The organism is Serratia sp. 121840015-1 (assembly GCF_053627655.1).
In genome coordinates, this window is record NZ_JBSEYF010000001.1 from 2,695,554 (window position 1) to 2,750,694 (window position 55,141).

At 62.8% G+C, this 55,141-nt stretch carries 55 protein-coding genes and 1 riboswitch (2 of these 56 only partly in view); of the genes, 25 read left to right on the forward strand and 30 right to left on the reverse strand.

The genetic code is table 11. The annotated features are described in order from the left end of the window. From ACUXAC_RS13110 to ACUXAC_RS13120, 3 genes are all read left to right on the forward strand, one after another. On the forward strand, positions 1-17 hold the 3' portion of the coding sequence (locus tag ACUXAC_RS13110; protein ID WP_049270365.1) for an ABC transporter permease. The gene continues 2,062 nt to the left of window position 1, outside the view; 17 of the gene's 2,079 nt are visible here — the last part of the coding sequence; its start codon lies beyond the left edge, outside the window; the stop codon is at positions 15-17. A gap of 11 nt (positions 18-28) precedes the next feature. Next, entirely contained in the window at positions 29-1,075 is a 1,047-nt protein-coding gene (gene fbpC, locus ACUXAC_RS13115; RefSeq protein ID WP_159317763.1) for a ferric ABC transporter ATP-binding protein, read from the forward strand. 247 nt (positions 1,076-1,322) lie between these two features. After that, positions 1,323-1,589: a hypothetical protein gene (locus ACUXAC_RS13120; RefSeq protein WP_049201133.1), complete on the forward strand. Its 267-nt coding sequence runs from the start codon at positions 1,323-1,325 to the stop codon at positions 1,587-1,589. A 41-nt stretch (positions 1,590-1,630) separates the two neighbouring features. On the opposite strand, the gene dusC is transcribed toward ACUXAC_RS13120, so the two are convergent. The 3 genes from dusC to rhlE all read right to left on the reverse strand — a co-directional run bounded on the left by dusC (position 1,631) and on the right by rhlE (position 5,095). Next, complete coding sequence (dusC, locus tag ACUXAC_RS13125; RefSeq protein WP_454266695.1) at positions 1,631-2,563, reverse strand: tRNA dihydrouridine(16) synthase DusC; 933 nt, start codon at positions 2,561-2,563, stop codon at positions 1,631-1,633. Between the two features lie 84 nt (positions 2,564-2,647). Next, entirely contained in the window at positions 2,648-3,607 is a 960-nt protein-coding gene (locus ACUXAC_RS13130) for a D-2-hydroxyacid dehydrogenase family protein (RefSeq protein ID WP_060420938.1), read from the reverse strand. A 114-nt stretch (positions 3,608-3,721) separates the two neighbouring features. Further along, positions 3,722-5,095 carry an ATP-dependent RNA helicase RhlE gene (rhlE, locus tag ACUXAC_RS13135; protein ID WP_216701386.1) on the reverse strand — a complete coding sequence of 458 codons (1,374 nt, stop codon included), beginning with the start codon at positions 5,093-5,095 and terminating at the stop codon, positions 3,722-3,724. A 297-nt stretch (positions 5,096-5,392) separates the two neighbouring features. Between rhlE and cecR the strand changes: the two genes are divergently transcribed. The 5 genes from cecR to ACUXAC_RS13160 are packed head-to-tail and all read left to right on the forward strand — an operon-like array spanning position 5,393 to position 11,111. Then, complete coding sequence (cecR, locus tag ACUXAC_RS13140) at positions 5,393-6,091, forward strand: transcriptional regulator CecR (protein WP_193158810.1); 699 nt, start codon at positions 5,393-5,395, stop codon at positions 6,089-6,091. 18 nt (positions 6,092-6,109) lie between these two features. Continuing rightward, positions 6,110-7,096 carry a secretion protein HlyD gene (hlyD, locus tag ACUXAC_RS13145; protein WP_049201139.1) on the forward strand — a complete coding sequence of 329 codons (987 nt, stop codon included), beginning with the start codon at positions 6,110-6,112 and terminating at the stop codon, positions 7,094-7,096. Between the two features lie 8 nt (positions 7,097-7,104). Further along, positions 7,105-8,841 (forward strand): ATP-binding cassette domain-containing protein, encoded by a 1,737-nt coding sequence (locus ACUXAC_RS13150; RefSeq protein WP_147839612.1) that lies wholly within the window; start codon positions 7,105-7,107, stop codon positions 8,839-8,841. Further along, positions 8,838-9,992 (forward strand): ABC transporter permease, encoded by a 1,155-nt coding sequence (locus ACUXAC_RS13155; RefSeq protein ID WP_038870906.1) that lies wholly within the window; start codon positions 8,838-8,840, stop codon positions 9,990-9,992. Before ACUXAC_RS13150 ends, ACUXAC_RS13155 begins: the two co-directional genes overlap by 4 nt. 12 nt (positions 9,993-10,004) lie before the next feature. Then, on the forward strand, positions 10,005-11,111 hold the full coding sequence (locus ACUXAC_RS13160; RefSeq protein WP_454266696.1) for an ABC transporter permease: 1,107 nt from the start codon (positions 10,005-10,007) through the stop codon (positions 11,109-11,111). 75 nt (positions 11,112-11,186) lie between these two features. On the opposite strand, the gene ACUXAC_RS13165 is transcribed toward ACUXAC_RS13160, so the two are convergent. The 6 genes from ACUXAC_RS13165 to moaA all read right to left on the reverse strand — a co-directional run bounded on the left by ACUXAC_RS13165 (position 11,187) and on the right by moaA (position 14,749). Then, a complete protein-coding gene (locus ACUXAC_RS13165) occupies positions 11,187-11,897 on the reverse strand; it encodes a Bax inhibitor-1/YccA family protein (RefSeq protein WP_033637508.1) in 711 nt (236 codons plus the stop codon). A gap of 130 nt (positions 11,898-12,027) precedes the next feature. Next, complete coding sequence (gene moaE, locus ACUXAC_RS13170; protein WP_173889679.1) at positions 12,028-12,495, reverse strand: molybdopterin synthase catalytic subunit MoaE; 468 nt, start codon at positions 12,493-12,495, stop codon at positions 12,028-12,030. A gap of 2 nt (positions 12,496-12,497) precedes the next feature. After that, positions 12,498-12,743, reverse strand: a complete 246-nt coding sequence (moaD, locus tag ACUXAC_RS13175) for a molybdopterin synthase sulfur carrier subunit (RefSeq protein WP_019453985.1) — start codon at positions 12,741-12,743, stop codon at positions 12,498-12,500. Continuing rightward, a complete protein-coding gene (moaC, locus tag ACUXAC_RS13180) occupies positions 12,740-13,219 on the reverse strand; it encodes a cyclic pyranopterin monophosphate synthase MoaC (RefSeq protein ID WP_048794855.1) in 480 nt (159 codons plus the stop codon). The genes moaD and moaC overlap by 4 nt, the downstream gene beginning before the upstream one ends. A 3-nt stretch (positions 13,220-13,222) precedes the next feature. Continuing rightward, a complete protein-coding gene (gene moaB, locus ACUXAC_RS13185) occupies positions 13,223-13,738 on the reverse strand; it encodes a molybdenum cofactor biosynthesis protein B (protein ID WP_025301928.1) in 516 nt (171 codons plus the stop codon). Between the two features lie 24 nt (positions 13,739-13,762). Beyond that, the gene (gene moaA, locus ACUXAC_RS13190) at positions 13,763-14,749 is read right to left on the reverse strand and encodes a GTP 3',8-cyclase MoaA (RefSeq protein WP_047728407.1); all 987 of its coding nucleotides are present in this window, start codon (positions 14,747-14,749) and stop codon (positions 13,763-13,765) included. Continuing rightward, positions 14,736-14,880: riboswitch (molybdenum cofactor riboswitch) on the reverse strand. Its footprint overlaps the gene before it by 14 nt. Before the next feature lie 259 nt (positions 14,881-15,139). Here moaA and ACUXAC_RS13195 point away from each other — a divergent pair. Beyond that, entirely contained in the window at positions 15,140-16,063 is a 924-nt protein-coding gene (locus ACUXAC_RS13195) for a gluconeogenesis factor YvcK family protein (RefSeq protein WP_454266697.1), read from the forward strand. Positions 16,064-16,069: 6 nt separating this feature from the next. Here ACUXAC_RS13195 and ACUXAC_RS13200 read toward each other — a convergent pair whose 3' ends face one another. Both ACUXAC_RS13200 and uvrB read right to left on the reverse strand, forming a co-directional pair. Further along, positions 16,070-16,336 carry a VF530 family protein gene (locus ACUXAC_RS13200; protein WP_063991145.1) on the reverse strand — a complete coding sequence of 89 codons (267 nt, stop codon included), beginning with the start codon at positions 16,334-16,336 and terminating at the stop codon, positions 16,070-16,072. A gap of 100 nt (positions 16,337-16,436) precedes the next feature. After that, positions 16,437-18,449: an excinuclease ABC subunit UvrB gene (gene uvrB / locus ACUXAC_RS13205; protein WP_049201153.1), complete on the reverse strand. Its 2,013-nt coding sequence runs from the start codon at positions 18,447-18,449 to the stop codon at positions 16,437-16,439. Positions 18,450-19,555: 1,106 nt separating this feature from the next. Between uvrB and ACUXAC_RS13210 the strand changes: the two genes are divergently transcribed. Next, positions 19,556-20,278 (forward strand): ATP-binding cassette domain-containing protein, encoded by a 723-nt coding sequence (locus ACUXAC_RS13210; protein WP_049195911.1) that lies wholly within the window; start codon positions 19,556-19,558, stop codon positions 20,276-20,278. A 26-nt stretch (positions 20,279-20,304) separates the two neighbouring features. Here ACUXAC_RS13210 and bioD read toward each other — a convergent pair whose 3' ends face one another. The 4 genes from bioD to bioB are packed head-to-tail and all read right to left on the reverse strand — an operon-like array spanning position 20,305 to position 23,911. Beyond that, positions 20,305-20,979, reverse strand: a complete 675-nt coding sequence (gene bioD / locus ACUXAC_RS13215) for a dethiobiotin synthase (protein ID WP_049201157.1) — start codon at positions 20,977-20,979, stop codon at positions 20,305-20,307. Next, positions 20,972-21,739: a malonyl-ACP O-methyltransferase BioC gene (gene bioC / locus ACUXAC_RS13220; RefSeq protein WP_060420921.1), complete on the reverse strand. Its 768-nt coding sequence runs from the start codon at positions 21,737-21,739 to the stop codon at positions 20,972-20,974. Before bioC ends, bioD begins: the two co-directional genes overlap by 8 nt. Then, positions 21,723-22,874, reverse strand: coding sequence for an 8-amino-7-oxononanoate synthase (bioF, locus tag ACUXAC_RS13225; protein ID WP_197813503.1), 1,152 nt, complete (start codon positions 22,872-22,874; stop codon positions 21,723-21,725). Before bioF ends, bioC begins: the two co-directional genes overlap by 17 nt. Then, entirely contained in the window at positions 22,874-23,911 is a 1,038-nt protein-coding gene (gene bioB, locus ACUXAC_RS13230) for a biotin synthase BioB (RefSeq protein ID WP_031299723.1), read from the reverse strand. Before bioB ends, bioF begins: the two co-directional genes overlap by 1 nt. An 88-nt stretch (positions 23,912-23,999) precedes the next feature. Here bioB and bioA point away from each other — a divergent pair, with 88 nt between their 5' ends. Next, a complete protein-coding gene (gene bioA / locus ACUXAC_RS13235) occupies positions 24,000-25,274 on the forward strand; it encodes an adenosylmethionine--8-amino-7-oxononanoate transaminase (RefSeq protein WP_060440490.1) in 1,275 nt (424 codons plus the stop codon). Between the two features lie 4 nt (positions 25,275-25,278). Here bioA and ACUXAC_RS13240 read toward each other — a convergent pair whose 3' ends face one another. Next, entirely contained in the window at positions 25,279-25,680 is a 402-nt protein-coding gene (locus ACUXAC_RS13240) for a YkvA family protein (protein ID WP_038870940.1), read from the reverse strand. A 156-nt stretch (positions 25,681-25,836) separates the two neighbouring features. On the opposite strand from ACUXAC_RS13240, the gene ACUXAC_RS13245 reads away from it, so the two are divergent. Next, positions 25,837-26,319, forward strand: a complete 483-nt coding sequence (locus ACUXAC_RS13245; RefSeq protein ID WP_060420913.1) for a kinase inhibitor — start codon at positions 25,837-25,839, stop codon at positions 26,317-26,319. 67 nt (positions 26,320-26,386) lie between these two features. Here the strand turns inward: ACUXAC_RS13245 and pgl are convergent, their stop codons facing one another. After that, positions 26,387-27,382, reverse strand: a complete 996-nt coding sequence (gene pgl / locus ACUXAC_RS13250) for a 6-phosphogluconolactonase (RefSeq protein ID WP_060423698.1) — start codon at positions 27,380-27,382, stop codon at positions 26,387-26,389. A 178-nt stretch (positions 27,383-27,560) separates the two neighbouring features. Here pgl and ACUXAC_RS13255 point away from each other — a divergent pair, with 178 nt between their 5' ends. Next, positions 27,561-28,379, forward strand: a complete 819-nt coding sequence (locus tag ACUXAC_RS13255) for a pyridoxal phosphatase (RefSeq protein ID WP_213873155.1) — start codon at positions 27,561-27,563, stop codon at positions 28,377-28,379. A gap of 31 nt (positions 28,380-28,410) precedes the next feature. Here the strand turns inward: ACUXAC_RS13255 and modC are convergent, their stop codons facing one another. The 9 genes from modC to ACUXAC_RS13300 all read right to left on the reverse strand — a co-directional run bounded on the left by modC (position 28,411) and on the right by ACUXAC_RS13300 (position 37,120). Continuing rightward, the gene (gene modC / locus ACUXAC_RS13260) at positions 28,411-29,478 is read right to left on the reverse strand and encodes a molybdenum ABC transporter ATP-binding protein ModC (RefSeq protein WP_016928697.1); all 1,068 of its coding nucleotides are present in this window, start codon (positions 29,476-29,478) and stop codon (positions 28,411-28,413) included. After that, on the reverse strand, positions 29,479-30,168 hold the full coding sequence (gene modB / locus ACUXAC_RS13265) for a molybdate ABC transporter permease subunit (protein WP_019454005.1): 690 nt from the start codon (positions 30,166-30,168) through the stop codon (positions 29,479-29,481). After that, positions 30,165-30,938, reverse strand: coding sequence for a molybdate ABC transporter substrate-binding protein (gene modA, locus ACUXAC_RS13270; RefSeq protein ID WP_038870956.1), 774 nt, complete (start codon positions 30,936-30,938; stop codon positions 30,165-30,167). The genes modB and modA overlap by 4 nt, the downstream gene beginning before the upstream one ends. 158 nt (positions 30,939-31,096) lie before the next feature. Continuing rightward, on the reverse strand, positions 31,097-31,246 hold the full coding sequence (locus ACUXAC_RS13275; RefSeq protein ID WP_004939813.1) for an AcrZ family multidrug efflux pump-associated protein: 150 nt from the start codon (positions 31,244-31,246) through the stop codon (positions 31,097-31,099). A gap of 145 nt (positions 31,247-31,391) precedes the next feature. Further along, a complete protein-coding gene (locus ACUXAC_RS13280; protein WP_060423686.1) occupies positions 31,392-32,180 on the reverse strand; it encodes an ABC transporter ATP-binding protein in 789 nt (262 codons plus the stop codon). Continuing rightward, a complete protein-coding gene (locus tag ACUXAC_RS13285) occupies positions 32,177-33,202 on the reverse strand; it encodes a FecCD family ABC transporter permease (protein WP_225529566.1) in 1,026 nt (341 codons plus the stop codon). Before ACUXAC_RS13285 ends, ACUXAC_RS13280 begins: the two co-directional genes overlap by 4 nt. A gap of 1 nt (position 33,203) precedes the next feature. Further along, positions 33,204-33,959 carry a class I SAM-dependent methyltransferase gene (locus ACUXAC_RS13290; protein WP_084826661.1) on the reverse strand — a complete coding sequence of 252 codons (756 nt, stop codon included), beginning with the start codon at positions 33,957-33,959 and terminating at the stop codon, positions 33,204-33,206. Position 33,960: 1 nt separating this feature from the next. Further along, entirely contained in the window at positions 33,961-34,956 is a 996-nt protein-coding gene (locus tag ACUXAC_RS13295) for an ABC transporter substrate-binding protein (protein ID WP_225529564.1), read from the reverse strand. Between the two features lie 4 nt (positions 34,957-34,960). After that, positions 34,961-37,120 (reverse strand): TonB-dependent siderophore receptor, encoded by a 2,160-nt coding sequence (locus tag ACUXAC_RS13300; RefSeq protein WP_454266698.1) that lies wholly within the window; start codon positions 37,118-37,120, stop codon positions 34,961-34,963. Between the two features lie 189 nt (positions 37,121-37,309). Here ACUXAC_RS13300 and modE point away from each other — a divergent pair, with 189 nt between their 5' ends. From modE to gpmA, 9 genes are all read left to right on the forward strand, one after another. After that, positions 37,310-38,101, forward strand: coding sequence for a molybdenum-dependent transcriptional regulator (modE, locus tag ACUXAC_RS13305; protein ID WP_070914092.1), 792 nt, complete (start codon positions 37,310-37,312; stop codon positions 38,099-38,101). Between the two features lie 90 nt (positions 38,102-38,191). Beyond that, a complete protein-coding gene (gene modF, locus ACUXAC_RS13310; RefSeq protein ID WP_060423726.1) occupies positions 38,192-39,679 on the forward strand; it encodes a molybdate ABC transporter ATP-binding protein ModF in 1,488 nt (495 codons plus the stop codon). A 95-nt stretch (positions 39,680-39,774) separates the two neighbouring features. Further along, entirely contained in the window at positions 39,775-40,347 is a 573-nt protein-coding gene (locus ACUXAC_RS13315; protein ID WP_048232961.1) for a cysteine hydrolase family protein, read from the forward strand. A 167-nt stretch (positions 40,348-40,514) separates the two neighbouring features. After that, complete coding sequence (locus tag ACUXAC_RS13320) at positions 40,515-41,336, forward strand: CPBP family intramembrane glutamic endopeptidase (RefSeq protein ID WP_060440498.1); 822 nt, start codon at positions 40,515-40,517, stop codon at positions 41,334-41,336. 284 nt (positions 41,337-41,620) lie between these two features. Next, on the forward strand, positions 41,621-42,673 hold the full coding sequence (gene galT, locus ACUXAC_RS13325) for a galactose-1-phosphate uridylyltransferase (protein WP_225529562.1): 1,053 nt from the start codon (positions 41,621-41,623) through the stop codon (positions 42,671-42,673). Then, complete coding sequence (gene galK, locus ACUXAC_RS13330) at positions 42,670-43,821, forward strand: galactokinase (protein WP_102984123.1); 1,152 nt, start codon at positions 42,670-42,672, stop codon at positions 43,819-43,821. Before galT ends, galK begins: the two co-directional genes overlap by 4 nt. Continuing rightward, on the forward strand, positions 43,815-44,858 hold the full coding sequence (gene galM, locus ACUXAC_RS13335; protein WP_187322110.1) for a galactose-1-epimerase: 1,044 nt from the start codon (positions 43,815-43,817) through the stop codon (positions 44,856-44,858). The genes galK and galM overlap by 7 nt, the downstream gene beginning before the upstream one ends. A 197-nt stretch (positions 44,859-45,055) precedes the next feature. After that, positions 45,056-45,403, forward strand: a complete 348-nt coding sequence (locus tag ACUXAC_RS13340; protein WP_048232954.1) for a PsiF family protein — start codon at positions 45,056-45,058, stop codon at positions 45,401-45,403. A gap of 215 nt (positions 45,404-45,618) precedes the next feature. After that, the gene (gene gpmA / locus ACUXAC_RS13345; RefSeq protein ID WP_004939834.1) at positions 45,619-46,371 is read left to right on the forward strand and encodes a 2,3-diphosphoglycerate-dependent phosphoglycerate mutase; all 753 of its coding nucleotides are present in this window, start codon (positions 45,619-45,621) and stop codon (positions 46,369-46,371) included. A 56-nt stretch (positions 46,372-46,427) separates the two neighbouring features. Here gpmA and ACUXAC_RS13350 read toward each other — a convergent pair whose 3' ends face one another. The 3 genes from ACUXAC_RS13350 to aroG all read right to left on the reverse strand — a co-directional run bounded on the left by ACUXAC_RS13350 (position 46,428) and on the right by aroG (position 49,987). Further along, on the reverse strand, positions 46,428-47,471 hold the full coding sequence (locus ACUXAC_RS13350) for a M48 family metallopeptidase (protein ID WP_387444161.1): 1,044 nt from the start codon (positions 47,469-47,471) through the stop codon (positions 46,428-46,430). Between the two features lie 7 nt (positions 47,472-47,478). Continuing rightward, positions 47,479-48,669: a YjgN family protein gene (locus tag ACUXAC_RS13355; protein ID WP_387444159.1), complete on the reverse strand. Its 1,191-nt coding sequence runs from the start codon at positions 48,667-48,669 to the stop codon at positions 47,479-47,481. A 265-nt stretch (positions 48,670-48,934) separates the two neighbouring features. Beyond that, the gene (gene aroG / locus ACUXAC_RS13360; protein WP_047568857.1) at positions 48,935-49,987 is read right to left on the reverse strand and encodes a 3-deoxy-7-phosphoheptulonate synthase AroG; all 1,053 of its coding nucleotides are present in this window, start codon (positions 49,985-49,987) and stop codon (positions 48,935-48,937) included. A gap of 212 nt (positions 49,988-50,199) precedes the next feature. Here aroG and ACUXAC_RS13365 point away from each other — a divergent pair, with 212 nt between their 5' ends. From ACUXAC_RS13365 to zitB, 3 genes are read left to right on the forward strand one after another with little or no spacing between them, the layout of a single operon-like run. After that, on the forward strand, positions 50,200-50,805 hold the full coding sequence (locus ACUXAC_RS13365) for a response regulator (protein WP_060423720.1): 606 nt from the start codon (positions 50,200-50,202) through the stop codon (positions 50,803-50,805). Beyond that, complete coding sequence (locus ACUXAC_RS13370; protein ID WP_387444155.1) at positions 50,802-54,002, forward strand: ATP-binding protein; 3,201 nt, start codon at positions 50,802-50,804, stop codon at positions 54,000-54,002. The genes ACUXAC_RS13365 and ACUXAC_RS13370 overlap by 4 nt, the downstream gene beginning before the upstream one ends. Further along, complete coding sequence (gene zitB / locus ACUXAC_RS13375) at positions 54,002-54,964, forward strand: CDF family zinc transporter ZitB (protein ID WP_033637476.1); 963 nt, start codon at positions 54,002-54,004, stop codon at positions 54,962-54,964. Before ACUXAC_RS13370 ends, zitB begins: the two co-directional genes overlap by 1 nt. A gap of 36 nt (positions 54,965-55,000) precedes the next feature. Here the strand turns inward: zitB and pnuC are convergent, their stop codons facing one another. Further along, positions 55,001-55,141, reverse strand: partial view of a nicotinamide riboside transporter PnuC gene (gene pnuC, locus ACUXAC_RS13380; protein WP_048232945.1) — the end only. The gene runs 585 nt beyond the window's last position; the window shows 141 of its 726 coding nt (coding positions 586-726); its start codon lies beyond the right edge, outside the window — the gene reads right to left on this strand; its stop codon occupies positions 55,001-55,003.

Consider the following 55,141-nt stretch of genomic DNA (forward strand, 5'->3'; position numbering starts at 1 on the left):
CCAAAAACCAGGCGTAATGGAGCCCATGATGAGCCAGAAAAATTTCGTTGAACTGCGCAACGTCTCCAAACGGTTCGGCAGCAACACGGTGATCGATAACATCACGCTCACCATCCCTCGGGGGCAGATGGTGACGCTGCTCGGCCCTTCCGGCTGCGGCAAGACCACCATTTTGCGCCTGGTCGCCGGGCTGGAGAAACCGAGCGACGGGCAAATATTCATTGATGGTGAAGACGTTACCCATCGTTCCATCCAGCAGCGTGACATCTGCATGGTGTTTCAGTCTTATGCCCTGTTCCCGCACATGTCGCTGGGAGAAAACGTCGGCTATGGGCTGAAGATGCTCGGCATCCCCCGCACCGAAGTGAAAGCGCGCGTGCAGGAAGCGCTGGCGATGGTGGATCTGGCGGGGTTCGACGATCGCTATGTCGATCAGATCTCCGGCGGCCAACAGCAGCGCGTGGCGCTGGCGCGCGCGCTGATCCTCAAGCCGAAAGTGCTGCTGTTTGACGAGCCGCTGAGCAACCTCGACGCCAACCTGCGCCGCAGCATGCGCGAAAAGATCCGCGAGCTGCAAAAGCAGTTTGATATCACGTCGCTGTACGTCACCCACGATCAGAGCGAGGCTTTCGCGGTCTCAGACACCGTGCTGGTGATGAACAAGGGGCATATCATGCAGATAGGCTCGCCGCAGGATCTCTATCGGCAGCCGGCGTCGCGCTTTATGGCGAGCTTTATGGGGGACGCCAACCTGTTCCCGGCCGGCTTCAGCGCGGACTATGTCGATATCAGCGGCTATCGCCTGCCGCGCCCCGCGCACTTTGCCACCAAAGGCGCCGGCACGGTGGGCGTGCGGCCGGAAGCGATCACGCTGAGCGAGCACGGCGAGGAAAGCCAGCGCTGCGTGATCCAGCATGTCGCCTACATGGGGCCGCAGTATGAGGTCACGGTGGCGTGGCATGGGCAGCAGATTTTGCTGCAGGTTAACGCCACTCGCCTGCAGCCCAACGTCGGCGAACAGTATTATCTGGAAATTCACCCCTACGGCATGTTTATGCTGGCGGACGCGGCATAATAAGCATCACTCTTAAGCGTTAGAATAACGGTCATTCCTCATGGAATGGCCGTAAATAACCGCCCAAAAAACCGTATTTATCTATTTTTACAATTCCTTCCAAGTCCTTGTTCAGCCGAGAAATAAATATATCCGTATTCATTAAAAAAATAACCACCTGGGCCACCAAGGATGATATTTTTATTTAGATGGGGTAAGCTTAATCCCGCAGTCGAAATTATTTAACGGCCAACTCAAGGAGAAATTCATGAGCAACAATGCAAACGCACAGGCGCAGCTGGATAATTTACGCAACGTCGCTTCCCAGCTGAAGGAAATGCGCCACTATGCGCAGTCGAACACCGAAACGCTCTCCGCACACTGGCTGGCCTTCGATCAGGGGGAATGCAAAAATAAGGCATTCGCCGAAGCCATTAACGACCTGTTGAATAAACAGGGTGCCTGCCTGGAAGGGCTGGAAAAAACCATTCAGGATATCGAGATAGAATTGAACCGTCTCGACAAAGCCGCCTGATAATACCGATTTAAATAAACCCGCCGCGTGCGGGTTTATTTTTAGCTACGGCAGATGACGCGCGCAATATCCCCTGACGTCGTCAGCGCGCGTATTTCGCTGAACAGTTCGGTGGCTTCGTCATATTCTTTGCGCAAATAACCCAGCCACTGTTTGATGCGCGCCACATGATACAGGCCGGTGTCGCCCTGCTTTTCCAGATGGACGTATTTTTGCAGCAGCTCAACCACCTGCGGCCAGGGCATGCGCGGTTCGTTGTACTTCACCACCCGGCTCAGGTTTGGCACGTTGAGCGCGCCGCGCCCCAGCATGATGGCGTCACAGCCGGTCGCCTGCAGGCAATCCTGCGCGCTCTGGTAATCCCAGATCTCGCCGTTGGCGATCACCGGGATGCTCAGCCGTTGACGGATCTCGCCGATCGCCGCCCAGTTGATGCGATCCGCCTTGTAGCCGTCCTCTTTGGTGCGGCCGTGCACCGTCAGCTCGCTGGCGCCCGCCTGCTGCACCGCATCGGCGATTTCAAAACTGCGGCTGAAGGAGTCCCAGCCCAGGCGCACCTTCACCGTGACCGGCAGATGGGCCGGCACCGCCGCGCGCATCGCTTTGGCGCCCTGGTAGATCAACTCCGGATCTTTGAGCAGCGTCGCCCCGCCGCCGCTGCCGTTCACCAGCTTGGACGGGCAGCCACAGTTGAGATCGACGCCGTAAGAGCCCAATTCCACCGCGCGTGCGGCGTTCTCCGCCAGCCACTGCGGGTACTGCCCCAGCAGCTGTACGCGCACCAGCGTGCCCGACGGCGTGCGGCTGGCGTAGCGCAGTTCCGGGCACAGCCGGTAGAACGATTTGGCCGGCAGCAGCTGATCGACCACGCGCAAAAATTCGGTGATGCACAGATCGTAGTCGTTCACGTCGGTGAGCAACTCACGCACCAAAGAATCGAGAACGCCCTCCATCGGAGCCAATAATACGCGCATGACCAATCCCAGCTAAAAAAAGACCCGCAATGATACGGGTGAATGCCCGCGCCAGACAAGCCTCTGCGGGCATTAAAAGCGCCGTCAGCCCAGCCGGCGGATCGGTTGGCCGGCGAGGAACGCCGCAATGTCCTCGACCGCCTCGGTGAAATAGGCGCGGTAGTTGTCGTCCGCCACGTAGCCCACGTGCGGCGTCGCCAGCACGTTGGGCAGCTGACGAAACGCATCGTCGGCCGGCAGCGGCTCCGTCTCGAACACGTCCAGCCCGGCGCCGGCGATCTTCCGCTGTTGCAGCACGTCCACCAACGCCGCCCGATCGACGATCGCCGCACGCGAGGTGTTGATCAGATAAGCAGTGGGCTTCATCGCCGTCAATTCGTCGCGCCCCACCAGCCCGCGGCTGCGATCGCTCAGCACCAGGTGGATAGAGACAAAATCGCTCTGCTCGAACAGCGCCCGTTTGGACGGCGCCAGTAGGGCCCCCTCCTGCGCCGCCCGTTCCGCCGTCAGGTTCTGGCTCCAGGCCAACACCCGCATGCCGAACGCCTGCGCCACCCGGGCCATCTGGCCGCCGATCTTGCCCAGCCCCAGCAGCCCCAGCGTTTTCCCCTGCAGGGTGACGCCGAGATCCCGCTGCCACGGGCCGTTGTTTTTCAGCCCGACGCTTTCCGGCACGATATGCTTCGCCAACCCGAGCAGCAGCGCCCAGGTCAGCTCCATCGGCGCCGCCGACCCACTGCTGGTGCCGCATACCACTACGCCGCGCTCGGCGGCGGCAGCCAAATCGATAGAAGCGTTGCGCATGCCGGAGGTGATCAGCAGCTTCAGCTTCGGCAGCCGCGCCAACAGCGAGGCGGTCATCGGCGTGCGCTCGCGCATGATGACCAGAATGTCGCACTCCTGCAGATGCACCGCCAGCTCCGTCTCATCGGTAAAGTGCGCGCTGATGGCGGACACCTCCACCCGATCGGCCAGCGCCGACCAGTCCGCCATCTTGAGCGCCACCTGCTGGTAATCATCGAGAATTGCGCACTTCAATTTCATCTCCGTCTCCTGGAATGTAGGGTTAGCCACCGTCCAGCCTAGTACGAAAATGCCGTTCCGCCAGGCAAAAAAAAAGCCGCCCGTATCGGCGGCTTACTCTTTGAGCAATCAGGCTTATTCAGCCGGTTTGCGGTTGCGTGGGCGACGCGAAGCCGGTGCGCCGGAACGGCGCTGGCCATCACCCTGCGGGCGGGCGTTACCGTTGCCGCGGTTTTCACGCTGGCCGCCGTTCGCGTTGCCGCTGCGCTGACCGCCGCCGTTACCGGAACGCTGGCCACCGCCGTTGCCGCGCGGGGCGCCGCGTCCGCCACCCTGGCGGCCGTTGATGATCGGCTCGGCCTTGATGGTCGGATCCGGCTCGTAGCCCGGCAGTGCGATGCGTGGAATTTCACGCTTCAGCAGACGCTCGATGTCGCGCAGCAGCTTGTGCTCATCCACGCACACCAGCGAGATAGCTTCGCCGGTGCGCTCCGCACGGCCGGTACGGCCGATGCGGTGCACGTAGTCTTCCGGCACGTTAGGCAGCTCGTAGTTCACCACGTGCGGCAGCTGGTCGATATCCAGGCCGCGCGCCGCGATGTCGGTCGCCACCAGCACGCGGATGCGGCCGTCTTTGAAGTCGGCCAGCGCACGGGTACGGGCGCCCTGGCTCTTGTTGCCGTGGATCGCCGCTGCGGTGATGCCGTCTTTGTTCAGCTGCTCCGCCAGGTGGTTGGCGCCGTGCTTGGTGCGGGTAAACACCAGCACCTGTTTCCAGTCGCCTTCGCCGATCATCTGCGACAGCAGTTCCCGCTTACGCTTCTTGTCGACGAAGTGCACGCTCTGCTCGATCTGCTCAGACGCGGTGTTGCGGCGCGCCACTTCTACCGAAGCCGGGTTGTGCAGCAGCTTGTTGGCCAGCGCCTTGATGTCGTCGGAGAAGGTCGCGGAGAACAGCAGGTTCTGACGCTTGGCCGGCAGCTTGGCCAGCACGCGGCGGATGTCGTGGATAAAGCCCATGTCCAGCATGCGGTCCGCTTCGTCCAGCACCAGAATTTCGATTTTGGACAGGTCAACCGCGTTCTGATGTTCCAAATCCAGCAGACGGCCCGGCGTTGCCACCAGGATATCGACGCCGCCGCGCAGCTTCATCATCTGCGGGTTGATGCTCACGCCGCCAAACACCACCAGCGAACGCAGGCGCAGGTGTTTGCTGTAGGCATCGACGTTTTCGCCGATCTGCGCCGCCAGCTCACGGGTTGGCGTCAGGATCAGCGCGCGTACCGGGCGACGGCCCTTGACCGGATGGTCATGCTTGCTCAGCAGCTGCAACAGCGGCAGGGTAAAACCGGCGGTTTTACCGGTGCCGGTCTGGGCGCTGGCCATCAGGTCACGACCTTCCAGCACGACAGGGATAGCCTGACGCTGAATTGGCGTCGGTTCGCGATAGCCCTGTTCTTCAACAGCGCGCACAATTTCAGCACTTAAGCCGAGGGTTTCAAATGACATAAAGAGAAAAACTCCAGATCCCCCCTAACCTAACGGTGTTCGGTGCAGTTTCCTGGGAGGATGATCAGACGGGGCATTAAGCATGACCACGAGGGATTGGCACAAACTGCAGTGCACCAGGCGGCGATTGTAACAGAAGTCGCGCAATAAAAAGCACTTTTACGCACCCAGAGCACAATCTGCCGTAAATTCAGCATTGTCTGAAGCCGATCACATAACTCATTGTGATTAGCGGTTGCGTTTTAAACAATCTGGCATAAAGTTAATCATATGATTGATTAACTTTATGCGTGCCCCATGCCAGCTTCCGTCCCTCATCAGGCCGCCGGCCGAGCGCGCGGCGAGCAAACGCGCCGGCAGCTGCTCGCCGCGGCGACCGAACTGTTCGGCGAATGCGGCCTGGAAGGCGCCACCACCCGCGACATCGCCCAACGCGCCGGCCAAAATATCGCCGCCATCACCTATTACTTCAACTCCAAAGAGGGGCTGTACCTGGCCGTGGCGCAGTCGCTCGCCGATTTCATCCAGCAGGCGTTCGCCCCGCTGGCCGAGGAGGTCGATCGCTTCTGGCAACAGTCCGCCGCGCAGCGCTCACCCGACGCGGCGCTGCGTTTGCTGCAGCGTGGCCTGCTGGCCTTCAGCGAACTGATGACCCAGCCGCACACGCTGAACCTGAGCAAAATCATGTCGCGCGAACAACTCGCCCCGACCGAGGCCTACCCGCTGATCCACAGCCAGGTGATCGCGCCGATGCACGCGCGGCTATGCCGCCTGCTGGCGGCCGCGACCGGCATCGACGACCAGGCGACCCGCCTCGTGCTGCATACCCATGCGCTGATCGGCGAGGTGCTGTCGTTTCGCGTGGCGCGCGAAACCATCCGCCGCCAGGCCGGCTGGCAAGCCATTGGCGAGGACGAAGCGGCGCAGATCGGCGCCGTGCTGAGCGAACATATTGAGATTCTGGTTACCGGGCTGCGCCAACGTCACGGCGCGTAAATTCAGGCAGGGAGTGTTATGAACAAAAAACGCAGTGCCTTGATCGTGTTGTTAATTCTGCTGATCGCGGCCGCCGCTTACGGGGTATGGCATTACCAACAACAGCAGGATAAGCCGCTGACGCTGTACGGCAACGTCGACATCCGCACGGTGAACCTCGGCTTTCGCGTCGATGGCCGCCTGGCGTCGCTGACGGTGGATGAAGGCGATGCCGTTCAGCCGGGCCAGCTGCTCGGCAAACTGGACGACGCGCCCTACCGCAACGCGCTGCAGCAGGCCGAAGCCAACGTCGGCAGCGCGCGCGCCAAGCTGTCGCTGCTGCAGGCCGGCTACCGCAGCGAAGAGATCGCCCAGGTACGGTCGGAAATGGCGCAGCGCCAGTCCGCCTTCGCCTACGCCGACAGCTTCCTGAAACGCCAGCAGGGGCTGTGGGCGAAAAACGCCACCTCCGCCGACGCGCTGGAGGATGCGCGCACCGCCCGCAATCAGGCGCAGGCCAACCTGCAGGCGGCGAAAGACAAGCTGTCGCAATACCTCAGCGGCAACCGCCCGCAAGAAATCGAACAGGCCAAGGCCGACGTGGCGCAGAGCGAGGCGGCGCTGGCACAGGCGCAGTTGAACCTGCAAGACGCCACGCTGGTCTCCCCTTCCGCCGGTACGGTGCTGACCCGCGCGGTGGAGCCGGGCACCATGCTCGGCGCCGGCGGCACGGTCTTCACCCTGTCGCTGACCCGGCCGGTGTGGGTGCGCGCCTACGTCAACGAAACCAGCCTGAACCAGGCGGTCCCCGGCACCGAACTGGAGATCTACACCGACGGCCGCCCCGACAAGCCTTACCACGGCAAGATCGGTTTCGTCTCGCCGACCGCGGAATTCACGCCGAAAAGCGTTGAAACGCCGGATCTGCGCACCGATCTGGTGTACCGCCTGCGGGTGATCGTCACCGACGCCGACGACGCGCTGCGCCAAGGCATGCCGGTCACCCTGCGCTTCGCCAAACCCTGAGGCCAGCCATGGAACAGGCGCACACCATTGAGCTGGAAGGGCTGGAGAAGCGCTTCCCGTCGCTTGAGAAACCGGCGGTCGCCAGCCTGACCACCACCCTGCGCAGCGGCGCGGTGATCGGGCTGGTCGGCCCGGACGGCGCCGGCAAAACCACCCTGCTGCGCATGCTGGCCGGGCTGCTGCAGCCCAGCAGCGGCAAACTGCGGGTCGCCGGGCTGGATCCGATCGCGCAGGATCGTCAACTGCACGCGATCCTCGGCTACATGCCGCAGAAGTTCGGGCTGTATGAGGATCTGACGGTGATGGAGAACCTGACGCTTTACGCCGATCTGCGCGGCGTCACCGGCGATCTTCGCCGCCAGACCTTCGAGCGGCTGTTGAAATTCACCGATCTGACCCGCTTCACCGAGCGCCTGGCGGGCAAGCTGTCCGGCGGTATGAAGCAGAAACTCGGCCTGGCCTGCACGCTGGTGGGCGAACCTCAGGTGCTGTTGCTGGATGAGCCGGGCGTCGGCGTCGACCCGATCTCGCGCCGCGAGCTGTGGCGCATGGTGCACGAACTGGCCAACGACGGCATGCTGATCCTGTGGAGCACCTCTTATCTCGATGAGGCCGAACAGTGCCGCGAAGTGCTGCTGCTCAACGAGGGCGAGCTGCTGTTCAGCGGCGCACCGCAGGAGCTGACCCGCCGTATGGCCGGGCGCACGGTGTTGATCGCCGCGCCCCCCGGCAGCCATCGATCGCTTCTGCAGCGGGCGATCTGCCTGCCGGCGGTCACCGATGGGGTGATCCAGGGCAAGTATCTGCGCCTGATTCTGAAGGAAGGCGAAGATCACCGGCAGCTGTTGCAGGCGCTGGATCTGCCGGAGGCCGAACTGGACGAAGCGGATCCGCGCTTCGAGGATGCGTTTATCGATCTGCTCGGCGGCGGCCCCAACCACCGCTCGGCGCTGGCGGAGATCATGCCGACCGTCAACGGCGAAAGCGGTGAAACGGTGATCGAAGCGGTGCAGCTGACCAAAAAATTCGGCGACTTCGCCGCTACCGATCACGTTGATTTCCAGGTGCGGCGCGGCGAAATTTTCGGCCTGCTCGGGCCGAACGGCGCCGGCAAGTCCACCACCTTTAAAATGATGTGCGGCCTGCTGATCCCCTCCAGCGGTAAGGCGCTGGTGCTGGGGATGGATCTCAAGACCAGCTCCGGCCAGGCGCGCCAGCGCCTCGGCTACATGGCGCAAAAATTCTCGCTGTACGGCAACCTGACGGTGGCGCAGAACCTGAAGTTCTTCTCCGGCGTCTACGGCCTGAGCGGCAAGGCGCAGCGCGACAAAATCGACGAGATGTCGCGCGCCTTCAACTTCGCGCCAATCCTCAATCAGACGCCGGACGCGCTGCCGCTCGGCTTCAAACAGCGCCTGGCGCTGGCCTGCGCGCTGATGCACGAACCGGATATCCTGTTCCTCGACGAACCGACTTCCGGCGTCGATCCGCTGACGCGGCGCGAGTTCTGGTTGCACATCAACGGCATGGTCGACAAGGGCGTCACGGTGATGGTGACCACCCACTTTATGGACGAAGCGGAGTACTGCGACCGCATCGGCCTGGTGTACCGCGGCAAAATCATCGCCGCCGGCACGCCGGACGATCTCAAACAGCAGGTGGCGCGCGACGACAATCCCAACCCCTCGATGGAGCAGGCATTTATCGAGCTGGTGCAGGGTTACGATGAGGAGGAATCACGGTGAGCGATAACCGCACCCCAATCGACGACGGCGGCTTCTCCTGGCGCCGGCTGCGCGCGCTGTGCCTGAAGGAAACGCGGCAGATACTGCGCGATCCCAGCAGCGGCCTGATCGCCTTCGTCATCCCACTGATGCTGCTGTTTATCTTCGGCTACGGCATCAACCTGGACTCCAGCAAGCTGCATCTGGGCATTCTGATGGAGCAGCAGAGCGAAGACGCGCGCGATCTGGCCCAGGCGTTCGCCGGCTCGCCCTATATCGAACCGACCATCAGCGACAACCGCCAACAGCTGATCCAGCAGATGCAGGCCGGCACGATCCGCGGCCTGGTGGTGATCCCGGTGGATTTCGACCAGCGCATGGCGCGCCCGCACGACAGCGCCCCTATCCAGATCATCACCGACGGCAGCGAGCCGAACACCGCCAACTTCGTGCAGGGCTATGCCCAGGGCGTATGGCAAATTTGGCAGCAGCAGCGCGCCACCGATCGGGGGAACAGCGACAAACCGCTGATTGACGTACAGATGCGCTACTGGTTCAACCCGGCGGCCATCAGCCGGCACTACATCATTCCCGGCGCCATCACCATCATCATGACGGTGATCGGCGCCATTCTCACCTCGCTGGTGATCGCCCGCGAATGGGAGCGCGGCACCATGGAGGCCCTGCTGTCCACCCAGGTGACGCGCAGCGAGCTGTTGCTCTCCAAGCTGATCCCTTATTACTTCCTCGGCATGGCCGCCATGGCGCTGTGCATGGCGGTGGCGGTGTGGGTGCTCGGCGTGCCCTATCGCGGCTCCCTGCCGATCCTGCTGCTGATCAGCAGCCTGTTCCTCGCCAGCACCCTCGGCATGGGCCTGCTGATCTCCACCCTCACCCGCAATCAGTTCAATGCGGCGATGGTGGCGCTGAACGCCGCCTTCCTGCCGTCGATCATGCTGTCCGGCTTCATCTTCCAGATCGACAGCATGCCGGCCATCGTGCGCGCGGTGACCTATATCATTCCGGCGCGCTACTTCGTCAGCACGCTGCAAACGCTGTTCCTGGCGGGCAACGTCGGCACCGTGCTGCTGATCAATCTGCTGTTCCTGATCGCTTCCGCCGTGGTGTTCATCGGCCTGACGGCCTGGAAAACCCAGCGCCGGCTGGATTGAGGAGAAAGAGCGATGTTTCATCGTCTGTTGACGCTCATCATCAAGGAAATGCAGGCGCTGCTGCGCGATCCGCAAACCCGCGCCATTTTAATCATGCCGGTGATCCTGCAGGTGCTGCTGTTCCCGTTCGCCGCGACGCTGGAAGTCACCAACGCCACCATCGCGGTCTACAGCGAGGACAGCGGCCAGGCCTCGGTGGAGCTGACCCAGCGCTTCGCCAAGGCCAAGGCCTTTCAACACGTGCTGCTGCTGCGCAGCCCGCAGGAGATAAAGACCACCATCGACAACCAGCGAGCGCTGCTGCTGATCCGCTTCCCGGCGCAGTTCTCGCGCGATATCGCCACCGGCAACACCGCGCCGCTGCAGCTGCTGCTCGACGGACGCAACTCCAACAGCGCGCAGATCGCCGCCAACTACGTGCAGCAGATCGTGCAGGAATATCAGAACGAGCTGCTCGGCAACCGCGCCAAACCCAACAACAGCGAGCTGGTGGTGCGCAACTGGTATAACCCGAATCTGGACTACAAATGGTTCGTGGTGCCGTCGCTGATCGCCATGATCACCACCATTGGCGTGCTGATCGTCACCTCGCTGTCGGTGGCGCGCGAGCGCGAACAGGGCACGCTGGAACAGCTGCTGGTCTCACCGCTCACCACCTGGCAGATCTTTATCGGCAAGGCGGTGCCGGCGCTGGTCGTCGCCAGCTTCCAGGCCAGCATCGTGCTGTTGATCGGCATCTTCCTGTACCAGATCCCGTTCGCCGGATCGCTGCTGCTGTTCTATGCCACCATGCTGATCTACGGGCTGTCGCTGGTCGGTTTCGGCCTGCTGATCTCGTCGCTGTGCGCCACTCAGCAGCAGGCGTTCATCGGCGTTTTCGTGTTCATGATGCCGGCGATCCTGCTCTCGGGTTACGTCTCGCCGGTGGAGAATATGCCGGTGTGGCTGCAGGATCTGACCTGGGTTAACCCGATACGCCACTTCACCGACATCACCAAGCAGATCTATCTGAAGGACGCCAGCTTCAGCATCATCTGGCACAGCCTGTGGCCGCTGCTGGTGATCACCGCCACCACCGGCAGCGCCGCCTACGCGCTGTTCCGCCGCAAAATCGCATAAAAAAAGCTCTGCATGTCACATGCAGAGCCTGGCAAGTCCTGTGGATTTCAAGCTACTGCTTGAAAAACGACGGATTTAGCGGCGGTTGCCGAAGATACGCAGCAACATCAGGAACAGGTTGATGAAGTCGAGATACAGCGTCAGCGCGCCGACGATGGCGTACTTGCGGAAGCTGTCTTTATCATCGGCGTTCAGCTGCTCGCCCATCGCCTTGAGTTTTTGCGTGTCGTACGCGGTCAGGCCGACGAACACCACCACCCCGATGTAGGTAATCGCCCACATCAGCGCGGTGCTTTTCAGCCAGATGTTCACCAACGAGGCCAGCACGATGCCGATCAATGCCATGAACAGCATGCTGCCGAAGCCGCTCAGATCGCGCTTGGTGGTGTAGCCGTACAGGCTCATGGCGCCGAACATGCCGGCAGTGACCACGAAAGTGCTGGCGATCGAGCTGTAGGTGTAGGCGATGAAGATGCTCGACAGCGTCAGCCCGGTCAGCGCCGAGTACAGCATGAACAGCGACGTGGCCACCGCGCCGCTCAGGCGGTTGACCATGCCGGAAATCACGAACACCAGCGCCAGTTGGGCGATGATCAGGCCGAAGAAGGTGATCTGGCTGGAGAAGATGAAGTTGAGGATCGCGGGCGTGTTGGCCGCATACCAGGAAACGAACGCCGTCAGCAGCAGACCGCAGGTCATCCAGCCGTAAACCTGCGCCATGTAGGCCTGAATGCCGCTGTTGGCACGTTCGACGATTGAACCATTAGAGCGTGGATATCGGTCCATGACGGTTACCTTTTGCGTTGTAAACAAGATTCCGAAGCCCCGCGAACGGGGCTTCGCCTGCTATAAGCGTACCACAGAATATGCCGCGCGAAAGCGGCAAAGGTCTTGATTTGTTTCCGCTGTTGACGCGTTATTTAGCCGCGTCGTGCCAGCGCTTCGCGGCCTCGCGATCGCTGTCGCGAGCGTCTACCCAACGATCGCCCTGGCCGGTGGCTTCGCGCTTCCAGAACGGCGCGCGGGTCTTCAGGTAGTCCATGATGAACTCGCTGGCGGCGAACGCCATGCTGCGGTGCGCGCCGGTCACGCCGACGAATACGATCTCGTCGCCGGGATACAGCGCACCGACGCGATGGATCACCGTCACCCGCTGCAGCGGCCAGCGGCTGCGCGCCTCGGCCACGATCTCCGCCAGCGCCTTCTCGGTCATGCCGGGGTAGTGTTCCAACGTCAGCGCGCTGACGTCGTCCCCGAGATTATGGTTGCGCACCTTGCCGGTGAAGGTCACCACCGCGCCATCGGCGTCGCACTGAGCCAGCCACTGGTACTCGTCGCCGACGTTGAACGGCGCTTCGCCCACGCGAATGCGGGTATTTTCCATGCTTATCCCCCGGTGACCGGCGGGAAGAAGGCCACTTCATCGCCGGCGCGCAGCGGATGGTCCGCCGCCACCAGCGACTGATTGACCGCCGCCAGCAGTTTGCCGGACTCCAGCGCCAGCGCCCAGCGATCGCCGCGCGCGCACAGCGCCTGGCGCAGCGCCTCAACGGTCGGGTAATCCGCCGGCATCGACAGGCCGCCGGTGCCCACCAGTTCGCGCACCTGCGCGAAGAAAAGAATATCTATCATGCGTTCACCTTAAAATCGCCGGATTTGCCGCCGCTTTTCGCCAGCAGGCGCACCGGGCCGATCACCATGTCTTTCTGTACCGCTTTGCACATGTCGTAGATGGTCAATGCCGCCACTGAGGCGGCGGTCAGCGCCTCCATCTCGACGCCGGTTTTGCCGGTCAGCCGGCAACAGGTTTCGATGCGCACCCGGCTGTGCTGCGTCTGCGCCTCCAACTGCACTTCGACCTTGCTCAGCATCAGCGGGTGGCACAGCGGGATCAGCTCCCAGGTGCGTTTGGCCGCCTGAATGCCGGCGATGCGCGCCGTGGCGAACACGTCGCCCTTGTGATGGCTGCCGTCGACGATCATCGCCAGCGTGGCGGGCAACATCTCGACGAAGGCTTCGGCGCGCGCCTCGCGCACCGTTTCGGCCTTGGCGGATACGTCGACCATATGAGCTTCGCCGGCGGCGTTAATGTGGGTTAGCTGTGTCATGACTCAGGGCTTCTTCAAATGGGGTTGGAAGTTGCACGGGCGATGGCGCGCGTCCAACTGCTCTTCGATAATCCGCTCCCAGGCGGTGCGGCAGGCGCGGGTGGAGCCCGGCATGGCGAAAATCACCGTGCGGTTGGCCAGGCCGGCCAACGCGCGCGACTGGATCGTCGCGGTACCGATCTCTTCGTACGACACCATACGGAACAGTTCGCCGAACCCTTCCACCTCTCTGTCGAACAACGGCAACAGCGCTTCCGGCGTGTTGTCGCGCGCGGTAAAACCGGTGCCGCCGGTGATCAGCACCGCCTGCACGTTGTCATCGGCGATCCACGCGGAAACCCGCGCGCGGATCTGGTAAATGTCATCTTTGACGATGGCGCGATCCACCACCTGATGGCCGGCTTCCTGCGCCGCGTCCTGCAGATATTGGCCGGAGGTGTCTTCCGCCGCGCCGCGGCTGTCAGACACGGTCAGGATGGCGATATGCGCCGGAATAAACTCGCTGCTCGCATGGCTCATGGTTCAATAAGCTCCTATTGGCTGTCAGCCGCCGATAAACGACAGGTTCTGGGTGATCCCGCTGTTACCCTGATGCAGGAAATGGGTCTGCTTCTTGCTCAACAGCCCGCTCTGGATGCGCGCCTTCAGCGCGTCGAGCTGGCCGTCCTCTGCCAGCAGATCGCGCAGGGGCACCCCCTGCTCGCCGAACAGGCACAGGTGCAGATTGCCGATGGAAGAAACGCGCAGCCGGTTGCAGCTGGCGCAGAAGTCTTTCTCATACGGCATGATAAGACCCACCTCACCCTGGTAGTCCGGGTGGCTGAACACCTGCGCCGGGCCGTCGCTGCGGCCGCGCGCCTGGCGCTGCCAGCCCTGCTGCTCCAACTGCCGGCGAATCACTTCGCCGGAAACGTGGTGTTTGCGAAACAGCTCGCCGCCCTCGCCGGTTTCCATCAGTTCGATAAAACGCAGCTGGATCGGTCGGTCTTTGATCCAGGCGAGAAAGGCACCGAGTTGCTGATGATTGACGTCACGCATCAATACTGCGTTGACCTTGACCTTGCTGAAACCGGCGCTGAAGGCAGCATCGATGCCGTCCATCACCTGGCGGAACTTGTCCTGGCCGGTGATGGCGTGAAACTGACGGGGATCCAGGCTGTCGACGCTGACGTTGATCGCCGTCAGACCGGCGTCACGCCAGGCGGCGACGTCGCGCGCCAGACGGTAGCCGTTGGTGGTGACCGCCAGGGTACGGATGGCCGGGTTTTCCCGCACGGCGGCGATGATCTCGGTAAAATCGCGGCGCAGCGAAGGCTCACCGCCCGTCAGGCGCACCTTTTCGGTGCCCAGTTCGGCAAACGCACGGCTGACGCGGCGGATTTCATCCAGCGACAGGAAGCTTTTCGGGCTGCCGCTCGGCTTGTAGCCGTCGGGCAAACAATAGGTGCAACGAAAGTTGCACACGTCGGTGATCGACAAGCGCAGGTAATAGAACTTGCGCTCATAAGCATCAATGAGTTGCGGTACCATAACACCTTTCCAAAGTCGGGAGATGCGAGCGTTTCCCCTCTGCACCCTGGTGGCTGACTTCGCCACGGCCCAGGCGCCATATCGTTCCGGATGAACAACGTAGGCACAGGGGCTAGGAGTTTGATTTCTCTTCCCGCTACCTTGAGTAGCCGGAATGAAACCGTGGTTTTCAGCAGAATTCTAGCGCTAATCGGCAACGATAGCCAACGCGTTAATTCGCTATATAATTGTCTATACAGCGTTTTTAGACGCCGCGTATTCTGGTAAACCATGATAAACATCGCTTGCGCGGACGAATTGACCGGAATCACGCAAATGACACTCTTATCGCGTTTTTATGCCGGATCCGCTACCTTATGCGGGCAGTTCAGCCCCTTTGTAAGGAAATTTATGCGTAATCGTACCCTGGCCGATCTCGACCGCGTGGTGGCGTTAGGCGGCGGACATGGCCTGGGCCGTGTGATGTCGGCCCTGTCGTCCTTAGGCTCCCGCCTGACCGGCATCGTCACCACCACCGACAACGGCGGTTCCACCGGCCGTATCCGCCGTTCGGAAGGCGGCATTGCCTGGGGCGATACCCGTAACTGTCTCAACCAGCTGATCACCGAACCGAGCGTCGCCTCGGCGATGTTCGAATACCGCTTCAGCGGCAACGGCGAACTGGCCGGCCACAACCTCGGCAACCTGATGCTGAAAGCGCTGGATCACCTGAGCGTGCGCCCGCTGGAAGCGATCAACCTGGTACGCAGCCTGTTGAAGGTGGACGCGGCGCTGATCCCGATGTCGGAGCAGCCGGTGGATTTGATGGCGCACGATCACGAAGGCAACCATGTTTACGGTGAAGTGAATGTCGACCAGCTGACCCATATGCCGCAGGAGCTGATGCTGTCGCCGCCGGTCAACGCCACGCGCGAAGCGCTGGACGCCATCGCACAGGCCGACGTGATCCTGATCGGGCCGGGCAGTTTCCTCACCAGCCTGATGCCGCTGCTGCTGCTGCTGCTGGACGATCTCACCCAGGCGCTGCGCCGCAGCAGCGCCAGCATGATCTATATTGGCAACCTCGGCCGCGAGCTGAGCGTGGCCGCCGCGGCGCTGTCGTTAAAGGATAAGCTGACGCTGATGGAAGAGAAGATCGGCCGCCGGATGATCGATGCGCTGATCGTCGGCCCGGCGGTGGACGCCAGTGAAGTGCAGGATCGGGTGGTGATTCAGCAACCGCTGGAAGCGAGCGACATCCCCTACCGCCACGATCGCCAGCTGCTGCGCCAGGCGCTGGATCACGCGCTGGTGGAGCTGGCCGCGCGCCGCTGACCGAATTTAACCGTCTCGCCCGCGCAGCCAGGGATTATCGCTGGCTGGGGCGGGATGGCTGACCATATCGATATACAGATCTTCCACCTCTTTACGCGCCCAGGGCGTGCGACGCAAAAACTTCAGGCTGGACTTGATGCTCGGATCGCTGAGGAAGCAGTTGATGCGAATGCGCGCGCCCAGTTCGGACCAACCGTAGTGATCCACCAGTTTATTCAGCAGTTGCTCCAGCGTTACGCCGTGCAGCGGGTCTTTAGACTGGTGTTGGCTCATGTTCGGTACTCTTCGTGGTCAAATCGGGCCGCACACCATAACAGCTTTGGCGCGGCCGACAAGGAATTTTGACGCCCGCGGCGCGGGCGCCGTCCAACGGTCAGGAAATCGCGATGAACTGCTCGCGCAGCTGGTGGATCTCGTCGCGCAGCGCAGCGGCCTGTTCGAACTCCAGGTTTTGCGCGTGGGTGTACATTTGCGCCTCCAGATCGCGGATTTTCTGATCCAGCGCTTTCGGCGTGAGGTTCTGAAGCGAAGCACCGCCGTCCAGCGCCTTGCCCTTGCCTTTGTTCTTGGCGCGGTTGACCGGCTGGCCGATCTGCAGAATATCGCCGATCTTCTTGTTCAGCCCCTGCGGCACGATGCCGTTGGCTTCGTTGTAGGCCTGCTGCTTGGCGCGGCGCCGCTCGGTTTCACCGATCGCCTTGGCCATCGAATCGGTGATGCGATCGCCATACAGGATCGCCTTGCCGTTCAGGTTACGCGCCGCGCGGCCGATGGTCTGGATCAGCGAACGCTCGGAACGCAGGAAGCCTTCCTTGTCGGCGTCCAGAATCGCCACCAGCGACACCTCAGGCATGTCGAGCCCCTCACGCAACAGGTTGATGCCCACCAGCACGTCGAACTCGCCCAGACGCAGGTCACGGATGATTTCGACCCGTTCCACGGTATCGATGTCCGAGTGCAGGTAGCGCACGCGCTCGCCATGCTCTTCCAGGTATTCGGTCAGGTCTTCCGCCATGCGTTTGGTCAGGGTGGTCACCAGCACGCGCTCGTTGATCGCCGCGCGCTTGCGGATCTCGGAGAGCAGATCGTCCACCTGGGTGGCGACCGGCCGCACCTCCACGATCGGATCCAGCAGCCCGGTCGGCCGCACCACCTGATCGATCAGATCGCCCCCGGATTTCTCCAGCTCATATTTGCCCGGCGTCGCGGAGACATAGATGGTCTGCGGCGCCAGCGCCTCGAACTCCTCGAAGCGCAAGGGGCGGTTGTCCAGCGCCGACGGCAGGCGGAAACCGTACTCCACCAGCGTTTCTTTACGCGCGCGGTCGCCCTTGAACATCGCGCCGATCTGCGGAATGGTGACGTGGGATTCGTCGACCACCAGCAGGCCGTCCGCCGGCAGGTAGTCGAACAGCGTCGGCGGCGGCTCGCCCTCGGCGCGCCCGGACAGGTAGCGCGAGTAGTTTTCGATGCCCGAGCAGTAACCCAGCTCGTTCATCATCTCCAGATCGAACTGGGTGCGCTGCGTCAGGCGCTGCTCTTCCAGCAGCTTGTTGTTGGCCAGCAGCACCTTGCGGCGGTCCGCCAGATCGACCTTGATCTCTTCCATCGCCTGCATGATCCGCTCACGCGGCGTCACGTAGTGCGATTTCGGGTAGATGGTAAAACGCGGCACCACCTGCTCGATCTGCCCGGTCAGCGGATCGAACAGCGACAGCCGTTCCACTTCATCGTCGAACAGCTCGACGCGCAGCGCCAGCTCGTCCGACTCCGCCGGGTAAATGTCAATCACCTCGCCGCGCACGCGGAAGGTAGCGCGCTGGAAGGCCTGATCGTTGCGGGAGTACTGCAGCTCCGCCAGCCGGCGCAAAATGGATCGTTGATCGATGATCATGCCCTGGGTCAGGTGCAGCATCATCTTCAGGTAAAGATCCGGATCGCCCAGGCCGTAGATCGCCGACACCGACGCCACCACCACCACGTCGCGCCGCTCCAGCAGCGCCTTGGTGGCGGAAAGACGCATCTGCTCGATGTGCTCGTTCACCGAAGCGTCTTTTTCAATGAAGGTGTCGGAGCTGGGCACATAGGCTTCCGGCTGGTAGTAGTCGTAGTAGGAGACGAAGTATTCCACCGCATTCTCCGGGAAAAACTCTTTCATCTCGCCGTACAGCTGCGCCGCCAGCGTCTTGTTCGGCGCCAGCACCATGGTCGGCCGATTCAGATCGGCTATCACGTTGGCGATGGTGAATGTCTTGCCCGAACCGGTGACCCCCAGCAGCGTCTGGTGCGCCAGGCCGTCTTCCAGCCCCTCTTCCAGCTTGCGGATGGCTTCCGGCTGATCGCCGGCCGGTTTGAACTCTGAATGCAGTTTGAAAAGTTTACTCATTGCTCGGCTACCCTGTGGAGATGCGCGCGCTCAGGCGGCCAGCCGGCTCTGCGCCGGGCATGGCCCCTAATTATGGAAAGTGTCGGCGATTTGCGCCAGTGCCCATGATACTGGATATAAAACCAGCTTCAAGCGGATTCGTCGCCGGGATCGACGCCGCTGCAACGTCGCTGCACCGTGGCGTTACAGCCCGGTGACATTTTTATTGTCAATAACAGATTTATCCCCAGAACTTGCCGCGAATTAACTTATTGATAGCACCGCGTCGAAAAATCATACATAGAGGCCTGATCAATACCCCTGCGTCTTGATTTTAATTAAATTATTGATATTTAATAACATTAATAAAAAGACGAGAATGCGGACAAAGCGAACAGAACCCGCGTCGGCTCTCGCTTTACAGCGTTTTTCTAAATCTAATACACAAGGTTATCCACAGGAATAGTGGATAACTCTCACCGCCCCGCCCGGGGCGGGAGTTACAGAAAGAAAGCTTTTCGCCCTTTACACTCGCCAAAATGCCTTTTTTAGTTATTTTTTCATAAAAATATCGCTTTGTTTATGCCGATTAATACTAAAAATCCCCATTGCCAAAATCGCATTGGCCCCTTTCACGCGGATCGCTCTTGACGGCAGGGCAACGCCTTGCACCATGCCCTGACCAAAGAGCACCATAAGAGTGCAAAAAACGTCCGGGTTAACTTCCCCGCGTATTTTCGGGCCGCCACGGCAGCGCCTGTCAGGCCTGACGCGTGGTTAACAAGGCGATAACAATCCCCGTTTTCACCCGGCGGCAAAACTGGCCTGAGAGTTGCTTTATCTTCCTGCGTATAAACGCGGTGCGACAGCATGATGCGCTGCCTGCCGCGACGCGTAGTCTCCGCGGCGCTATCGCCCGTAAAAGCGCAAGAACGACACCAAGTCGTCACAAGCGTCGTTTTTAACGACATATTGACTGTCATTCCGTCTACCGCAGACCTTGCTCTGGCTCATTAGACGGACGGCATTTTGTTCCAGACATTGCCACACTCGGGAAATTCGCCGCGCATGCGGCCTTTGCAGTCCCCGCCAACGAGTGAAACGGGCGTCTATGAGGAGAATGCCAAATGCTGAGCCTGAGATCGGTCAATCAATTTTACGGGCAGAACCACACCCTGTGGGACATCAACCTGGAGCTGCCGCGCGGCCAGTGCACCGTGCTGCTCGGCCGCAACGGCGTGGGCAAGACCACACTGGTCAACTGCATCATGGGGCATGTGCCGGTGGTGAGCGGCAGCATGACCTGGCAGCCGGCGGATCAGCCGCCGCAAAACCTGTTGCTGCAGCCGATGGAGCGCCGCGCCGCGCTGGGCATCAGCCACGTGCCCCAGGGGCGGCAGCTCTTCTCGCAGCTGAGCGTGGAGGAGAATCTGCAGGTGGCGCAAATGGCCGGGCGCGGCGCCCCTCGCCGCATTCCGCCGCTGATCTACAGCCTGTTTCCCCATTTGCGCCAGATGCGCGCGCGCCGCGCCGGCGATCTTTGCGTGGGCGCCCAACGCCAGCTGGCGATTGGCCGGGCGCTGGCCCAGGAGCCGGCGCTGCTGATCCTCGACGAACCGACGGCGGGCGTTCCCCCCTCGATCGCCGCCGACATCGGCAACGTGATCCGCAGGCTCAACCGCGAATTGGGCATGACCATTTTACTGGTGGAGCATCAGCTGCCGTTCGTGCGCCGGGTGGCGGACCGCTTCTGCCTGTTGGACAGCGGGCGCACGGTGGCGCACGGCGCGCTGGCGCAGCTGGATGAGGCGTTGATCGGCGCCGGGCTGGCGCGCCAGGAAGGAGAATGAGGGAGAAAGCCTCCCTCATGGAGGGTTTATAGCAGGCTGATATCCAGATACTGCCCCAGCGGTGCCCGCTCGGCCTGCGGCAGGTGCGGGATTTCGCCCAGCAGCGGCGCCGGCAGCATGCGGCGCAGCGTGGCCAGGTATTCCTGATGCCGCCGCCCCGGCGGCGTCACATCGTTGGCGATCCAACCGGCCAGCGTCAGCCCCGCCTGTTGCACCGCCTGCGCCGTCAGCACCGCGTGGTTGATGCAGCCCAGTTTAATGCCCACCACCAGGATCACCGGCAGTTGCTCCTGCTGCACCCAATCGGCGAAGGTGTACTGCGCCGACAGCGGGGTAAACCACCCGCCCGCGCCCTCGACCAGCACCCAGTCGGCGCGCTGCTCCAACCGGCGCAGGCCGTCGGACAGCTGCGCCGCCTCGATCGGCCGGCCTTCATCGGCGCTGACGATATGCGGCGAGGTCGGTTCGGCAAAAACGTAAGGGTTCACTTCGTCGTAGCGGAGCGCCACGCCGCTGTTGGCCTGCAGCGCCAGCGCATCGCCGTTGCGCAGCCCCTCGGCGGTCATTTCGCTGCCGGAAGCCACCGGCTTATAACCGGCGCTGCGGTAGCCCGCCCGGTTGGCGGCCTGCAGCAAGGCGCTGCTGGCGACGGTTTTACCGACTTCGGTGTCGGTGCCGGTCACGAACCAACGTTTAATCACGATAAATCACTCCATAAACCAGATGATAGCTGAGTGGGAACTGCCCCTGCCGGCACGGGTAAGCCGCCTGCAGCGCGGCGAGACGGCCACGCGACATCAGGCCGCCCTCGCGCCCCTGATGCAGGTGCGTGGCCCCGATGCCCTTGAGCGAACGCATCAGCGTCATCACGTCCGGGTAGTTCAGGGTGCGCAGCTCCGTGACCAGTTCGTGCCGATAGTCAGCACAGGCGGCGCGGATCTGCGCCAGCGGCAGAAAGGCGTTCACGTGGCGCTCGCCGTCCACCTGTTGCCAGGCGTCCCCCAGTTCCTGCAGCGATCCCGCCGCCAGCGTGGAAAACAAAATTACTCCGCCGGGGCGGGTCACGCGATACAGCTCCGCCAGCGCGGCGGGCAGATCGCTGCACCACTGCACTACCAGGCTGCTGAAACAGATGTCCATCGCCGCATCGGGCAGCGGCACCTGTTCGATATCGCCCAGCAGATAATGGTGCGCCGCCTGCCGTTGACGGGCAACGTCCAGCATGCCCGGCGCCAGATCGAGCGCGGTCACCTGCTTGCCGCGCTCGCGCCACAGGCGGCTGAAATAGCCGGTGCCGCAGCCGGCATCCAGCAGCCGTTCGCCCGGATGGGCACTCCCCATCCCCAGTAAGCGCTCGCCAACGTCTCGCTGCAGCGCGGCGGCGGCGTCGTAGCTGCCGGCGGCGCGGCTGAAGGCCGAAGCGACCGCCTGTTTGTTCACCGCGTCATTGGCTGACGTCATGCAATACCTCCAGCAGGCGATCGATGTCCTGCGGCTGATGCGCCGCCGTCAGGGTGATGCGCAGCCGCGCGCCGCCCGGCGGCACCGTCGGTGGGCGGATGGCGCTCACCCACAGCCCGCGCTCGCGCAGGCGGGTCGCCAGATCGAGCGCGCGTTGATTGTCCCCCACCAGCAGCGGCTGGATGGCGGTATCGGAATCCGTCAGGGTTAACGCCAGCGGCGCCGCGCCCTGGCGGAAACGCCGAATGTTGTCCTGCAGCCGGGCGCGCAGTTCATCGCCCTCTCGAATGCAGGCCAGCGCCGCCTGCAGCGCACAGGCCTGCGCCGGCGGCATCGCGGTGCTGTAGATCAGATGGCGGGCGAACTGCAGCAGATACTCGGCGGTCGCCTCATCGCACAGCACCGCCGCGCCGCTGACGCCGAACGCCTTGCCGAAGGTCGCCACCAGCAGTTCAGGGCGCACGCCCTGCTGCCAGCAGCTGCCGCGGCCTTGCTCGCCGCGCACGCCGATGCCGTGGGCATCGTCCACCATCAGCCAGGCGCCCGCCGCGCGGGTTAAGCGATGCAGTTCCGCCAACGGTGCGCCGTCGCCGTCCATGCTGAACACCCCTTCGGTCACCGCCAACCGCTGCCCTTCACAGGGTTTGGCCAGCAGATCCGCCAGCGCCTGCGGCTGATTGTGCTGGAAACGGCGCAGCTCGGCCGGCGACTGCGCCGCCGCCTCCAGCAGCGAGGCGTGGCTGAGGCGATCGGCTAAAATGCGATCGCCTTTCTGCATCAACGCCGCCAGCACCGCCTGGTTGGCGGCGTAACCGGAGATGAACAGCAGCGCGCGCGGATAGCCGAGCCACGCCGCCAGTTGCTCCTCCAGCGCCTGATGCGCTGCGCAAAAGCCGGTGACATGGCCCGACCCGCCGCTGCCGACACCGTAACGCTGCGCGCCCTGCTGCCAGGCAGCGATCACCCGCGCATCCTGGCTCAGCCCCAGGTAGTCGTTGCCGGAGAAGTTCAGGTAGAGACGATCGCCCAGCCGGATCTGGCGGCCGTTGCCGCCCTCGGTGGTCTGTCGCCGACGGTAGGCGGCGTTCAGGCGCCGCTCTGCCAGCGCCTGCTCGATGCGTTGTTGCCAGCTCATCACGGCGCCGCGTTGTAAAACTCGGCGGTATCGGCGTTCAGCAGCTGCTTAGCCAGCACCTGCTGTTGCTGGTTGTCGCCGTGTTCGGTGGCGGTCTGCTGCGGGTTCAGCCCCAGCTTGCGGAACAGTTGCAGATCCTTGTCTTCTTCCGGGTTCGGCGTGGTCAGCAGCTTGCAGCCATAGAAGATCGAGTTGGCGCCGGCCATAAAGCACATCGCCTGTGTCTGTTCGTTCATCTGTTCACGGCCGGCGGAGAGGCGGACATAAGAAGACGGCATCATGATGCGCGCCACCGCGATGGTGCGGATAAAGTCAAACGGATCGACGTCGTCGTTATCCGCCAGCGGCGTGCCTTTTACCTTCACCAACATGTTGATCGGCACGCTCTCCGGCGGTTTCGGCAGGTTGGCCAGCTGCACCAGCAGCCCGGCGCGGTCGCGCACCGTTTCACCCAGCCCGACGATGCCGCCGGAGCATACTTTGATGCCGGCGTCGCGCACTTTGTCGAGCGTATCCAGGCGTTCCTGGTAGCTGCGGGTGGTGATGATGCTGCCGTAGAACTCCGGCGAGGTATCGAGGTTATGGTTGTAATAATCCAGCCCGGCTTCCGCCAGCCGCTCGGCCTGAGTGCCGTCCAGCGTTCCCAGCGTCATGCAGGTTTCCATGCCCATCGCTTTCACGCCCTGCACCATCTGCTGCAGATAAGGCATATCGCGCTCGTGCGGGTTCTTCCACGCCGCGCCCATGCAAAAACGGGTCGAGCCGTTCGCCTTGGCCTTACGCGCCGATTCCAGTACCTGTTCGACCTGCATCAACCGCTCCGACTCCAGGCCGGTCTTGTAGCGCGAGCTTTGCGGGCAGTATTTGCAGTCTTCCGGGCAAGCGCCGGTCTTGATCGACAGCAGCGTGCTGACCTGCACCTGACGCGGATCAAAGTGCTGGCGGTGTACGGTTTGCGCTTCGAACAGCAGTTCAAGCAGAGGTTTATCAAACAGGGCCTGGGCTTGCCCTACTGTCCAGTGAATGCGATCGGCCATCATGGCGTCTCCAAAACGAAAAAGTGTCGCCAGTTTAAATATTGTGGATATACTGTCAACCAATCTTAATTCAATTTGGTTTACAAGTATGTCTGTCACCGCTTCCGACCTGGCGTTTGACCAACGTCATATCTGGCACCCCTACACCTCCATGAGCCGCCCGTTACCCTGTTACCCGATCGAGTCGGCCAGCGGCGTCGAGCTGCAGCTGGCGGACGGCCGGCGTCTGGTGGACGGTATGTCCTCCTGGTGGGCGGCGATCCACGGTTACAACCATCCGCACCTGAATCAGGCCGCCAGCCGGCAGCTGGAGAAGATGTCGCACGTGATGTTCGGCGGTATTACCCATCCGGCCGCCATCTCGCTGTGCCGCCGGTTAGTGGCGATGACGCCGGAAGCGCTGCAGTGCGTGTTTCTGGCGGATTCCGGTTCGGTGGCGGTGGAAGTGTCGCTGAAGATGGCGCTGCAGTACTGGCAGGCGCGCGGTGAACGGCGGCAGCGCATCCTGACGCTGCGCCACGGCTATCACGGCGATACCTTCGGCGCGATGTCGGTCTGCGATCCGGACAACTCGATGCACAGCCTCTATCAGGGCTACCTGGCGCCGCACCTGTTCGCCACCGCGCCGCAGTGCCGCTTCGACGAGGAATGGCGCGAAGAGGACATCGCGCCGTTCGCCGCGTTGCTGGAGCAGCACGCCGGTGAAGTGGCGGCGGTGATCCTGGAACCGGTGGTGCAAGGCGCCGGCGGCATGCGTATCTACCACCCGACCTACCTCAAGCGGGTGCGCGAGCTGTGCGATCGCCATCAGGTGCTGCTGATCGCCGACGAGATCGCCACCGGCTTCGGCCGCACCGGCAAGCTGTTCGCCTGCGAGCACGCACAGGTGGTGCCGGACATTCTCTGCCTGGGCAAGGCGCTGACCGGCGGCTACATGACGCTGTCCGCCACCCTGACCACCCGCCACGTGGCGGAGACCATCAGCAACGGCGCGGCCGGCTGCTTTATGCACGGCCCAACCTTTATGGGCAACCCGCTGGCCTGCGCGGTGGCGGACGCCAGCCTGGCGCTGCTGGCGGAGAATCGCTGGCAGGCGCAGGTGAGCGCCATCGAAGCCCAGCTGAAACAGGAACTGCTGCCGCTCGCGGCGCTGCCGAAGGTGGCGGACGTGCGGGTGCTGGGCGCGATTGGGGTGGTAGAGATGCGTGAACCGGTGGACGTCGCCGAGCTGCAGCGCGGATTCGTCGAACGCGGGGTGTGGATCCGGCCGTTCGGCAAGCTGATTTACCTGATGCCGCCTTACATCATCGAAGCGGAACAGCTCAGCCGCCTGACCGCCGCCGTCGCCGCCGCCGCGCGTTAATGCCTTACCAATGCTGGTCCAGATAGCGGGCCAGCAATCCCAGACACAGCAGCCAAAGTAAAATGATCATCGCTGCCGCCATGCGGCCGGTGGGGTTATCGACGCGCTTTTGCGCCTTCTCGCGCAGCTCGGCCATCAGCGGCTTGGGGATCAGGCGCACCGCCAGCATGATGCCCAACGGCACGATGATGACGTCATCCAGATAGCCCAGCACCGGAATGAAGTCCGGGATCAGATCGATCGGCGAGATCGCATAGCCGGCCACCAGCAGCGCGATCAGTTTGGCGTACCACGGGGTGCGCTTATCACGGGCAGCCAGCCACAACGCATAAATATCGCGCTTGATGCTTTTGGCCCAACGGCGCAGCCAGCCGAACCACGGCGTGCGTTTTTTCAGTGAGATCATGGTGGCGTTGTTTGGCTATCCGGCGGTCTGTAGGAAGGAAGATGCGGCCATGGTAACCGATCCGCGCCGCCGTTGGCGAATGGCAATCCCACTTGTATTGTCACGGCGAAACGATCTAGCTTAAGGGTCCGCGTTTACCGACAACTGGGAGTCACTATGGCTTTTCGTTTGTACAGCAACGATCTGCAGGACGGCGGCAAGCTGCCGCAGGCGCAGGTCTTCAACGGCATGGGCTACCACGGCGATAACCTGTCGCCCCACCTGGCCTGGGACGGCGTGCCGGCCGGCACCAAGAGCTTCGTAATCGCCGTTTACGATCCCGATGCCCCGACCGGCTCCGGCTGGTGGCACTGGATCGTGGCCAACATTCCCGCCGACGTGCGCGAGCTGCCGCAGGGCGCGGGCTCCGGCAAAGCGCCGCTGCCCGCCGGCGCACTGCAGACCCGCACCGACTTCGGCTCGGCCGGCTACGGCGGCGCGGCGCCGCCAGAGGGCGAGAGCCACCGCTACCAGTTCACCGTGCATGCGCTGGACGTGGAGCGTATCGAAGTGGATGAGGGATCCAGCGGCGCGCTGGTGGGCTTTAACGTCCATTTCCACAGCCTCGGCAGCGCCACGCTGACGGTGACGTTCAACTGATCCCCCGCCAATAAAAAAGCGCGATTCAACCGAACCGCGCTTTTTCCATACTCATCTGACCGCCGAATTACTTCGCCAGCACGCTCACCCACATCGGGCCTTTGCCCACCGGATAACGCGCCAGCGTGGTCAGCTCACCGCTGCGCTGATCAATCTCATGCACCGCGATGTGATCGGACTTCTGGCCGGACGAAATCACGAAGCGGCCGCTGTGATCGATATTGAAACCGCGCGGCTGCGCTTCGGTCGGGTGATAGCCGACCACGCTCAGCGTGCCGCCGTCTTCGGAAACGCTGAAGATGGTCAGAATGCTGGCGGTGCGATCGCTGGTGTACAGGAAGCGGCCGTTCGGCGTGATATGAATGTCCGCCGCCCAGCGGGTGCCGTCGAAGTCGGCCGGCATGATGTCCAGCGTCTGCGTCACGGTGTAGTGACCGCCGTTTTCCGAGATGGCCAGCACGTCCACCGTACCGTCCAGCTCATTGACGCAGTAAGCGAACTTGTCGTTGTGGTGGAACGCCATATGACGCGGCCCGGCGCCGGCGGCGGTCGCCACCGCTTCCTGCGCGTGCGGCGTCAGCTGGCCCGCCAGGCTCAGGTTGAACAGGCGGATGCGGTCTTCTTTCAGGCAAGGCACCAGCACCAGCTGGTTGGTCGGATCGATGTTCGCCGAGTGCGGCGCGGTCAGGCCGTCGATCTGCTGAATAGGCGCCGTCACCACGCCGTCGTGGCCGATCGGGCTGATGCTGGCGCAGTTGCCGCTGTAGGAGGCGGAGAACAGGTAACGCCCCTGCAAATCGGTGGAGATATGGGTCGGGCTGCCCGGCAGCGGCGCCATGCCGGCCTGCTGCAGCGTGCCGTCCGCCTCGATGCGATAGCTGACGATGCCGAACGCCGGACGTACGCCGACGTACAGGTGGGTCTTGTCCGGATGAAGGGTCATCGGCTGCACCTGGCCCGGCACATCAACGGTTTGCAGCAGCGCCAGCGCGCCGGCATCGTCCAACTGCCAAACGTGGATCTGCTGGCTCTCCGGGCTGGCGACATAAACGATTTGCTTCATGTGTTCTCCTTGCAAAGGGTAAAAGAGGAACCGGTTTCAGGCCGTTCGATTGCCCCTAGCTTACCGCACATCCGTCGCATGGCAACCCCGCTTAGCACCGGAAGCTCACGCGGTTTTCTCCGTTGGCTATCCGGTGTACCATCGGATTAATTTTATGGCTAACGATAACGAGAACCCTATGAGCTACCGCGTCATCGCCCTCGATCTTGACGGCACCCTGCTGGACAACCAAAAACGCATCTTACCGCAGTCGCTGGAAGCGCTGGCGCAGGCGCGCGCCGCCGGCATCCAGGTGGTGGTGGTCACCGGCCGCCACCACGTCGCTATCCATCCGTTCTACCAGGCGCTGCAGATAGACACCCCGGCCATCTGCTGCAACGGCACCTACCTGTATGATTTTCAGCAGAAGAAGGTGCTGGCGGCCGATCCTCTGGCGAAAGATCAGGCCAAGCAGGTGCTGCAGATGCTCAAACAGACCGACATTCACGGGCTGATGTACGTCGACGACGCCATGCTCTACCAGGAGCCGAGCGGCCACGTGACCCGCTCGCTGGCCTGGGCCGAAACCCTGCCGGCGGCGCAGCGCCCAACGCTGCTGCAGGTCGGCAGCCTGGCGCAGGCGGCCGACGACGCGCAGGCGATCTGGAAATTCGCCACCTCGCACGCCGATACCCTGGCGCTGCGCGAGTTTGCCGACACGGTGGAGAAAGAGCTGGGGCTGGCGTGCGAATGGTCCTGGCACGATCAGGTGGATATCGCCAAAGGCGGCAACAGCAAAGGCAAGCGCCTGCGCCAATGGGTGGAGTCGCAGGAGCTGAGCATGGATCAGGTGGTGGCGTTCGGCGACAACTACAACGACATCAGCATGCTGGAAGCGGTCGGGTTGGGCGTGGCGATGGGCAACGCCGATGACGCGATCAAGGAACGCGCCGATCTGGTGATCGCCGATAACCTGCAGCCGGGCATCGCCGAGGTGATCCGCACCCGCGTGCTGTAATCTTTTCGCCCTCCCGCCGGGAGGGCCTGTCTTAGCGGCTCTCGCGGCTGATCGACACGCTCTTCACCTGCGCGTACAGCCACTGCCCGGGGCGGATCGCCAGTTCATCGCGTGCCCACGGCGTGATCCGCGCCCACAGCACGTGTTCCCCGACCGCCAGCTTCACTTCCACCTGCCCGTCCACGTCCAGACACTCGCTTACCTTGGCCGGCAACACGTTGCGAATGCTGCTGTTGACCGGCGGCTGCAGCACCAGCGAGACGTCGGCGGCGTTGATGCGAATGCGCAGCTGGGTGCCCAGTTCAGCGTCGATACCGCTGACCCACAGCCTTTGATCGCCGAGCGCCAGCGCGGTCATGGCATAGCGCTGATGATGCTCAATCACGCTGACGCGCAGCACGCTGCTCTGATCTTCACGCTGCAGCCACGGCCGCAGCGCGCTGCTGGCCCAGACGGCTTCCAGCCCGCCGAACGCACGCACCTCGCCGCGATCCAGCACCATCACCTGCTCGGCCAGGCGCAGGATCTCGTCCAGGCTATGGCTGACGTAGAGGATGGGGATGTTGACGTCCTGCGCCAACCGCTCCAGATACGGCAGCAGCTCGCGTTTGCGCGGCAGATCGAGCGAGGCCAGCGGCTCGTCCATCAGCAGCAGTTCCGGCGCGGTCAGCAGCGCGCGACCGATCGCCACCCGCTGTTTTTCACCGCCGGAGAGCGTCAGCGGCAGCCGATTGAGCAACGGCCCGATGCCCAGCAGCTCGACGATAGTGTTGAACTGTGCGCGCATGCCGGCCGCCATGCCGTACTGCAGGTTGCCGCGCACCCGATAGTGCGGGAACAGCCGTGCATCCTGAAACACGTAGCCGATACGACGCTTTTCCGGCGGCAGGCAAAGGCCCGCGGCGGTATCCACCAGCGTGCGGCCATTGAGCGCGATGCGCCCCTGCTGCAAACGGGTCAGGCCGCCAATGGCGTTGATCAGGGAAGTTTTGCCCGCGCCGGACAGGCCAAAAATCGCGGTGATGCCCTGCGCCGGCAAATCGGCGCGGACGTTGAGATTAAGGTCGCCCAGCTGCTGCGAGAAATCCAGCTCCAGCATTTACACCCCCATCCGTTTGCGGCCCCAGCGGGCCAGCCATTCGGACACCATCAGCGAAGCCAGCGACAGCACGATGGCGATCGCGCACAGCCGCGCGGCGGCGGCTTCCGCCCCCGGCGTTTCGATCAGCGTATACATCGCCAGCGGAATGGTGCGGGTTTCACCGGGAATGTTGGAGACGAAGGTGATGGTGGCGCCGAACTCCCCCAGCGAGCGGGCGAAGGCCAGCACCACGCCGACAATGACGCCGGGCAGCGACAGCGGCAGCGTGATGGTGAAAAACACCCGCCACGGGTTGGCGCCCAGCGTGCGCGCCGCCTGCTCCAGCCGGGTATCCACCGCCTCCAGCGCCAGCCGGATGGCGCGCACCATCAGCGGAAACGCCACCACCGCCGATGCCAGCGCGGCGCCGCGCCAGCTAAAGCTGAAGCTGAAGCCGAACCAGTCGTACAGCCACTCGCCGATGACGCCGCGCCGCCCCATGGCGATCAGCAGCAAATAGCCGACCACCACCGGCGGCAGCACCAGGGGCAGGTGAATGACGCCGTCCAGCAGCGCCTTGCCGGGAAAGCGGCAACGCACCAGCACCCAGGCCATCAGAATGCCGAACGGCAGGCTGCAGACCACCGCCAAACCGGAGACTTTCAGGCTCAGCTCAACCGCCTGCCACTCGTACTCACTCAGAATCATTTACGCGGGGTGAATCCATAATGTTCAAAAATAGCGGCCGCTTCCGGGCCCTTCAGATAGGTATAGAAAGCGCTGACCGTCGGATTTTGACGATCTTTCACAATCGCCATCGGATATTCAACCGGTTTGTGGCTGTCTTCCGGGAATACGCCCACCACTTTCACCTTGTCGCTGGCGACCGCGTCGGAGCCGTAGACGATGCCGAGCGGCGCTTCACCGCGCTCCACCAGCGCCATCGCGCTGCGCACGTTGTTGGCGCGCGCCAGTTTCGGCTCCAGCGCGCTCCAGGCGCCCAGGTGTTCCAGCGCCTCTTTGGCGTAGATGCCGGCCGGCACGTGATCCGGATCGCCCACCGCCAGACGGCCGCCGTTGAGCAGCTTGGTCCAGTCGGTCTGCTTGTCGATGGCGATCTTATCTTGCTTATCGCTCTTGGCGGCGATCAGCACCAGTTCGTTGCCCAGCAGCGTATAGCGGGTGTCTTTCACCATCTGCTGCTTGTCGATGGCGTAATCCATCCACTGTTGATCGGCGGAGATGAACAGATCGGCCGGGGCGCCCTGCTCAATTTGGCGCGCCAGCGTCGAAGAGGACGCAAAGGAGGAAACCACCTGCACATCCTTGCCTTTTTGATACTGGGTGGCGATGTCCTGCAGCGCGTTGGTCAGCGACGCGGCGGCGAACACGGTGATCTTTTCCGCCGCCGAAGCCTGTGCCACCAGGCCCGATGCCAACACGATCCCGCCAACCCATTTGGTCCATTGCTGTTTCATTGTTTTTCTCCGCAAGTTAACGTGCATTATCACTCTTCGTTATATAAAAAATAATATAACGTTGCGCGAAAGCTTGTCATGCGGTTTATCGGCAAAGCGTGAGATAACTTGAGGAATGCCCGCCGGGCGATGCCGGCGGGTATCGGGATGGGGAACGGTCAGTGCTGGGTGCGATTTTCTTTCGAACGGCCCACTTTGGAGAAGACGTTGAATACTTCGCCAAAACCGTAGATCAGGCCGAGGATCAGCGCCATGACCACCGGCACCATGACCACGGCAAACAACAGACTTTTCAATAATTCCAACATGATAGCCTCGCTTAACTGCCCATTGAGCGGCAAATGCCTTTCACCGCATATCGGGTTATTCTAACCCAAAAAATCGGTAAAACCGGAGTTATTTTAGCCAGCGGGGCGAAATTGTGATCGGCTAAACGTGCCCTTTCCACCGGGCTCATGCCGGTGCGGGGTAATAGATCAGCGGCGGCGCATAGCCGGCGGGCGCCGCCAGCCGGGCCTCCACCCCGTACACCGCGCGAATGTTCTCCGGCGTCAGCGCCTGCCGCGGCGCACCCGCCGCGCAGACCCTGCCCCACTGCAGCAGCGCCACCCGATCGCAATAGCAGGCGGCCAGATTCAGATCGTGCAGCGTCACCACCACGCTGAGCTTCAGCCGCCGCAGCAAGGCCATAAATTGCTGCTGATGGGCGATATCCAGATGGTTGGCGGGCTCATCCAGCAGCAGCCACGGCGTTTGCTGCGCCAACGCGCGTGCCAGGTGCACCCGCTGCCGTTCGCCGCCGGACAGCCGCTGCCAATCGCGATCGGCCAGGTGGCTGATGCCCACTTGCTCCATCGCCTGCCCGGCGAGACGGCGATCTTCGGGGCCGAAACCGCGCCAGCGGCCGATATGGGCCAAGCGCCCCAGCAGCACCGCCTCCTTCACCGGCAGCGCGAAGGCGCCGGGGGCGGATTGCTCGAGAAAGGCGATGCGCCTGGCGCGCTCCCGCCCGGAAAACGCAGTAATTTCGCGCCCTTCCAGCCAAACGCGGCCCCCGGCGGCAGGCTGCAACCCGGCCAGCAGCTTGAGCAACGTGGATTTACCGCTGCCGTTGACGCCGAGCACGCCGGTGACCTCACCGGGCAAGGCGCAGAAATCCAGATTTTCCAGCACCGTGCGTTCGCCCGCTCGCCAGCTCACCGCTTCGGCGCGCAGGCCGGATCGCGCTTTTTCAATCGTCATGCATTGACCTTCCGATACAGCAACAGCAGGAATACCGGCACCCCCAGCAGCGCCGTCAGCACGCCGACCGGCAGCTCGCGCGGGGCAAACAGCGTTCTGGCCAGCGTGTCCGCCGCCACGGCGAACAGCGCGCCGCACAGCGCGCTGGCCGGCAACAGCAGCCGATGCCGCGAGCCGACCAGCCGCCGGGCGACATGCGGCACCGTCAGCCCGATAAATCCCACCGCGCCGCTGAACGCGACGATCGCCGCCGTCAGCGCAGTGGTCACCACATACAGCAGCAGCTTCAGCGGAGCCACCGCCACCCCCAACGAAGCGGCGGTCACGCCGCCGAACGCCAGCGCGTCCAGCTCACCCGCCCGCAGCCAACAAAGCAGCAGCGCCGCCGCCAGCGCCAGCCCGCACAGCCCGACCTGCGGCCAGCGCGCGTCGCTGAACGATCCCAGTAGCCAGAACATCACGCCGCGCGTGGCGTTGGCGTCCGCCTGCCAGAGGGTGATCAGCGAAGTCAACGCAGAAAGCAGCTGCGTCACCGCCACCCCGGCCAGAATAAACAGCGTGGACTCCCCCTGCAGCGAACGCCCGGCCAGCAGCATCACCAACGCAAATGCTCCCAGCGCGCCGAGAAACGCGCCGCCGGACACTGACAGCAGGCCGCCCCCCAGCCCCAATACCAATACCGTTACCGCCCCCACGCCGGCGCCGGAGGAGATGCCCAGCACCCAGGGATCGGCCAGCGGGTTGCGGGTCAGCGACTGCAGCACGGTGCCCGCCAACGCCAGCCCGGCGCCGGCCAGCGCCGCCAACAGCGCGCGCGGCATCCGCAGCGACCAGATGATGCGCTGATACACCTCGGCGTCGGTCGCCGCGCTGCCGCTGACGCCGAATACGATGCGCCAGGCATCGTGCCACGCGATCGGCGCAGGCCCCGACAAGGTGGCGCCCAGCAGGGCCAGCGGCAACGCCGCCGCCAGCAACAGCAGCCAGCCGGCCTCACGGCCGGGCAATAACCGCCGGATCATGCTATTTCCAGCCTGCGATCACATAGTCGTCCAACAGCTGCCACACCGTCCCCGCCTCGCTGAAACCGGCCTGCCTGAGGGCCGCGAGCTGGAAATCCACCGGCGTCGGCGGCGGCACCGGGCGGCCGGCGAACAGCGCTTCACGCTCGGCCTGATAAGCGGCCAGCGTCGGCGATTGCAGCGCGCCCGCAAACCAGCGATCCCAATCCTCGACGCCGTTGTCCCAGGCGCGCTGTTGGGTCTGCTCGTCGTGCCGCTCCGCCAACGCTTTCAGCCGCGGCTGACGCGGGTCATAGCGCTGATGATCGGCGTTCAGGAACACGCCGCCGTCGGCTAGCAGCCCGGCAACGTTGCGGTACAGCGCCAGCTGCTGCTCGGGCATCAGCCAGTGCAGCGCCGTGCTGGATACCGCCGCCTGTGGCGCGGGGCCGGACAGCGCGGCAAAACAGGCCGGATCCGCCAGATCGGCCTGCAGAATGCGGATCCGATCGCCGTACTCCGCCAGCGCACCGCGCGCCACCGCCAGCAACAGCGGATCGAGATCGATGGCGGTCACCCTGGCCTGCGGAAAGCGCTGCAAAATGCGCAGGCTCAGCGATCCCGGGCCGCAGGCCAGATCCACCACGTGAAAATCCTGGCCGGCGGCCAGCGCCAGCACCTCCAGCTGGGCGTTAAAACGCGCTTCCCGTTCGGCGATGTAGGCCGCCTGCTGGCGATCCCAGGAGTCCAGCAGCGAAGAGAATGAAACAGCAGTCATATCAAGGTTCCTTGTTGGAAAAAGTCGGCGCCTGCGGCGGCAAGGCCGCCAGGCCCCGAATCAAACGGCCCAGCGCCGCCACGGTGCGGGCGGAAGGGTCCATGTCGTAACCGGGGAGGATCACGTAGCGCCGCTGACGCACGGCGCGCAGCGTCGCGGTCAGCGGGTGATGTTCCAGAAAGGCGATTTTGTCGGCCGCGCTGTCGCCGAGGCCGCCGCGCGGCAGATCGCCAAGCACGATCGCATCCGGATCGCGGGCGGCGATAACCTCCCAGGACACCGTCGGCCACAGCTCGGGCCGATCGCCGAACAGGTTTTCGCTACCGACGCTGCGGCTCAGCAAACCTGGCGCGCCGCAGCAGCCCGCCACGTAGGGCGTTTGCGCGCCGGCATACCACCACAGCAGACGTAAATGCGGCAGCGGCGCTCGCTGCGCCTCAAACGCCCTCAGCTGCCCGCGCAGCCGCGCGACCAGCGCTTCACCGGCGCTGCTGACGTTGAAAATGCGCGCCAGCTCCCGCAGCTCGGTGAAAATGTCTTCGAACGTCAGCGCGGCGGCGATCGCGCTTTGCTGGCCGCTGCAGGCGCCGGGAGAGAGATAAGTGCCGATGCCCCATTCTGCCAGCCGCGCCCGATCGGGCGTTTCCGGGCTGTGCAGCCAGTAATAGCTAGCCGAATAGACAAAATCCGGCCGCATCAGCAGCAACGCTTCCGCCGTGGGCGGCGCCGGGCTGGTGGGCGCCTGCAATGTCTCGGCCGGCGCCGTCGGCGCGGGATCGCGCGCGCGGTCATACCCGACCACGCCGATCGCACGGCCAGCCAGCCCTAGCGCCAGCAGGTTTTCCAACGCCGGGTTGGCGTAAACCAGCACCCGCTGCGGCGGCTGCGGGTAATCGCGCGTTACCCCGCAATTTTGCAGGCTGACGGCATCGGCACGCAGCGGCGCGCTGCCGCCCAATCCCAGGGCGCACAACAGCAGGGCAAGCCAGCCTTTCACGCCGTCAGAACCTGACCGACACGAAGGTTTCATAGCTGCGCGGCGGCGCGATCAGCGCCTGGTCCGGGTAAGTACGCTGATAGGCGTACAGCTGGTTGGTGGCGTTGCGAATGCGAAAACCGACATCGACGATCGGCGTCAGTTGATAGTCTGCCGCCAGATCGAGCGTGGTGTACGCGCGCATCTTGCGCCGGTTGGCGTCGTCGTTGTAACTGCTGCCGACGTAGCGCAGCGAAGAAGCCAGCCCCAGGCGCTCCGTCGCCTGATAATGCACGCTGAGGTTGGCAGTCCAGTCCGGGATATAGGCCGGGCGATTGCCGTTATAGCTGCGCAGCGGGCTACCGCCGCGATAGTCGTCGTAGCGGGCATGCGTGTAGGCGGCGTTGCCGGCCAGCTCCCAGCGTTCGTCGGGACGCAGCACCACGCCAAGCTCGATGCCGCGCGACGTCTGCCTGCCTACCGCATTCAACGCATCCGGCCGCTGCGCGTCGGGCACAAACAGGTTGTCCTTGCGCAGTTCGTACAGCGCCAGCGTCGCCTCGCCCTTGTTCCCCCAGAACTGCCCTTTGGCGCCGGCCTCCCACTGGCGCGCTCGCGTCAGCGGCAGATCGGTCTGCGTTGGGCTGAGGAAGAACAGATCGTTGCCCGGCTCCTGGCCGGTGGTGTAGTTGGCGTAGAGCGTGAGGTTATCGGTCAATGCATAGCTGGGGCCCAGGCTCCAGGTGCTGAAAACGTAGGTGTGCGCGCGGCTCTCTTCCTGCGGCCCCTGGAAGCGCCAGTCCATGTTCATATGGTTGTAGCGCAGCTGGCCCAGCAACGCTAAACGCTCGGTCAGGCTGAAGCGATCCTCGAGAAAGGTGGCGTACTGGTTCTGGGTAACGTGGCGCACCGGCGCGCGTTGGCGGTCGGTACCCTGGGCGAACGGCTCTCGGGACGGCGCGCCAAGCGGTACGTCTTCCGAGCCGGGGAAACCGTTGGAATAATACTGAAAATGCCGCTTGCTCAGATCGAGGCCGACCAGCAACCGGTTATCAAAACCGGCGATGGCGCGGTCGAATACCAGCGAACTGCGGTTGCCGATCAGATCGTCGTCGTGCGCCAGGGCGCCGAAGGAGTCGCGGTTGACGTCGCCGGGCCGGGCCGCCGCCGCGACGCGGAAGCGCTCGACGTTGCGCCATTCGCGAAAGCCACTGTAGTAATAGAATTGGTTATGCCATTCCACTTCGGGCGTCATAAACCAGTCCAGGCTGGCCTGAAATGCGGTGGCGTTGCTCTGGATGCGGCTGTCGGTCAGGTTGTTGTAATTGATGTCGCGCAGCTCGCCGGCAATGCGCCCGTCCAGCAGCGGCGTGCCGTAGTAAGGGTTGTTGGTGCGGTTGAGCATGCGGTCCAGGCTAAGCGTCAACAGCGCATCGTCCGTCAGCTTAAACAGCAGCGAGCCGGAAACCCGCTTCTGCCGATCGCGTTCATACTGCACGTTGCTGCCGCTGTCGTTGCCGCTGACGTCCAACCGGTACGCCACCGCATCGTCCACCAGCGCGCCGCCGGCCCCCAGATGCAGACGCTGGCTGCGGTAGCTGCCGAAGCCATAATCGAGCTCGAGCGGCTGGCGGCTGAAGGTCGGCCGCCGCGAGATCAGGTTGACGCTGCCGCCCGCGGCGCTCAGGCCGTTCAAGGCCGATCCCGGCCCGCGCAGTACCTCGATGCTGTCGTAATGCGCCGGATCGCCCAGCTGCAGCGTGCTGCCGGGCATCTCCACGCCGTTATACAACCAGGCGATAGGCCGGAAACCGCGCGCGGAAAAGTTATTGGACAACGTTGGCGAAGCGACGCCGGACAGACCGGTGGCATGCTCGACGGCGGCGGCCAGCGAGCGGTCGCCCCACTGTTGGATCGCTCTTGCGCTGATGATATCGACGCTGCGCGGCGTTTCCCGAGCGGTCAGCCCGAGCTGCGAAGCGCTGCGGCTCACGGCGCTCAACGCATCGTAGCGCCCGGCGGGGGCCGCCGCCTCCACCGTGAGCTGTTCTTCGCACCCCGTGGCATTGCGGGCTTTATCGCAGTCGGCAGCGAAAGCCAGCGGCGCCGTCAGTGCGCCGCCGACCCAAGCGGCAAGGCATAAAGATTTTCTGGGCGTGACAAGACGCCGGCGTGTCGTACTCATGTGGAGCATCCCTGTGGTGAAATAAAAACCGGCCGTAAGCCGGCGTAAAGCCTTATCGTTTTTCTGTTATGTTATATTATAACAACAAAGCAATGCCAGTCTTTATTGCCCCGCGCTCCACCGCACTGCGTTTGGCGCTTTGCCGCCAAATCGGCGACAATAAGATTTTTGCCGCCGACAGGATGCGCTATGCAGGCCGAAATTCTTCTGACTCTCAAACTCCAGCAAAAGCTGTTCGCCGATCCGCGCCGCATCGCGCTGCTGAAACAGGTGCAGCACACCGGCTCCATCAGCCAGGGCGCCAAACTGGCGGGCATCAGCTATAAAAGCGCCTGGGACGCCATCAATGAAATGAACCAGCTGGCGGAACAAACGGTGGTGGAACGCGCCACCGGCGGTAAAGGCGGCGGCGGCGCGCAGCTGACGCACTATGGCCAGCGGTTGATCCAGTTGTATGACCTGCTGGGCCAGGTGCAGCAAAAAGCTTTCGACGTGTTGCAGCAGGACGATCTGCCGCTCGACAGCCTGCTGGCGGCCATCTCGCGCTTCTCGCTGCAAACCAGCGCGCGCAATCAGTTCTTCGGCACCGTCATCGAACGCGATCATCAGCAGGTGCAGCAGCACCTGGCGATTTTGTTGAACGACGGCACCACTCGCCTGATGGCGGCCGTCACCCAACAAAGCGCCGACCGGCTGCAGCTGACGCCGGGTAAAGAGGTGCTGGCGCTGATCAAGGCGCCATGGGTGCGGTTAAGCGTCGATACGGCGGAGCATACCGGCGCAGATAACGCGCTGGCGGGCGTGGTGGCCGGCATTCAGCCAGGCGCTGAACACAGCGAGGTGCTGGTGACGCTGGCGGGCGGCGAAACCCTGTGCGCCACCCTGGCGACGGCGGAGTTGCAGCGTCTGCAGCTGAGCGTCGGTGCCGCCGTACACGCCCTGTTCAACGCCGATCGCGTGATTGTCGCCACGTTGTGTTAAGCGCAACGTGACGTTGCGTTTTTGTTGATTGACATCCCCCTGCAATGCGCCTATTTCTAAGGCAAATAATTGCAAAAAAAGGAACAGGTGATGTCGTCGTTGCACATTTCGCAAGGTTCATTCCGCTTAAGCGATACCCGCACCCTGACGCTGGACGCGCTGGAAATCCAGGCCGGCGACAGCTGGGCCTTCGTCGGCGCCAACGGCAGCGGCAAATCTGCCCTGGCGCGCGCGCTGGCGGACGAACTGGTTCTGCTGAGCGGTGAACGCCGCAGCGATTTTCAGCACGCGGTGCGCATCTCCTTCGAACAGCTGCAAAAAATGGTCAGCGACGAGTGGCAACGCAACAACACCGATCTGCTCAGCGCGGACGAGGACGACACCGGCCGCACCGCGGCGGAAATCATTCAGGAAGAGGTGAAAGACGCCGCGCGCTGTGAGCGGCTGGCCGCGCAGTTCGGCATCACCGCCCTGCTGACGCGCCGCTTCAAATACCTCTCCACCGGCGAAACGCGTAAAACCCTGCTGTGCCGGGCGCTGATGCCCGAGCCTGACCTGCTGATCCTCGACGAGCCCTTCGACGGGCTGGACGTTCACTCGCGCGCGCAGCTCGCCGCATTGCTGAGCGAGCTTTCCGCCCAGGGCCAAACCGTGGTGCTGGTGCTCAACCGGTTCGACGAAATACCGGATTTTGTCCGGCAGGTGGGCGTGCTGGCGGACTGCACCCTGACCAGCCGCGGGCCGCGCCGCCAGGTGATGGCGGACGCGCTGGTGGCGCAGCTGGCGCACAGCGAAAACCTCAGTGGGCTGGCGCTGCCGGAGACCGAGGATCCGACGCAAAAGGTGACGCTGCCGGCGGATCGGCCGCTGATCGTCCTGCGCGACGGCGTGGTCAGCTATAACGATCGGCCGATCCTCAATCATCTCGACTGGCAGGTTAACCCCGGCGAACATTGGCAGATCGTCGGCCCGAACGGCGCCGGCAAATCCACGCTGCTCAGTTTGATCACCGGCGATCATCCGCAGGGCTACAGCAACGATCTGACGCTGTTCGGCCGCCGCCGTGGCAGCGGGGAAACCATCTGGGAGATCAAGCGCCATATCGGCTACGTCAGCAGCAGCCTGCATCTGGACTATCGCGTCAACACCAGCGTGCGCAACGTGGTGCTGTCGGGGTTCTTCGATTCGATCGGCATTTACCAGGCGGTCTCGGATCGTCAGCGGCAGCTGACCGAACAATGGCTGGCGCTGCTCGGGCTCGACGGCGCGCGCGGCGATGCCCCGTTCCACAGCCTTTCCTGGGGCCAACAGCGGCTGGCGCTGATCGCCCGCGCGCTGGTGAAACATCCGGCGCTGCTGATCCTCGACGAGCCGCTGCAAGGGCTGGATCCGCTCAATCGCCAGCTGGTGCGTCGCTTCATCGACGTGCTGATCGGCCAGGGCGCCACCCAGCTGCTGTTCGTCTCGCACCATGCCGAAGACGCGCCGCAGTGCATCACTCACCGCCTCAGCTTCGTGCCCGACGGCGAGGGCGGCTACGGCTACCAACGGCAACGGCTGGAGGCGGCCTCCGCCTGAAGCGCGGCGTAAACATATCCGGCAACACTTCACCGCAGCACATCACATTTGGCCTTTTATCATAGAAAGAAAGAAGGCCATTTTCTGGAGACGCCATGTCCGCTGCGTTGATTATTATCGACCTGATCGAGGATCTGATCGGGCCCAAAGGGCGCGCCAACCACTGCCGCGAACAGGTGCTGGCGACCCACCTGCTCGCCAACGTCAATGCCGCCGCGGCCTACGCCCGGGTGCGAAAAATCCCGGTGATTTGGGTGCGGGTGGGATTCGCCGACGATTATCATGATATTCCCCCCCATTCGCCGCTGTTCAACCATTTGAAACAGATAGGCGCGCTGCGGCTTAACAGCCCGGGCTGCCGCTGGATGCCCGAACTGCATCAGGAAGAAACCGATCTGCTGTTTGAAAAAACGGCGGTGAGCGCCTTCTCCGGTAACAATTTGTTAGCCTGGCTGCGGCAGCATCGGTGCCATCATCTGCTGCTGGCGGGCGTCAGCACGCCGCTCGCCATCGAGAGCACCGCGCGTCAGGCGCACGACGCCGGCTTTCAGGTGACCGTGCTGCACGACCTGTGCGCGGCCCCCACGCAGGAGATCCACCAGCAGAGCCTGGACACCCTGCAAAACCTGGCCGAAATCACCCGCTCGCAGGCCTGGATGAAAGGCTGACCCGCGTTGTCGCCGGTCGTGTGGGCCGGCATCATGCACAAATCCGTCACTGCCCCGACCTTTAGCGTCATTTGGGTGTGCTACTATCCGCTTTAGCGCTCAATTTCGCCATCATCGCACGCCGCAAAGGCGCTGAGCGCCGTGTACATATTTTAAAGGGACATATTATGTGGGGCGTACTGGCTGCTTCGTTATTTTTCTTGCCGTTTAATCGGCTGATAGCCTGGGTGATCCTGGCTGCCTCGGCGGGCATGGGGCTTTATCATGGGGTACTGACGCCGCTCAGCCTGAGTTATCTGCTGGCGATCGTAGCGTTGGCGGGGCTGCGTCACCATTTTCGCGAGCAGCGTAATCTGGCGATCGCGTTCGAAGGCTTGGTGGTCGCCGGCTGCATCGCGCTGTTCTTGCATCTGGTGCCGGGCATCCACAACCAGCTGATGATCGACGGCGACAAAGCCGGCCCGCTCAGCGCGCCGTTCACCATGTATTACAACTTCGACAAGGCGATGGTGCCCTTCCTGCTGTTCGCCTGCTTGCCCACGCTGTTCAGAACCGATAAAGCGGAAAAAAGCGTCGCCTCGGGTTCCTGGATTGCATTGATCATCAGCGTACCGGCGCTGTTGCTGCTGGCCGTGGCGCTGGGCGGTTTAAAAATCGAACTGCATGCGCCCGCCTGGATCCTGCCGTTCGTGATGGCGAACCTGTTCTTCGTCTGCATGGCCGAAGAAGCGCTGTTTCGCGGCTACCTGCAACAACGCCTCAGCCAATGGCTGGGGGCCTGGCCGGCGCTGATCGTTGCCGCCCTGGTGTTCGGCGCCGCGCATTTGGCCGGCGGCATGCTGATGGTGATCTTCGCGACGCTGGCCGGCGTGATCTACGGCCTGGCATGGATGTGGAGCGGCCGCCTGTGGGTGCCGATTCTGTTCCATTTCGGGCTTAACCTGACCCATCTGCTGTTCTTCACCTACCCGCTGTATCAGCACCCCTGACGGCTGACGCCGGCAGAGAGCCTCTCTCTGCCGGTTGACCAGGTGAAAACGCTATCACCGGCAGCTCACCGCAATCCTCTCAATCACGTAGCCAGCGGCTCACCTCCGCCCATCCGGCGCTTTTCAATGAAGTGTAAACGATTCCATTTTTCGCGTTAGATCACCTTTTTATCGCCGCGGGCATGCTATCTTTTTGCACAATGTATTCTCCCTTTTCAGCAACGGGCGTATCAAGACGGCGGCTGAAAGCGATTACACCTCGTCGACGCCAAGAAAGGAACCGTATGACGGCATTTAACCCTATCGACCATCCACATCGCCGCTACAACCCGCTGAGCGGCCAGTGGGTGCTGGTCTCACCGCACCGCGCCAAGCGCCCCTGGCAGGGCCAACAAGAGGCCGTCCCCACGGAAACGCTGCCGGCGCACGATCCCGACTGTTTCCTGTGCCCGGGCAACGCGCGCGTCACCGGCGATCGCAATCCGGATTATCGCGGCACCTACGTCTTCACCAACGATTTCGCCGCGCTGATGAGCGATACGCCGCCGGCGCCCGACAGCCAGGATCCTTTGATGCGCAGCCAGAGCGCGCGTGGCGTCAGCCGGGTGATCTGCTTCTCTCCCGATCACAGCAAGACCCTGCCCGAATTGACGCTGCCGGCGCTGGAGCAGGTGGTCGCCGCCTGGCAGGCGCAAACCGATGAGCTGGGCAGGCAGTACCCCTGGGTGCAGCTGTTCGAAAACAAAGGCGCGGCGATGGGCTGCTCCAACCCGCACCCGCACGGGCAGGTCTGGGCCAACAGTTTTCTGCCGAACGAGGCCGAGCGCGAAGATCGCCTGCAGCACGAATATTTTCGGGAACATGCCTCCCCGCTGCTGCTGGACTACGCACAGCGCGAGCTGGCCACCGGCGAACGCATCGTGGTGAACACCGAACACTGGCTGGCGGTGGTGCCCTACTGGGCCGCCTGGCCGTTTGAAACGCTGCTGCTGCCGAAAGCGGCGGTGCAGCGCATTACCGATCTCGGCGCGGCACAAAGCCAAGATCTGGCGCTGGCGCTGAAGAAGCTGACCAGCCGCTACGACAACCTGTTCCAGTGCTCCTTCCCCTATTCGATGGGATGGCACGGTGCGCCGTTCAACGGTGCCGACAATCGGCACTGGCAGCTGCACGCCCATTTCTACCCACCGCTGCTGCGTTCAGCCAGCGTGCGCAAATTTATGGTCGGTTACGAGATGCTGGCGGAAACCCAGCGCGACCTGACCGCCGAACAGGCCGCAGCGCGTCTGCGCGCCGTCAGCGATATTCATTACCGTGAAGCCGGAGCCCAAGCATGAGCCTGAAACCGCTTACCCATTCCCTGTTTACCGAACACTTCGGCTACGCGCCGGCGTTGACCATCCAGGCGCCGGGGCGGGTGAACCTGATCGGCGAGCATACCGATTACAACGACGGCTTCGTACTGCCCTGCGCCATCGATTATCAAACCGTCATCGCCTGCGCCAAGCGCGACGACCGCCAGATCCGCGTCCTCGCCGCCGATTATCAGAATCAGCAGGATCAATTCTCGCTCGACGATCCGATCGTCAGCCACCCCGATCAGCGCTGGTCCGACTATGTGCGCGGCGTGGTGAAGCACCTTCAGCGCCGCAGCGCCGACTTCGGCGGCGCGGATCTGGTGATCGCCGGTAATGTGCCGCAAGGGGCGGGGCTCAGCTCCTCCGCCGCGCTGGAAGTGGCGGTAGGCCAGGCGCTGCAGGCGCTCTATCAGCTGCCGCTGGACGGCGTCGCGCTGGCGCTGAACGGCCAGGAGGCGGAGAACCAATTCGTCGGCTGCAACTGCGGTATCATGGACCAGCTGATCTCCGCGCTCGGCCGGCGCGACAGCGCTCTGCTGATCGACTGCCGCTCGCTGGAAACCCGTGCGGTACCGATGCCGGACAACGTCGCGGTGGTGATCGTCAACTCCAATGTGCAACGCGGGCTGGTGGACAGCGAATACAACACCCGCCGCAAACAGTGCGAGGAAGCGGCGCGGTTCTTCGGCGTCAAGGCGCTGCGCGACGTCAGCCCCGAACAGTTTGAGGCGCGTCAACACCAGCTCGATCCGTTAGTGGCCAAACGCGCGCGCCATGTGATCAGCGAGAACGCCCGCACGCTGGCTGCGGCCGAGGCGCTGGCGGCCGGCGATCTGCAGCACATGGGCCGGCTGATGGCGGAGTCGCACGCCTCGATGCGCGACGACTTTGAAATCACCGTGCCGCCGATCGATAAGCTGGTCGAGATCGTCAAAGCGACGATCGGCCCACGCGGCGGCGTGCGCATGACCGGCGGCGGCTTTGGCGGCTGTATCGTCGCGCTGATGCCGCAAGATCTCGTGGAGACGGTGCGTGCCGCCGTGGCGCACGAGTATCCGCGGCAAACCGGCGGATTGCAGGAAACCTTCTATGTCTGCCAGGCTTCGCAAGGCGCCGGCCTATGCTGACGGCAACGGCGGCACTCGCCCCCGATGGTCAGCCTTATCAGCTGACGCAGCTGCAAAACGCCGGCGGCATGACGGTGACGCTGATGGACTGGGGCGCCACCTGGCTGTCCGCCGTCTTGCCGCTTAAATCCGGTGAAAGGCGCGAGCTGCTGCTCGGTTGCCGCAGCCCGGCGGACTACCAACGTCAGGGCGCCTATCTGGGCGCCACCGTCGGCCGTTACGCCAACCGCATCGCCAACGCCAGTCTGTCCATCGACGGGAAACCCCATGCGCTGGCCGCCAATCAGGGCGCCCACCAGCTGCACGGCGGCCCCGACGGCTTCCATGCCCGCCGCTGGCGCCGGGTACAGCACGATGCGCAGCAGGTCTGCTATGCGCTGCACTCGGCGGAGGGCGATCAAGGTTTCCCGGGCAATCTCGACGTGCAGGTCTGCTACCGCCTGACCCCCGATAATCGCGTGGAAATCAGCTATCTGGCGCAGGTCGATCGCCCCTGCCCGGTCAACCTGACCAACCACGCCTATTTCAATCTGGACGGTGCCGGCACCGACGCCCGCGCCCAGCGGCTGCAGCTGTTCGCCGATCGCTATCTGCCCGTCGACGCCGAGGGCATTCCCTGTGCCGGGCTGACGCCGGTGGACGGCAGCGGCATGGATTTCCGCCAGCCGAAAACGCTGCTGCAGGATTTTCTGCGCGACCGCGACCAGCAGCGGGTAAAAGGCTACGATCATGCTTTTCTGCTGCACCGCACCTGCGGCGCGCTGGAGTGCCCGGCGGCCCATTTATGGTCCGCCGACGGGCAAGTGCAGATGAGCGTGTTCACCGACGCGCCCGCACTGCAACTCTACAGCGGCAATTATCTGGCCGGCACGCCGGCGCGCGACGGCGGCAGCTATGCCAACCACGCCGGCGTGGCGCTGGAAAGCGAGTTTTTGCCGGACAGCCCGCACCATCCCGAATGGCCACAGCCGGACTGTTGGCTGCAGCCGGGGAGCCGCTACCGCAGCACCACGCATTATCAGTTTTATCCTATCTGACCCGCCACGCCCCTCGCCGCGCGGCCGGGGGCGATTTGTTATAAATGCTTACCTTTTAGCGCTATTCCCCCGCCGGCGCCCACCTTTCCTTATTCCAAAGCGCGCACTACACTCAGGCTACCGTGATAAGCACAACGCCTTGTGCAACGTCACAATTTTCGGCCGATGGCGGCCAATCAATAGCTGAAGGAACACCTATGCGTCTGATTACTGCACTTCCATTGCTGGCGGGCTTAATGCTGAGCACCAATCTGATGGCGGCCGACGCGACGACGGCGACAAAAACGCCTTCGCCGGCGCAGGCGGCCCAACAGAAACGCATGACCGATTGCAACCAACAGGCATCCACCAAATCGCTGAAAGGCGCGGATCGCTCCACCTTTATGAGCACCTGCCTGAAATCTGAAGGCGCCGCCGCGACGGGCAAAACCCTGACGCCGCAGCAGCAGAAAATGAAAACCTGCAACGCCGACGCCAAGACCAAGAATCTGAAGGGCGACGCGCGTAAAACCTTCATGAGCAGCTGCCTGAAAAAATCGGCCTGATTTGCCCCACGCCACGGCGCGCCCGAAGCGATTTCGGCGCGCCGTTTCCCCCTCGCAGCGCCAGCCTGAACGATTCAGCTTTTTCCTTTCGCCAGCCCTTACTTTGCGGCAAGAAATTGGCTATGGTTAGACACTATCGATTGCCGAGCCCCGGCCCGCGGCAATATAATGATTTTCGTTATCATTGAAATGTCAGATTATTAAGGAGTTAAGCTATGGCTGTAACTAAGCTGGTTCTGGTGCGTCACGGCGAAAGCCAGTGGAACCAAGAAAACCGCTTCACCGGTTGGTATGATGTCGATCTGTCCGACAAGGGCCGTACCGAAGCGAAAGCCGCAGGCAAGCTGTTGAAAGAAGAAGGGTTCACTTTCGACTTCGCTTACACCTCCGTACTGAAGCGCGCGATCCACACCCTGTGGAACATCCTCGACGAGCTGGATCAGGCCTGGTTGCCGACCGAAAAATCCTGGAAGCTGAACGAACGTCATTACGGCGCGCTGCAGGGTCTGAACAAAGCGGAAACCGCTGAAAAATACGGCGACGAGCAGGTGAAACAATGGCGTCGCGGCTTCGCGGTGACCCCACCTGAGCTGACCAAAGAAGACGAACGCTACCCTGGCCACGATCCGCGCTACGCCTCGCTGACCGAGCAAGAGCTGCCGCTGACCGAAAGCCTGGCGCTGACCATCGATCGCGTGATTCCTTACTGGGACGAAGAGATCCTGCCACGCATCAAGAGCGGCGAGCGCGTGATCGTTGCGGCGCACGGCAACTCGCTGCGCGCGCTGGTGAAATACCTGGATAACCTGAGCGAAGACGAAATCCTCGAGCTGAACATCCCAACCGGCGTGCCGTTGGTGTATGAGTTCGACGAGAACTTCAAGCCAACCAAACGTTACTACCTGGGTAACGCCGACGAGATCGCTGCAAAAGCGGCCGCCGTGGCAAACCAGGGTAAAGCGAAGTAATTTCGCCCGTTAACGAAAAAGCCCCCGGTGAAAACCGGGGGCTTTTTTATTACTGATTACTGTGGCGGCTGCTGCGCCATCGCCTCGTTCACCGCGTCCAGCCGTTCCTGCATCGCCGGGTGGGTGCTGAGCCAGGCCGGCAGCGCCCAGTCATCGGCCTGTTCTCGTTCAGGCGCCTGCGCCAACGCGCGGTAGATCGCTGCCATTTGCGCCAGCGAACGCCCCTGTCGCTGCATTTCCGCTATCGCGAACGCATCCGCCTCGCGCTCCATCCCGCGGGAAAACTGCATCTCATTCACGAAGGACGCAGACTGCAGCAGCGTATCGCCGATGCCGCTGACGTCACCGGTCATCCACATCAGCGTCAACGCCACCAGCGACGAACGCACCAGCATGCGCATTGGGTGGCGATGAGCGTGGTGCCCCATCTCATGCAACATGACTGCCGCCAGCCCATCGTCGTTTTTCGCCAGGGCGACCAGACTATCGCTGAGCACCAGCGTGCCGTCCGGCAACATAAAGGCGTTCGGCGCACCGGGCACCGCCATCAGCTTCAACGACAGCGGCGTACGCTCCTCACGCATTTCGGCCGGCATCACCTGCCGGAACAGCTGCTGCAACGCCCGCTGCCGCTCGGCCGGGAGTGCAGAAGGCTTGAAGCCGCTCTGGCTTAAAAACGTCTGCGTGTGTTCGCCCAGCGTCTGTTCCGCCGAGGTGGGGATGCGCATGGCGATCTCGCTGCTCGCCCACGGCAGCACGACGTAAACGTAGGCCACGACCGCCAGCAGCGTCATCAGCAGCGCCAGAGCGACGCCGCGTTTGTGGCGTTCCAGGCGATGCACCCAGCCCGGCGAACGGCGCTGATAGAACCAGCGGCGAAACGCCGCGTCGTCGTCCGGCACAAAGCGCGCGCCGTCCTTAAAGGTCAGCGTCAGCGGAATATTGCCCAGCGCCGCAGAGACGGTGATGTCCGCCAAGGGGATGTAACGTTGCTCATCCTGCCGCTGCAGCGTCACGCCCTCGCCGCTTTCGTTCACCAGCAGGCGGGCCGCCTCACGTGCGGCCCGCCCCGGCAACTGGTAGGCGCCCTCGAGGATCATTGGCGCCTCAGAAACTGCCGCCCAGGTCCAGCGCCTGCACCGCTTCTTCGGCCACCGCGCTGTTGGCGGTTTCCTGGTGCGCCGCGATGTCCGGCAACGCCAGATCGCCTTCAACCGCCGTGCACTCCGCCAGATAACGGGCGTGACGTACTTCCGCCACCGGCGCAGCAAAGCCGAGCGAGAACAGCGTGATCAGGGTATTGGTGATCAACAGCCCCATATACGGCAGGGTCTGCATGGAAGAGCGCAGTTTAACGTTGCCGTTCAGCGTCGCCTGGTTATACAGATAGTTGCGTTGGGCGACAATCTGGTAGCTGCCGGCAATCAAGGCGCCAATCAGCAACACCACCATCATCAGCAGCAGGCTGCCAATATTCTCCAACACCAGCAAATCGGCGGTTTCATCCGTCAACATACCCATCAATACCATTTGGTACAGTGACAGGATAAACGACCCCATACACACCAGTGCAGCCAACATGAACGGCAGGAAAATGAGCAGGCCGATCAAGGCAAATTTGATGAAGGCCGACTTTTTCAGCTCGGCAATAAACGGCGTGCGGCCGAAGAACAGATTATTAACGTACAGATCGTGCTGCAGCGCGCTAATAATACCATTGACGGCGGCGAATGCCGGCACGGCCAACAGCAGCGTCAACACCAGCATCAGGCCGATGGCGTTAATGCTGTCAAAGCTGCTGCCAATACTGAGCAAAATGATTAAGCCGACATAAAGCCCGATAATCAGTAATAGCGGGCAGAACAGTAGCGCCCAATAAGCGCGCCCGGTGCGGCAAACATAATTAAAACGCACGCCGCGATAGCTCGACATAATCGCATTGTAGCGCCAGCTGCGAATCACCACCCATGGCAGCAGGGCAAGCAACACCAATAAGGCCAGCAGCCCCAGCAGCGGCGCTACCGCCAGCAGGATATAAAACACGATGATACCGCCGATCACCAACAGCCGCCCTTTCAGAATTTGCAGCGGCTGCGCATGGTAATCGAAACGATCGCCGTCCAATTCCGTGTTGCCGTAAAAATAGCGGCGACGACGCACCGTCGCCCAGGCGGAATAGATGCCCAGGGTCACGATGGTCAATAATGCATTGACTAACCAAATAGCGAAGTACTCGCCGCCTTTCCCATGGAATTTAATCCGGTGCAGCCCCAGCGGCTGCGAGGTATTGCTTGTCATAATTCTTTCGTCCTGAAAGGAATAGGTCATACCACTCCCCGCTTATTTGTCATGCGGGGTTTGTGGAATAAAAAAGCGTCTTATATAAGCACAATGCCATGAGCAGTGACAATTATTCTTTTATTAAATAGGAATAATGCGAAGGAGGTCGCTTAATGATTTCATTGGCCTATTAATTGTAAGCCTTAAATGAGTGGGATATATAGAGGTGCAATGACAAGGATAAAACAAGGGCCCGGCTGTCAGGCCCTTGTCATTTTAGCGATTATCCGCGGCGCGCTTTCACCGCCGCCGCCAGATCGCGCAGCACGGTTTCGGTGTCCTGCCAGCCGATGCAGCCGTCGGTCACGCTCTTGCCGTAAACCAGCGGTTCGCCGCTTTCAAGGTTCTGGTTGCCTTCCACCAGATGGCTTTCGATCATCACGCCGATGATCGCTTTTTCACCGCCGCTAATCTGCCCGCAAACGTCAGCGCTCACGTCCATCTGCTTTTTGAACTGTTTGCTGCTGTTGGCATGGCTGAAATCGATCATCACCTGCGCCGGCAGCCCGGCTTTGCTCAGGCCGGCTTTGACGTCCTTCACGTGCGCCGCGCTGTAGTTCGGCTCTTTGCCGCCGCGCAGAATAATGTGACAGTCGCCGTTGCCGCTGGTGTTAACGATAGCCGAGTGGCCCCACTTGGTTACCGACAGGAAACAGTGCGGCGCGCCGGCGGCGTTGATGGCGTCGATCGCCACCTTGATGGTGCCGTCGGTGCCGTTCTTGAAGCCGACCGGGCATGAGAGGCCGGAGGCCAGCTCGCGGTGCACCTGCGATTCCGTGGTGCGCGCGCCGATGGCGCCCCAGCTCATCAGATCCGCCAGGTACTGCGGCGTGATCATGTCGAGGAATTCGCCCGCGGCCGGCAGGCCGCTGTCGTTGATCTCCACCAGCAGCTTGCGCGCCAGGCGCAGACCGTCGTTGATGTTGAAGCTGTTGTCCATCTGCGGATCGTTGATCAGGCCTTTCCAGCCCACGGTGGTGCGCGGTTTTTCGAAGTATACACGCATGACCACTTCCAGCTCGCCCTTCAGTTCTTCACGCAGCGCCAGCAGGCGCCCCGCGTACTCTTTGGCGGCTTGGGTATCGTGGATAGAGCAAGGGCCAATCACCACCAGCAGGCGATCGTCGCTGCCGCGGAGGATATTGTGAATTGCGCTGCGGGCCTGGGACACCGTCTTTGCTGCGCGTTCAGTGGCCGGGAATTTCTCCAGCAAAGCCACCGGCGGCAGGAGTTCCTTAATATCATTAATGCGTAAATCGTCGTTTTGGTAATTCATAGCTTTTCCATTCGGTATCGAGGGGTATTTCGCAGTGCGTAACGGTGTAGATCCCAACAATCTAGCCTGTGGGAATGGCGCTGTAAATCACCTTTGCCCCCCTCCGCTGGAACCGCCAAATTAACAGCAGATTGTGCTGTTTCATCAGGGGAGCGCAGAGCCTCCTTTTTCGCTATGCTAGCGATCGGAATATAAAGCGACCCGAGTTGAACATGCCCTCTCTGTTATTAGTTGATGACCACCCGGTGGTTCATGTCGCACTGGAAGCGGCGCTAATGAAATCATCCCGCTCCTACCGCCTGCAGGCGGCGCAGGACGACGTCCAGGCGCTGGCCCTGCTGGCCGAGGCCGCTTTCGGCCTGGTGATCCTGGATATCGGCCTGCCGCAGGTCGACGGGCTGCAGCTGTTGAAAAAAATCCGCCGCCGCTACCCGCAGCAGCCGATCCTGATCTATACCGCGCAGGAGGCCGAGGTCTATGCGCGCATGGCCCATGCCGCCGGAGCCAACGGTTTCGTCAATAAAGGCAGCTCGTTGGCAGAGTTGGTACAGGCGATTGAGCAGGTGCTGGACGGTGAAACCCACTTCCCCGCCGCCGCGCTGGCCGAAGAAGCGCCGACGGCGGACGGTGGGCTGCTCACTCCCAAAGAGCTCGAAGTGCTGGGCTTGCTGAGCCAGGGGCTGTCCAACCTGCAGATCGCCGATCGGCTGCACATCAGCAACAAGACCGTCAGCACGCACAAGAAGAACATCCAGCGCAAAACCGGCGCCGGCAACCTGCTGGAGCTGGTGGCGGTGTTTAAAGAGCTGGCGCCATGATGCGCCGCGCGCTGCTGCTGCTGATCCTGTGGTGCGGTCTGGCGCAGGCGGCGGAGCCGGTGCGCTATCAGCTGGTCAGCAATCTGAATACCCCCGAGAACATGCTGATCGTCGGCGAGAAAAATCCCTGGCGCGACCGAACGCTGCGCATCGGCATCATCAGTGAGAACACCAGCCCGTACAACATCATCGTGGACGACGATCTGTACGGGCTGAACGCCGACTACCTCGGCTATATCCAGCAGGTAACCGGCATTCGCTTCGCCATTTACGGCTTTGCCGATCTGACCCAGCTGGAGCAGGCGCTGCACGATGGCAAGGTCGACCTGCTGTACGGCATCCCGCAGAGTGAGGCGCTGCACGGCCTGGCGATCTCTCAGCCCTATTACGTCAGCAACCTGCGCGTATTGCGCGATCGCAGCAACGATCGGCCGGTGATGCTCAATTCCGCCAACGCCCGCGTTGCGATCGGCGCGCTGACCGACATGCAGTCCGGCGGTGCTCTGCAGGCCGTGGCGTCGCAGATCCAGCGCTACGACAACAATCTGCAGGCGGTCTACTCGCTGCTCAACGGCAGCAGCGACTACTTTATCGCCGACGAGGCCAGCGCCAGCTTTATCATCGACCAGCTGCAGCTCGGCCAGCTCTATCAGATTGAAAGCAACGAGAACCTGGGCAACCTGTCCTTCGTGTTCGCCGCCGCCGACTCACGGCTGATAGACACGCTGGACACCGCCATCGCCGACGCGCCGATGGAGCTGATGAACGCCCTGCAGAGCCGCTGGAGCAAAAAGATCCCCAGCTACCTCGACACCGGCAATGCCGACCTGACGACGATGGAGAAGAATTGGGTGGCGAGCCACCGCGTGGTGTACTACGCCGCCATCGAGAACAACTTCCCGTTCGCCTACCGCGGCTCAGACGGCCAACCGCGCGGCTACGCCATCGACATTCTCAACATCATCGCGCAAAACACCGGGCTGCGTTTCGCACCGCTGTGGGCGCGCAACGCAGAGCAGGCCGATCAGCTGGTGCAGGCCGGCCAGGCCAGCTTCCGCGCCGCCCTGCCGCTGGCGCGCGGCGTCAAGGCGCGCTACGGCGCCAGCATGCCGATCCACCGCTCGCTGTGGGGCGTTTACGTCGGCCAGCACGCCGACGGAATTTCCACCTGGAACGATTTGGCCGGCAAGCGCATCGGCGTGCTGCAGGGCGATTTGGCGCAGGGGCTGGTGCCGGAACAGGAGCAGACCGTCAGCTTCGCCGACAGCAAGTCGATGTACGACGCGCTGGCCAACGGCCAGTTGGATGCGCTGGTGGATAACGTCATCTCCGCCAACTTTTTGGCGCTGTCGCGCTATTCCGGCGCCATCAAGCTGGCCTTTGCCGCCAACAACATCCCCTACCCGGTGGCCTTCGGCGTGCGCCGCGATCAACCTCTTCTGTTGGCGATCCTCGATAAGAATCTGATGCAGATCCCGGCGGACACCCTGCAATCGCTGCGCGACGAGTGGATCGTCGACCGCAGCAACCTGATCGACGCGGTGAATGACAACCGCATGCCGCCGCAGACCACCTGGTTGCTGGCACTGCTGGCCGCCGCCACCGTGCTGCTGCTGGCGCTAACGCTGCGCCGTTTCATGCTGCAGCGCCGTGAAAAACGCGAACGCGAAGAACTCGAGCACGCGCGCCGCCGCGCCGAGGCGGAAAACCGCATGAAGAGCAAATTCCTCGCCACCGTCAGCCACGAGCTGCGCACGCCGATGCACGCCATCCTCGGCCTGCTGGAGCTGGAGCTCAAACGCCAACCCGCGCCGGAAGGCCTGCCGGTGATATACAGCTCGGCCTCTTCGCTGCTCAACCTGCTCAACGACCTGCAGGATCACGCCCGGCTGGAAACCGGTTCGCTGACGCTGGCGCCGAAACCGGTGGCGCTGCGCCCCTGGGTAGCGCGCATCGACGCCCTTTACCGGCCGCTGATCGGCGAACGCCCGTTGACGCTGAGCGTGCTGGCGGATCCGGCGCTGCCTGAGGCGGTGATTATTGATGGTGAGCGTTTACTTCAAGTGGCTAACAACCTGATAAACAACGCGATAAAGTTTACACCGCGCGGCACTATTCAGGTCGAGATCGGCTGGCGCGCGCAAGATGAGCGGCAGGGGGAATTGCGATTAACGGTGAACGACAGCGGCTGCGGCATCGCCGCCGATGAGATAGGCAAGCTGTTCCAACCGTTTTACCGCGCGCGCGGCGCGCAACGCATCTCGGTGCAGGGCACCGGTTTGGGACTGTCTATCTGCAAAGAGATCGTCGAACAGATGGGCGGCCGCATCGAGCTGCACTCGCAGCCGGGCGTCGGCACCCGCGTCGAGGTCGCGATACCGGTCGAGCTGAGCGGTGCGGCGCCGGCTGTCGCCCAGGAGGAGCACACCTATCCTCTGCCGTCTTCCGCCTTGCGTACCGCGCTGATCGACGATCACCCCACCAATTTGTTGCTGCTGGAACGCCAGCTGCGCCACTTCGGGCTGCAACCCGCCCGCTTTGAACAAGGCTATGCGCTGTTGAAGGCCCAGCGCCGGCAACCGTTCGATCTGCTGTTTATCGACTATAACATGCCGCGCCCGGACGGGCTGACGCTGGCCAGGCTGATCCGCCGCGACGAACAGCGGCTGCAACGCCCGCCTTGCCGCATCGTGCTTTGCTCGGCAGACGTGCAGGAGTTTACCCGCATCCCGCCGGGGCTGGTGGCGATCGACCACTTCCTGACCAAACCGATTTCACTGGCGGCGATCGGCCAGGTATTGGCTCAGCAACCGCAGGCTCAGGAAGAAAAGTCAGTCCTTACTGACCTGCGACAAACGCTGGCCGAAATGGCAGGTGGCGATCGCGCCATGCTGCAGCGGCTGGCGCAGACGCTCGGCGATACGCTGCGCCAAGACCGGCAGCGGCTCGCGGACGCCGTCGCCGCGAGCGACTGGCCGCGCCTGGAGCAGGCGGCGCACCGCATCAAGGGCAGCCTGCTGATGCTGCAGCTGCCGGAAGCCGCGCAGCTGTGCCAGCAGCTGGTGGATACCGCACGTCGGGGCGAGCTTGCCGCCGCCGCTTATACTAAATTAAAGGCGTTAGTGGCGCAGATAGAACCGGAGCTGGACGCTCTGCTCGCCGCCGCCCCCTCTTTCGCTATGCATAAGGATGAATAATGTCGGACACTCCACACGTACACCTGCCGAAAGACAGTAATAGTAAACGCCTACTGACCGCTTTTTTAGTCACCGCCGTCTTTATGGTGGCCGAGGTGGTCGGTGGCCTGTTGTCCGGCTCGCTGGCGCTGTTGGCCGACGCCGGCCATATGTTGACCGATGCCGCCGCGCTACTGGTGGCGTTGATGGCGGTGCACTTCTCCCAGCGCAAGCCCAACGCGCGCCACACCTTCGGCTATCTGCGCCTCACCACCCTGGCGGCCTTCCTCAACGCTGCAGCGCTGCTGGTGATCGTGGTATTCATCCTGTGGGAGGCGATACGGCGTTTCTTCGAACCGCAGCCGGTGATGGGTACCCCGATGCTGATCATCGCCGTAGCGGGGCTGCTGGCGAACCTGTTCGCCTTCTGGTTGCTGCATCGCGGCAGCGAAGAGAAAAATATCAACGTGCGCGCCGCCGCGCTGCATGTGTTGGGCGACCTGCTCGGTTCGGTGGGCGCCATCGTCGCCGCCATCGTCATTCTTGCCACCGGCTGGACGCCAATTGACCCGATCCTGTCGGTGCTGGTCTCCTGTCTGGTGCTGCGCAGTGCCTGGCGGCTGCTGAAGGAGAGTTTCCACGAGCTGTTGGAAGGCACGCCGCAGGAGGTCGATATCGCCAAGCTGCAAAAAGACCTGTGCCTGAATATCCCGGAAGTGCGCAACATCCATCACGTGCATGTCTGGCAGATCGGCGAACAGAAGCTGATGACGCTGCATGCGCAGGTGATCCCGCCGCATGACCACGATGGGCTGTTGCAACGCATTCAGGCTTATCTGTTGGAACACTACAAGATTGGCCACGTGACCATTCAGATGGAGTACCGGCACTGCGAGACACCGGACTGCGGTATCAACCGGGCGCCGGAGCCGAGTGAACACTCACATGCCGAAGCGCACTCCCATCTGGGACATCGTCACTAAGCCAAGAGGGCGCCACCACGGCGCCCTCTGCTGTTGCTACGGTGCGGACGAGAGCGGGTTGGAACGGTTACGCCCGGCGCTCTTGATCCACAGCCAGGAGCCGTTCAGGGCGATCAGCGTCAGAATGACATACTCCAGCGCCATCGCGTACACCCCCTGGTAAGCGAAGATCGCCAC

What these genes read in the sequence shown, in the direction of transcription:
- fbpC (WP_159317763.1), top strand. Translation starts at nt 29, where the DNA reads ATGAGCCAGAAAAATTTCGTTGAACTGCGCAACGTCTCCAAACGGTTC.
- ACUXAC_RS13245 (WP_060420913.1), top strand. Translation starts at nt 25,837, where the DNA reads ATGGCTTTTCGTTTGTACAGCAACGATCTGCAGGACGGCGGCAAGCTG.
- ACUXAC_RS13130 (WP_060420938.1), bottom strand. Translation starts at nt 3,607, where the DNA reads ATGAAATTGAAGTGCGCAATTCTCGATGATTACCAGCAGGTGGCGCTC.
- zitB (WP_033637476.1), top strand. Translation starts at nt 54,002, where the DNA reads ATGTCGGACACTCCACACGTACACCTGCCGAAAGACAGTAATAGTAAA.
- galM (WP_187322110.1), top strand. Translation starts at nt 43,815, where the DNA reads ATGCTGACGGCAACGGCGGCACTCGCCCCCGATGGTCAGCCTTATCAG.
- modB (WP_019454005.1), bottom strand. Translation starts at nt 30,168, where the DNA reads ATGATTCTGAGTGAGTACGAGTGGCAGGCGGTTGAGCTGAGCCTGAAA.
- ACUXAC_RS13200 (WP_063991145.1), bottom strand. Translation starts at nt 16,336, where the DNA reads ATGAGCCAACACCAGTCTAAAGACCCGCTGCACGGCGTAACGCTGGAG.
- moaE (WP_173889679.1), bottom strand. Translation starts at nt 12,495, where the DNA reads ATGGAAAATACCCGCATTCGCGTGGGCGAAGCGCCGTTCAACGTCGGC.
- modC (WP_016928697.1), bottom strand. Translation starts at nt 29,478, where the DNA reads ATGCTGGAGCTGGATTTCTCGCAGCAGCTGGGCGACCTTAATCTCAAC.
- ACUXAC_RS13340 (WP_048232954.1), top strand. Translation starts at nt 45,056, where the DNA reads ATGCGTCTGATTACTGCACTTCCATTGCTGGCGGGCTTAATGCTGAGC.
- moaB (WP_025301928.1), bottom strand. Translation starts at nt 13,738, where the DNA reads ATGAGCCATGCGAGCAGCGAGTTTATTCCGGCGCATATCGCCATCCTG.
- ACUXAC_RS13195 (WP_454266697.1), top strand. Translation starts at nt 15,140, where the DNA reads ATGCGTAATCGTACCCTGGCCGATCTCGACCGCGTGGTGGCGTTAGGC.
- galT (WP_225529562.1), top strand. Translation starts at nt 41,621, where the DNA reads ATGACGGCATTTAACCCTATCGACCATCCACATCGCCGCTACAACCCG.
- ACUXAC_RS13315 (WP_048232961.1), top strand. Translation starts at nt 39,775, where the DNA reads ATGTCCGCTGCGTTGATTATTATCGACCTGATCGAGGATCTGATCGGG.
- dusC (WP_454266695.1), bottom strand. Translation starts at nt 2,563, where the DNA reads ATGCGCGTATTATTGGCTCCGATGGAGGGCGTTCTCGATTCTTTGGTG.
- pgl (WP_060423698.1), bottom strand. Translation starts at nt 27,382, where the DNA reads ATGAAGCAAATCGTTTATGTCGCCAGCCCGGAGAGCCAGCAGATCCAC.
- ACUXAC_RS13365 (WP_060423720.1), top strand. Translation starts at nt 50,200, where the DNA reads ATGCCCTCTCTGTTATTAGTTGATGACCACCCGGTGGTTCATGTCGCA.
- uvrB (WP_049201153.1), bottom strand. Translation starts at nt 18,449, where the DNA reads ATGAGTAAACTTTTCAAACTGCATTCAGAGTTCAAACCGGCCGGCGAT.
- rhlE (WP_216701386.1), bottom strand. Translation starts at nt 5,095, where the DNA reads ATGTCATTTGAAACCCTCGGCTTAAGTGCTGAAATTGTGCGCGCTGTT.
- moaD (WP_019453985.1), bottom strand. Translation starts at nt 12,743, where the DNA reads ATGATAGATATTCTTTTCTTCGCGCAGGTGCGCGAACTGGTGGGCACC.
- ACUXAC_RS13350 (WP_387444161.1), bottom strand. Translation starts at nt 47,471, where the DNA reads ATGATCCTCGAGGGCGCCTACCAGTTGCCGGGGCGGGCCGCACGTGAG.
- ACUXAC_RS13150 (WP_147839612.1), top strand. Translation starts at nt 7,105, where the DNA reads ATGGAACAGGCGCACACCATTGAGCTGGAAGGGCTGGAGAAGCGCTTC.
- bioC (WP_060420921.1), bottom strand. Translation starts at nt 21,739, where the DNA reads ATGACGTCAGCCAATGACGCGGTGAACAAACAGGCGGTCGCTTCGGCC.
- ACUXAC_RS13300 (WP_454266698.1), bottom strand. Translation starts at nt 37,120, where the DNA reads ATGAGTACGACACGCCGGCGTCTTGTCACGCCCAGAAAATCTTTATGC.
- bioF (WP_197813503.1), bottom strand. Translation starts at nt 22,874, where the DNA reads ATGAGCTGGCAACAACGCATCGAGCAGGCGCTGGCAGAGCGGCGCCTG.
- galK (WP_102984123.1), top strand. Translation starts at nt 42,670, where the DNA reads ATGAGCCTGAAACCGCTTACCCATTCCCTGTTTACCGAACACTTCGGC.
- ACUXAC_RS13210 (WP_049195911.1), top strand. Translation starts at nt 19,556, where the DNA reads ATGCTGAGCCTGAGATCGGTCAATCAATTTTACGGGCAGAACCACACC.
- ACUXAC_RS13290 (WP_084826661.1), bottom strand. Translation starts at nt 33,959, where the DNA reads ATGACTGCTGTTTCATTCTCTTCGCTGCTGGACTCCTGGGATCGCCAG.
- ACUXAC_RS13160 (WP_454266696.1), top strand. Translation starts at nt 10,005, where the DNA reads ATGTTTCATCGTCTGTTGACGCTCATCATCAAGGAAATGCAGGCGCTG.
- bioB (WP_031299723.1), bottom strand. Translation starts at nt 23,911, where the DNA reads ATGGCCGATCGCATTCACTGGACAGTAGGGCAAGCCCAGGCCCTGTTT.
- ACUXAC_RS13165 (WP_033637508.1), bottom strand. Translation starts at nt 11,897, where the DNA reads ATGGACCGATATCCACGCTCTAATGGTTCAATCGTCGAACGTGCCAAC.
- ACUXAC_RS13255 (WP_213873155.1), top strand. Translation starts at nt 27,561, where the DNA reads ATGAGCTACCGCGTCATCGCCCTCGATCTTGACGGCACCCTGCTGGAC.
- ACUXAC_RS13240 (WP_038870940.1), bottom strand. Translation starts at nt 25,680, where the DNA reads ATGATCTCACTGAAAAAACGCACGCCGTGGTTCGGCTGGCTGCGCCGT.
- modA (WP_038870956.1), bottom strand. Translation starts at nt 30,938, where the DNA reads ATGAAACAGCAATGGACCAAATGGGTTGGCGGGATCGTGTTGGCATCG.
- ACUXAC_RS13320 (WP_060440498.1), top strand. Translation starts at nt 40,515, where the DNA reads ATGTGGGGCGTACTGGCTGCTTCGTTATTTTTCTTGCCGTTTAATCGG.
- ACUXAC_RS13280 (WP_060423686.1), bottom strand. Translation starts at nt 32,180, where the DNA reads ATGACGATTGAAAAAGCGCGATCCGGCCTGCGCGCCGAAGCGGTGAGC.
- hlyD (WP_049201139.1), top strand. Translation starts at nt 6,110, where the DNA reads ATGAACAAAAAACGCAGTGCCTTGATCGTGTTGTTAATTCTGCTGATC.
- ACUXAC_RS13355 (WP_387444159.1), bottom strand. Translation starts at nt 48,669, where the DNA reads ATGACAAGCAATACCTCGCAGCCGCTGGGGCTGCACCGGATTAAATTC.
- modE (WP_070914092.1), top strand. Translation starts at nt 37,310, where the DNA reads ATGCAGGCCGAAATTCTTCTGACTCTCAAACTCCAGCAAAAGCTGTTC.
- gpmA (WP_004939834.1), top strand. Translation starts at nt 45,619, where the DNA reads ATGGCTGTAACTAAGCTGGTTCTGGTGCGTCACGGCGAAAGCCAGTGG.
- ACUXAC_RS13285 (WP_225529566.1), bottom strand. Translation starts at nt 33,202, where the DNA reads ATGATCCGGCGGTTATTGCCCGGCCGTGAGGCCGGCTGGCTGCTGTTG.
- aroG (WP_047568857.1), bottom strand. Translation starts at nt 49,987, where the DNA reads ATGAATTACCAAAACGACGATTTACGCATTAATGATATTAAGGAACTC.
- moaC (WP_048794855.1), bottom strand. Translation starts at nt 13,219, where the DNA reads ATGACACAGCTAACCCACATTAACGCCGCCGGCGAAGCTCATATGGTC.
- modF (WP_060423726.1), top strand. Translation starts at nt 38,192, where the DNA reads ATGTCGTCGTTGCACATTTCGCAAGGTTCATTCCGCTTAAGCGATACC.
- ACUXAC_RS13370 (WP_387444155.1), top strand. Translation starts at nt 50,802, where the DNA reads ATGATGCGCCGCGCGCTGCTGCTGCTGATCCTGTGGTGCGGTCTGGCG.
- moaA (WP_047728407.1), bottom strand. Translation starts at nt 14,749, where the DNA reads ATGGTACCGCAACTCATTGATGCTTATGAGCGCAAGTTCTATTACCTG.
- cecR (WP_193158810.1), top strand. Translation starts at nt 5,393, where the DNA reads ATGCCAGCTTCCGTCCCTCATCAGGCCGCCGGCCGAGCGCGCGGCGAG.
- ACUXAC_RS13275 (WP_004939813.1), bottom strand. Translation starts at nt 31,246, where the DNA reads ATGTTGGAATTATTGAAAAGTCTGTTGTTTGCCGTGGTCATGGTGCCG.
- bioA (WP_060440490.1), top strand. Translation starts at nt 24,000, where the DNA reads ATGTCTGTCACCGCTTCCGACCTGGCGTTTGACCAACGTCATATCTGG.
- ACUXAC_RS13120 (WP_049201133.1), top strand. Translation starts at nt 1,323, where the DNA reads ATGAGCAACAATGCAAACGCACAGGCGCAGCTGGATAATTTACGCAAC.